The sequence below is a fragment of the Luteibacter sp. KNZ12-1A genome (assembly GCF_056755675.1).
This window is the reverse complement of the sequence record NZ_JBPGXU010000002.1, coordinates 57,672-113,523: the sequence shown is the minus strand read 5'-3', so window position 1 is coordinate 113,523 and position 55,852 is coordinate 57,672. Positions and strand designations below refer to the sequence as shown.

The window sequence follows — 55,852 nt, the reverse complement described above, 5'->3', positions numbered from 1 at the left end:
CGCGGCCCTCGGCATCGCCGAGGAAACGGTGAAGGCGCACATGAAGAGCATCCTGGCCAAATTGCAGGCGAACGATCGCACGCACGCCGTCGCCATCGCCCTGCGCAGGGGCATCATCGAGCTCTGAGCCAGGTGTCCGAGCGAGCGATCGACGAGAGGTCCTCGTCGGTTGGCTCCTGACATGAGTTTCGCCGGGAGGGGTCAAGCCCGTACGTGCGCGTGGCGCTTGCGGTATTCGGCCGGGGTGACCCCGACCCGGCGCATGAAGGCGCGGCGCAAGCCGTTGACGTCGGCATAGCCGCAGCGCGCAGCCACCCGCTTCGGGCTTTCATGGCCATGCTCCAGCAGGCGGCGTGCCGCCTCCACCCGCATCGCCTCGACGAAGGTGGCCGGCGTCATGCCCACTTCATGCTGGAAGATGCGCGCGAAATGCCGGGCGCTCATGCCGACGCGCGCCGCCATGGACGCCACCGAATGGTCTTCGGCGGGATGGGCCACCACGTAGCGTTGCAGTTCCTGCAAGGCGCCGCGTCCCGCAGGCGCCGCGTCGCCATGTCGGCTGAATTGCATCTGCCCGCCGGGCCGCCGGTAGAACACGACCAGTTCGGCCGCCACCGCCATGGCGATATCCCGCCCGAGATCTTCCTCGACCAGGGCCACCGCGAGATCCATGCCGGCCGTTACACCGGCCGCCGTGCATACCGGGCCGTCGCGAACGACGAAGGCATCCGCCGCGACCTCCAGCGATGGATGTCGCCCGGCGAGCATGGCCGCCACGCGCCAGTGCGTGGTCACGCGGCGCCCGTCGAGCAGGCCGGTACGGGCGAACAGCAGCGCACCGCTGCAGATCGAGCCATAGCGGCGGGCCCTTTCGCTGTGGCGCCGCATCCATGCCACCGCCGTCAGGTCGACGGCGGCGCGCGGCAGGTCGGGCGAGCCGGCGACGAGCAAGGTGTCGAGGTCGTCGATCTCGTCGAGCACGCTGCGGTCGGGCAGGAAGCGCAGTCCGGACGAGGCGGCAACGGCCAGCGGCGCCATGCCGACGGTGATCACCCGGTATACCTCGCGGCCCGTCTGGCGGTTGGCCTCCGCGAAGACGTCCGCCGGGCCCGCGACGTCCAGCATCTGCACGCCGGCGGGGGCAAGGATGACGATGGTCAGGGATGACGACCGCATGGCATGCAATATGTCCGTATTTGATACATCACGTCAAATCATGACGGGTCCGGCGCACGGTGCAATGGTCTCCCACCCCACGAGGCTTCCCGCCATGACCACCATCGCCGGCATCGCCGTTCCCGACAGCGCCCTGGCACGCGAGATCACCGAACGGGTCCGCGACACCGAGACCGACCTGCTCTATCACCACTCGCGCCGCGTGTTCCTGTTCGGCGCCTTGACCGGCAAGGCCAAGGGACTCGCCTACGACCCGGAACTGCTCTACGCCGCCGCGATGTTCCACGACATGGGCCTCATGCCCGCCCATGCGAGCAAGGCGGAACGCTTCGAGGTGGACGGTGCCAACGCCGCGCGGGCGTTCCTGGCCAGCAAGGGCATCGCGCAGGACGATATCGACGTGGTCTGGGCCTCGATCGCCCTGCACACCACCCCCGGTATCCCGCAGCACATGAGGCCCGAGATCGCCCTGCTGACGGCCGGCGTGGAAATGGACGTGCTCGGACTCGGCTTCGAAACCGTCCGGAGCGCCGATCGCGAGAAGGTCGCCGAAGTCCATCCTCGGGGGCCGTCCTTCAAGACGGGCATCGTCGACGCCTTCTACAACGGCGTCCGCGCCAAGCCGGAGACCACGTTTGGCAACGTCAAGGCCGACGTCATGGCGTACAAGGAGCCCGGGTTCCAGCGCACCGATTTCGTCCAGTGCATCCTGCACAACCGCTGGCCAAGCTGAGCGTTGATTGCTCTGATAATCATTCGCACTTACGATGGCGGCCTTTCGCTCTTAGCAAGGCCGCCTCATGCATTTCCGTCCCACCACCCTCGCCCTGGCGCTCGCGAGCGCCTTTGCCGCGCATGCCGCGGCAGGCCAGGAAGCCCCGCCACCCGCGCCGTCCACCGATCTGGAAGGCGTCAAGGTGGTCGGCAACTGGTTGGGAGAAGCGGCCAGCAACACGGTGGCGAACCACCCCGGCGCCCGCACGGTGGTGCGCCGCGAGGAATTGCGCGAAGCCGGCGCGGTGAACCTGCGTGACGCCCTGCGCCGTATTCCCGGCGTGCAGGTGCAGGAAAGCAACGGCACGGGCGGCAGCGACGTATCGCTCAACGTGGGCGTGCGGGGACTCACCTCGCGTCTTTCGCCACGCTCCACCATCCTGCTCGACGGCGTGCCCATCGCCGTGGCGCCGTACGGCCAGCCCCAGGTGTCCATGGCGCCGGTCGGCCTCGGCAACCTGCAGGCGGTCGATGTGGTCCGCGGTGGCGGGTCGGTGCGCTACGGGCCGCAGAACGTGGGCGGCATCATCAACTTCGTGACACGCGACATTCCGCAGGCCTTCGGCGGAAGCGCCGGCGTGCAGATGCAGGGCGGCGAGCACGGGGGCATTCGCACCAACACCAACGCCTTCGTGGGCGGCACGATGGACAACGGGCTCGGGCTCGCCCTGCTCTACAACGGCCTGCATGGCCCGGGGTTCCGCGAGCACGAGGACAACGAGAGCATCGACGACGTGATGCTCAAGGCGAAGTACGCCTTCTCTCCCGAGGACACACTCACCGGCAGCATCCATCACTACGACGGCCAGGCCGGCATGCCTGGTGGCCTGAACCAGGCCGACTACGACGCGGACCCGTTCCAGTCCCGCCGCCCGTTCGACGATTTCCACGGCCGCCGCACGGATTACGTGCTGAAGTACAGCCACGTCGACGACCGCCGTAGCTTCGAAGTGCAGACGTACTATTCGGACAGCTTCCGCGGCAGCCACATCGAGACGATCACGCGGAACGCGAACGGCAGCTATACGCACCAGCTCATCGCCTATCCGCGCAACTACCACGTGTTCTCCACCGAGCCGCGCTATTCGCAGCTGTTCGACTGGGGCCAGGTCACCCATGAGATCGGCGTCGGCTACCGCTACACCAGCGAGGCGATGCACGAGCGCACCCTGCGCAACAACCGCTACATCTCCAACCTCTCTTACACCCCGTACGACAGCTTCCCCTATGGCGGCCCTTATGTGCTGTCCGGCAACAACACCGGCAGCAACGAAGCGCATGCGCTGTACGTCGACGACACCATCAACGCGGGAAACTGGACGATCACGCCGGGTATCCGCTACGAACGCATCGACAGCGAATGGCAGGCACATCCGAGCGCGACGGTGATTGTCAGGGGGCCGACGGAGCGGACGAAAGACTATTCAAAGCCGTTGCCATCGCTCAACGTCATCTACCACCTGAGTGACGCGTTGAAGCTCTACGCGAACGCGGAAACCTCGTTCGGTTCGTTGCAGTACTTCCAGATCGGGCAGAAGGATTCGAACAACCAGTTCGCCGCCGGACTGAAACCCGAGACGGCGCGCACGTACGAGATCGGCACGCGCTACGACACGAAGGCGTGGGGCGGAGAGATCTCGCTGTTCCGGATCAACTTCGACCACGAGCTGCAACTGGTCGGCAAGCTGCCGAACGTGCCGGACTCGTACGAGGGCTGGACCAGCCTCGGCGCGACGACGCACAAGGGCGTCGAATCCGCGGCGCACGTCGACCTGGGCGCCTTCAGCGACGCGCTGGACGGCCTCACGTTATGGGGTACGGCCACGTACACCCATGCGTTCTACAAGCACGGCTCGTTCGAAGGCCGCGACTTGCCGTTCTACTCGCGGCGCACGGCCAATCTCGGCTTGCGCTACGGCATCGCGCAGTGGACGTTCAACCTCGACGCGTTCGCCCAGTCGAAACAGCATTCGCCGGGTTCGCCGAGCTTCGATCCCGCGAACCCCACGGAATACATCACCGAGCCCTCGCCCGAAGGCGACCTCGGCGACATCCCCGGCTGGACGACCTGGAACGCCCGCGCCGAGTACGCCTTCGGCCCGTCGGCATCGAACCTCCGCCTGGGCGTGGGTGTGAAGAACCTCACGGACAAGCGCTACTTCACGCGCTCGACCGATAACAACGACGGTATCTACGTCGGCCTGCCGCGCACGTACTTCGTGCAGGCATCGGTGGACTTCTGACATGACGCCCTCGCCGCGCCGCTTTCGCTCCACGTTGAAGACCCTGCACTTGTGGCTCGGGCTCAGCCTCGGGGTGCTGCTGGCGCTGGTGACGCTCTCGGGAAGCGTGCTGTTGTTCGAGCAGCCGCTGTTCGCCGCGGGACATCCCGAGCTGGCGTCGCGCCCCTTGCCGGATCTCGCGACACAAGGCAGGTCGTTGCAGGCGATCCTCTCGTCGCCCGAGGGGAAGGGGTTGCGCGGGCTATCGCTGCCCGATGCGGAACTGCCGGTGTGGGAAGCACAGGAACGCGGCGGCAACCGCAGCTATTTCGACGCGAGCACGGGCGAGCTGCTGTTGCGCCGGAGCAAGTCCGGAGACAGTCTGCTTCTCCTGCTCGACTGGCATACGCACCTGTTGACCGGCGAAGTGGGCGAGACCGTGCTCGGCCTCGTCGCCTGCACGGGATTGTTCATGCTGTTTTCCGGCGTGTGGCTTTACTGGCCCGGGCGCCGGCGTGCGCTGAAGCACCTGAAGCCCCATGCGAATCCGCCGGTCTTGCGCTGGGCGAGCTTCCACCGTTTGGTCGGCGTCGCCGCGTTGCCCTTGCTGATCGTGATGATCGGCACGGGGACGACCATGGCCTATCGGGGCGCCGTGCGTAGCGGACTCACCGCGGCATTCGGCGAGCCCGCACCGGCGAAGCCACCCAAACTGCTGCCCACGCGGACACCGATCGATTGGGTGGCCGTGCTCCAGGCCGCGCAGGCCGCGGCGCCGGAAGCGCAACTCACCCGCCTGACCCTGCCATCGAAAGACAACGGCAGCGTGGTGCTGCGCATCCGCCGTCCCGGTGAGTGGAACCTGGCCGGACGCAGTTCGTTATGGATGGACCCTGGCACGGCGGCCGTGATCGGGGGCGTGGACGCGACGAAGCTCGGCCCGGGCGGCCGTCTCGCCGACGCGTTGTTCCCGATTCACTCGGCGGCCGTGGGCGGCACGACCTGGCGCGTGGTCGCCTGCTTCACCGGCCTGCTTCCGATGTTCCTGCTGGTGACCGGATTCCTCTTCTGGCGCGCGCGCACGCGCCGGAGGCCCTCTTCCCCCTGAGGCCATCAATCCCCCGAGGCCATCAGTCCCTGAGGCCATCAGTCCCCCGAGGTCATCGGTCCCCCAAGGCCATCAGTCCCTTGTGGGAGCCGCTTCAGCGGTGAAAGCTCCGCCACACGCCCGCACTTCGCCCCGATATCGACTCGCTGTCGCCCCGTGCCCGCATTTATCCTGCCTCCCGTCTTTCAAGGGGAACTCCACATGCGTCGCACCCTGCTCGCCCTCACCACCCTCACCACCCTCGCCGCCTTGCCCGCCGTCGCGGCGGACAACGGGGACTGGACCACACCCGTGGCGCCGCACAAGATCTACGGCAACACCTATTACGTCGGCACCAAGGGCCTCTCGTCCATCCTCGTCACATCGCCCCAGGGTCACGTGCTGATTGACGTGCCGATGGCCGACAACGTGCCGCTCATCGAGGCGAACATCCGCAAGCTCGGTTTTCGCGTGGAGGACGTCAAGCTCGTCCTCAACTCGCATGCGCACTTCGACCACGCCGGCGGTATCGCGCAGTTCGCGAAGGACAGCGGGGCGACGGTACGCGCCACGGCCGCCGGCGCGAAAGAGATGGGGCTCGGCGGTGACGACGCGACCGATCCGCAGCACGGCGAAGCGCCGTTGTACGCGAAGGTGGATGCCATCGGTGATGTCGACGATGGCACGGTGGTACGCATGGGCAAGCTTGCGTTGACCGCACACATCACGCCCGGGCACACACCCGGCGGTACGGCGTGGACATGGACATCGTGCGAGGGCACGGCCTGCAAGACCATCGCCTATGTCGACAGCCTGTTCGCCTTCTCCGCCGATGGCTATCGCTACAGCGACCATCCTTCGTATGTGGCGGAGTATCGCAAGACCTTCGATCGCGTCGCTGCGTTGCCTTGCGACATGCTGATCACGCCGCATCCTTCGCAGGGCGAGGGGAAGACGTGCGCGGCGTACGCGGAAGCCGGTCGTCAACGGCTGGACGAGAAACTCGCCCAGGAAGCCAAGCGGTAAGCCTGTTTACAGGGGCTTTGCCAGCATGGCCGCGATGCGCGCGTCTTTCTCGGCCCATAGCTGGTTCACCCAGGCCTGGAAGCGTTCGCGGAACGCGTCGTCGTTTTCATAGTCGCCACGCAGCGACGGCAGGATCGGCAGGCGGCGAACATGGATGCGGATCTCGCGGATCCGGCCGGCGATCATGTCCATCATGGTGCTCGGGCCGCCGGGGTACACGATGGTGACATCGAGCACCTGGCGGATCGCGTCGCCCATGGCGTCGATCACGAAGGCCACGCCACCGGCCTTCGGACGAAGGAGGTGGGTGTACGGCGATTTCTGCGCGTCGTGCTTGGCCGGGGTGAACCGGGTGCCTTCAGTGAAGTTCATGATCGATACCGGCAGGTGCCGGAATTTCTCGCAGGCGCGGCGGGTGGCTTCGCGGTCCTTGCCGCGCAGTTCCGGCCGCGCTTCGAGTTGCTGCCGCGAATGGCGCTTCATGAACGGGAAATCGAGGGCCCACCATGCCGGCCCGAGCAAGGGCACCCAGATGAGTTCGCTCTTCAGGAAAAAGCGCATGAACGGAATCCGGCGGTTGAAGATCTTCTGCAACGCGGGGATGTCGACCCAGCTTTGGTGGTTGCACACCACCAGATAATTCTCACGCCGGCCGAGGTTCTCGATGCCTTCCACCTGCCAGCGCGTACGCGTGAACGCGCCGAACAGCCAGCCGTTGAATCCCAGCCAGCTTTCCGCGATCCACACCAGCACGGCACCGATGGAGCGGCGCAGCGAGGCCAGCGGGACGATCAGGCGCAACCCCGTCACGACGAACAGCGGCAGCACGTGGCATACCGTGCTGACGAACAGCAAGATGCAGGCAAGGGGGACGCGCAGGAAGACGGGGAGTTTTGCGAACATGGACGGGCAGGTGGGGGTGGGATGCCGAGTCTACAGCGCGCGGAGGGTCAGGCACCCAGCTTCTCGTTCACCGAGGCCAGGTCCTGGCGGACCTTGTCCATCCCGTCCCAGGGATCCTTCTTCAACCGCGCCAGGCGCTTCGGTACGTTGCGAAGGTCGAACGCGTTGCCGGATCTGACTCGGCCCAATTCCTCCCAGCGCAAGGGAACCGCCACCGGCGCCCCCGGGCGTGATCGCAGGGAATACGAGGCCACCGCCGTGGCGCCGCGCCCGTTGCGCAGGTAGTCCACGTAGATCTTCCCGCGCCGGAAGCGCTTGGTCGCGGTCGCCACGAATTCCAGCGGATGCAGCGCCGCCATCGCTTCCGCGAAGCCACGGGCGAACGTCTTCACGGTGTCCCAATCGGCGCCGGGATTGAGCGGAACGACCACATGGAGTCCCTTGCCGCCGGTGGTGCGCAAGAAGGAGACCAGTCCGAGTTCATCGAGGAATCCCCGCACCATGCGCGCCGCCGCGACCACTCGCCGCCAGTCCACGTCGTCGCCGGGATCGAGGTCGAACACCACGCGGTCGGCCAGGTCGGGCGAGTCCACGTGGGAGCCCCATGGGTGGAATTCCACCGCGCCGAACTGGACGAGTTCGATCATGCCCGCCTCGTCACGCGGATACAGGTACACCGCCTGCGCACCCGTTTCCTCTTTCAGTTTCGCCGTACCCACGTGCTCGAGGCCGGCCATCACGTGCTTCTGGAAGAAACAGGGCGAACCGATGCCGCCCGGGCAACGGATGGTCGAGGTGGGCCGGTCGGCGATCGCCGGAAGCATCCAGGGCATGACGGTCCGGTAGTAATCCACCACGTCCTGCTTGGTGATTCCATCGTCTGGGAAGACCACGCGATCGGGATGGGTGATGACGATCGCATCGGCGCTCGCCCTGGCCGGAGCTCCCCTGGCCTTCGCCTTCTTCTTCGCGGGCGCCGGCGCGGCGCGGTCGGAATCGCGCAGGTCCGCCGGCGACTTGTCGACGCGCAACGCCTTCAGGCTAGGCTGGCGCAGCAGGTTCTGGTTGCCGATGCCACGGTAATAGACCTCCGCGACCGCCGTCGGTGGCACCCAGAGCGCACCGCGCAGGGTAGGATCGACCTGCACGATCTTCACCATCGGCTCCTTCGTTCCACCCTTCGCCAGCGTTTCGCCGAGCGCGCGCAGCATTTCGTCCGTGAAGCCGGTGCCGACACGGCCGACATAGGTCCAGCCGCCTTCGGCATCCGGACGGGCCAGCAGCAGCGACCCGAAGACCAGGCGGGAACCTTTCGCCGGCGTGTAACCGACCACGGCGAATTCATCGCTTTCGAGCCGCTTGATCTTCTGCCAGTCGTCACCGCGCCCGGCGTGATAACCGCCATCCGCGCGCTTGGAGATGATGCCCTCCAGCTTCTGTTCCATCGCCATGGCGAACACGTCGTCGCCGTGGCCGACCTGGTGTCCGCTATAGGCGAGGTGCGCGGGTGCGTGCGCGAGCAGGCGTTCGAGCAGTGCCTTGCGTTGGGACAACGGCACGCGGGTGAGGTCGTAACCCTCCAGGTAGGGCAGGTCGAACAGCATGTACACCAGTGGTGCCTGCGCTTCGCCCGACAAGGTGCGTTGCAGGGCGTTGAAATCGCTGCGCCCCCGCGCATCGATCGCGATCAGTTCGCCGTCCAGCCGCAGGCTGTCCAGGCCGAGGCTTTCGATGGCCGCGACGATTTCCGGAAGGCGATCGTTCCAGGGCAGGGCGTTGCGCGACCAGAGCATCGCCTTGCCCTTGGCCACGCCCGTGAGGATGCGGTAACCATCCCACTTCACCTCGTGCAACCAGCCGTCGCCCTGTGGCGGTGACTCGCGAAGACGGGCGAGCTGCGGCGCGAAGAAGTCGGCGCTGGCTCGTGCCTTGCGGGCGCCATCCAGCGCGGCCACCGCCTTGGCAAGCGTGGCGGCCGACACCTTGCGTGCCTTCGGTGGCGCTTTCCTGCGCGACGTGGATTTCTTCGCCGCCGCGCGCAGGCCGAGTGTCGTCGCCGCGCGGCGTGTGCTTTCGCGCATCTTCGCGTCCAGCAGGTCGTCCGCTTCCACGTCGCCCGCGTAGGCATCGTCCGCCTTGATCAGGAACCACGCGGGCTGCCGCTCCTTCTTCGCGCCACGCACGAGGTGCCACTCGCCCTTGAGCCGCTTGCCGAACAGTTCGAAGGTGAGATGGCCCTTGCGGATCTGTGCCTCGGCGTCGCCTCGCGTAGCCCATACGCCACGATCGAACAGGTCGACGTGTCCCTTCCCGTATCCTTCCTCGATGTCGCCTTCGAAGCTGGCATAGGACACGGGATGGTCTTCCACTTCCACCGCCAGCCGTTTCACCCTGGGGTCGTAGCTTGGCCCCTTGGGCACCGCCCAGCTACGCAGCACGTCGCCCACCTGGAGGCGAAAATCGAAGTGCCGGCGTGAGGCGTGGTGCAGCTGCACCACGAAGATGGCGCGGCCGCCGCCGAGGGCGGAATCGTCCGGCGCGGGTTCGCGGGTCTTCGCGAAGTTTCGCTTGCGGCGGTAGTCCTGCAGGGTCATGCGCCGATGGTTGGCGAGGCCGGGTGAACGCACCGTGCAATGCGGCCGCGCGTTGTCATCGCATTTTCAGATTCGTCGTATGGGATGCGTGTTGGCCGGTGGGCAGACTTCCAGGACATCTGTCCCCCAGGGAACCCGCCCCATGCCCTCGCCGTCCACGTACCGGTTCTTCGTTGCCACCGCCCTCCTGCTCGCGGTGGGCCCATCGCAGGCGGGATGCCTGGGCCATCCGTCGCAGGGCACGCCGCAACCGCTTTCCTTCGGTACCGTCGAGGCGGCGGTGGATGCGGCACCGCGAACCGTGCTCGCGGAACGCGTCACCACCGGTTGGGATTCCCCCGGCTTCAAATGCGTCAAGCCGACACGTACCGCCAGCCTGGGTGTTTTCACGACTCCCAGCGCCCTGGGAGACGGAATCTACGACACCAACGTGCCCGGCGTCGGTATTCGTATCCAGTTCCACCATAGCGGCCAGGGTGACCTGGTCGTGCCGTATAGCTCGCACATTCCTTGGATTTTCGACGGCAAGCTGAGCAACGCTCGGTTCACCGTGCAACTCATCAAGACGGGGCCGATCCTCGAAGGAGGGTCCCTGACGCGGGGCACCCTGGCCCGGGCCGGTTACGACGGCCAAGCCCAGGTATGGACCGACTTGCTCGACGCGCGCGTAGAGCCGCAGCGGCCCACCTGTGCTTTCGCCTCGCGCCGACTGGTCTTCCCGATCGGCAACGTCGAAGGCGGCACCCTCGCCGTGGCCGGAAGCAGTCATTGGGCCACGCAGCAACTGGTCGCCACGGGATGCACGAACGCCACCCAGATACTCCTGACCTTCGCCGGCGCGGCGGACGAGGCCGATGCCACCCTGTTCAAGCTCACCGGCAACGGTGCCGCGACGGGTGTCGCCGTGGAACTTCGCAGCGACGATCCCGATGCCCAGGCCATTCCCAACAGCGCCGCTCCGCTCATCCTGGGCGCGGTGCAGGAAGGCCGGAATTATGGCTTCCGGGCCCGCTATCGCACGACCGGAAAGCCCATCGCCCCAGGCTCCGCGAATGCGAGTGTCACCGTGAACGTCGCCTATCGTTGAAGCTCGCCGTCGGCAGAGGCGCTGACCGGCTGCCTGCGGCTCAGGCCGAGCGCCGCCACCAGGGCCGAGAGTACCGACAGGCCCGCCGAAAAAAGCATGACCGCACGGAAACCCGCTACGAAGGATTCCCCGATCACACGGCGCGCGTCGGCGTTCGCGACTTGAATGCCGGCCAGCTTGGCGCGTTGCGTCACGATGCCGTGCACGGTGTCGCCATCCAGGTTCAACGTCGCCAACCGGGTATCCAGCGTGGCATTGAACACTTCGGTCAACACCACGCCGAACACCGCGATGGCGAGTAACCCCGCGGTGCGCGATATCGCGTTGTTGATGCCCGAAGCGGTGCCGGCCAACGAGGGATCGAGAGCATTCATCACCGTGGTGGTGAGAGGAGCGACGACGATGCTCATGCCCAAGCCGAGTACGCAGCTGGCCGGAAAGAATGTCGTCCAATAGCTTGCACCGACGCCGGGCAGCGCGTACAGGCCGAAGCCGGCGGCGGCCACGAGCGGCCCCACCATCAATGGCAGCCGCGCGCCGACGTGGTCGACCAGTTGGCCGGTCCAGCGCGACAGGGCGAACATGATCACGATCACGGGCAGCAAGGAGGCGCCCGCGCCGGTCGCGCCGTAGCCTTGCACCTGGATCAGGTTCAGTGGGATGAAGAACAGGCTTCCGCCGAGCGCCGCGTACAGCAACAGCGTGAGTGCGTTGGCCGCCGAGAAATCGCGGTTGCGGAACAGGCGCAGCGGCAACATCGGCGTGCTCGTGCGGCGTTCCACCAGGATGAAGGCGACAAGTGCCGCCACGCCCACGCAGGCGGCGCCGGCGACCGAAGGGGCGGACCATCCGCGCAGCGGTCCTTCGATCAGTGCGAAGACGACGCCTGCCAGCCCCGATGTCGCCAGGACGGCGCCGCCGACGTCGAGTTGGCCACTGGCGAGACCGCCACGGCTCTCGGGTACCCGCCACCAGCATATCGCCACGAGTGCCACGCCGAGCGGCAGGTTGATCAGGAAGGCCCAGTGCCAGGACACATGCTCGACCAGGTATCCGCCAAGCACCGGCCCGGCCGCCGCCGTGATACCGCTGAAGGCGGACCAGGTGCCGATGGCGGCGCCCCGCCGCTCCTTGGGGAACGCACTGCTGATGAGCGCGAGGCTGCCGGGTACGAGGAGGGCGGCACCGAACCCTTGTATGGCGCGCCCGCCGATAAGGGCGGCTATGCCCGGTGCTCCCGCGCAAACCAGCGAAGCCAGTGTGAATACCGCCGTGCCGATCATGAACACGCGACGGCGTCCGAAGCGGTCACCGAGCACGCCACCGACCAACAGCAAGGCGGATAGAAGCAGGGCATAGGCTTCCATCACCCATTGCGCGTCCGCCGTCGTGGCGTCCAGGGCTTTCTGGATGGCCGGCAAGGCGACATTGACGATCGTGCCGTCGACGAAGGCCATGCCCGAGCCGACGATGGCGGCGACGAGGGTCCAGCGGCGTGCGGCGTCGCCGCAATCGACGGCATCCTCGCCGGCCGCGCGCTCGTCGGGGTAGGGGTTCGGAAGGGTCATGGCGGGCAGCCTAGCGCGTCGACGGGGGTGACGCCTTGCATGGCCCCACCCGGGCATTGTCGATCTGGCGTGTCCCCGTTCGACGAATGGGTGAAAGGCCGCTCCCCGGCCCGCTCGAGCCCACCGGACTCAGGAGACTCCCATGTCCCATCGTTTCCAGCGCATCACGCCATTCCTCTGGTTCGACACCGAGGCCGAGGAAGCCGCCAATCACTATGTCTCGATCTTCCCCCATTCGCGGGTGGTCGGCACGACACGTTATTCCAAGGAAGTATCGGCGGTTTCGGGCCGGCCGGAGGGCTCGGTGATGACGGTCGCCTTCGAACTGGACGGCCACCCCATCACCGCGCTCAACGGCGGGCCGACGTTCAAGTTCACCGAGGCGGTTTCCCTCGTCGTCCACTGCCACGATCAGGCCGAGATCGACCATTACTGGGAGAAGCTATCGGCGGGGGGCGACCCGCGCGCCCAGGCCTGCGGTTGGCTGAAGGACAAGTACGGCCTGTCGTGGCAGGTGATCCCGGAGAATATCGAGGAGCTGGTGCAAAACCCCGGCTCCGTCGCCGCCCTGATGCACATGACCAAGCTCGACATCGCCGCGATGAAGGCGGCGGCGACCTGATCGTCGCGCATGCCCGGTGGTGTGACGCGGTCGCGTTGACATGAACTGCCCACGCGGCGAGAGTCGAACGTCACGCCAACCGGGGAGTGGGTCCATTGAATCGACGAGAGTTCGCGAAGGCGTTGGCCGCGGCGGGCGCCTTCAGCAGTGGCCTCTGGCCTGCGGTAAGGACGATGGCGGCGACGCCTTCACCCTCGGCGAGGGATCGCGTGGCAGTGGATCCGGATCGCCTCCTGGCCCTGCAGCAGGCCTTTCTCGATCTCCGCTTCGGCATGTTCATCCACTTGAACCTCGCCACTTTCGAGGAACGGGAGTGGGGCGATCCCGCGCTGTCACCGAAGCTGTTCGATCCGAAGCACCTCGACACCGACCAGTGGGCGCGTGCCGCGAAGTCCGCCCACATGGGCTACGCCTGCCTCACCACCAAGCATCATGACGGCTTCTGCCTGTGGCCGACCCGGACCGGCAGCGCCAACATCATGCAATCCTCGTACCCGCACGATGTCGTGCGCCGCTACGTCGATTCGTTCCGCAAGGCGGGACTCAAGGTCTGCTTGTACTTCTCCATCCTCGACCTGCGCCAGGACATCCGCGCGCGCACGGTCACGCCGGAGAAGATCGCGCTGATCAAGGCGCAGATCACCGAATTGCTGACGAACTACGGCCCGCTCACCGCGTTGATCCTCGATGGCTGGAACGCATCCTGGTCGCGCATCTCGTACGCCGAGTTGCCGTATCGCGAGATCTACGACCTGGTGAAGTCGCTGCAGCCGGATTGCCTGCTCACCGACCACAACGCGGGCAGCTATCCCGGCACGGCGCTCTACTACACCGACATCAAGCAGTACGAGCAACACGCAGGGCAGAAGATCCCGCCGGACAGTCCCGTGCCTTCGCAATCGGGCACGACCTTGCAGAGCGACTGGTTCTGGAAGAAGGCCTATCCCACCTCGGAACTCGCGTCGGCGAAGACCATCGTCGAGGAATGGCTGAAGCCGTTCAACGACAACCATTGCAACCTCATCCTCAACGTGGCGCCGAACCGTGACGGCCGTTTCGACGATAACGCCGTGGCGCGGCTGGCCGAGATCGGCACGCTATGGAAGAACGAGGGGCCCGCGGCGAAGATCGGCCGCTCGGTGACGATCACCACGCCCGACCTCGCCGCCGGCAAGCCGGCATGGGCCAGTGCGAGCGACGAGGCCGTGGGCCCGGACCAGGCGTTCGACGATAACTTCCGCACCTACTGGCTTGCCGATCGCGGCAAGAACGAGGGTTGGATCGAGGTGCGCTTCGATGCGCCGGTGTCGTTCAATACCTTGTCCATCGTGGAACCGCTGCACGACGAGGACTATGGCGATACGAGCCGCATCGCGTCGTACAAGGTGGAAGTCGAACGCGACGGTGCGTGGGTGGAGGTGGTGTCCGGCACGAAGCCCGCGCACTACCAGTTCCACGAGGTGGCGCGTACGACGGCGAAGCGCGTCAGGCTCAGCGTTGCCGGAAGGCAGCCGGGTATCACGGAGTTCGGTTTGTACGATGAACCGAGGGTGGCCGGCTGACGCCGAAGCGCCGTAGGAGCGGCGCTTCACGCCTTTAAAACCAAAGACTTGCCACCATGTTCTTGCGCCTGAGCCAACGCGCCGGGAGGTGACCCATGGCAACCGGATGGGCGGGCGATACCGCCGTGCAGGACCAGATCGATGCCACCGTGGACGACGCGGTGAAGCGCGCCCGTAGCCGCCTTGCGAAAGGGCCGAGCCTGGAGCGCTGCGAGGAGTGCGACAAGCCGATACCCGAGGCGCGCCGCAAGGCGGTACCCGGCGTGCGGTTGTGCGTGGTGTGCCAGGAAGCGGCCGATCGCGAGGAAGCGGCGTTCGCCGGCTACAACCGCCGCGGGAGCAAGGACAGCCAGCTGCGTTGAAGGCGCGGACTCACGAGGCCTCGCGCACCGCCTTGAGCGTCTTGTACAAGGTGGCGCGGGACAGGCCCAGGAGTTGGGTGATGTACGCCACGGCATTGCGCACGTCGAAAAGGCCGCGAGATTCCAGCGCCGCGACGACCGCTTCGCGATCGGCGAGGCTCATCGCCGCGAGCGTGGTGCCGCGGTCGACCAGGAACTGGCCGACGACATCGTTGATCTCTTCGCGCCAATCGCCGCGAAACAGTGCCGAAGGCCGTTCGCTGGTGTCGGCGAAGCGAAGGAAATCCCTCGAGACCGATTGCAGGGTTTCGAACATGCTCACGTCCAGGTTGATGCAGAGCAGCCCCACGGGCTTGCGCCGGCCATCGCGCACGACGGCCGTTACCGACTTGAGCGAGCGCCCGTCCCCGTTGGTCTTCGCATAGGGACCGATGACCGGCGTATCCAGCGACATGACGCCATCGGCATCGGTCAACGACGCGTCGCCCGGTTCGCGGCGGGACAGGCGATTGGCGATGTGACGGATGGTGCCGGTCGCCAGGTCGTGGATCACCACCTCCGCATGCGGACGGAGCAGGGCGGCGATCGCATCGGCGACCGGGACGAAGGTGGAAAGGTGATCGGCCATGCACGGCATGATCCCCGCGCCGATACACCAAGTCCAGCCTGGACGTTTTGTGTCGTCAGCCCGGATAGTCCAGGCTGGGGTACCAGGTGGGCTTGCGTCCTTCCGGCGTGCAGTCGATCACCGTCCATAAGGGCATGAGGTCGGGCGCGCCACGCGGGTCTTCGCCGGGGTCGGCTGTCTCGAAGCCCATCTCGCCAGCCCAGAAGTGGCGGATCACCCCGTCGCGCCGGGTATAGACGTTGAGGGCGGGCTCATCGCCGCCTTCCTTGCCGATCGCGTGGTAGTCGCGGCTGAACTCGCCGTTGGCGTCCGAATAGAGCTTCAGGTGCCGCCAGCCGCGCTCACGCGCGAAGGCCTGCATGCGTTCGTAGGGCGACCGCGCGATGACCGCCAGGGCGACGTTCTGCTCCATGTCGCGTGCTTCGCCGTCCCAGGCGCTGAGCAAGGAGGTGCACATCGGGCAGGGGCGCTCGCGTTGCGGCCCGAACATCCAGCTGTACGTCACCAGGGTCGACTTGTCGCCGAACAGCGCGGCGAAATCGACCGGGCCGTGTTGGCCGATGAAGCGGTAGTTGCCGCGCACCTCGCCGCCGGGCGGGAGGGCGCGGCGCTGCACGGCCACGCGTTCGATATGCCGGCGCAGTTCGATTTCCTCGGCGAGCAGGGCATTGCGCGCCGCGCGGTACTCGGCGCTTTCGTTCGGCATGCGGAACGTGTTGCGCGCGGCCAGTTCGGTGGCGGGCACGAGGGTTGGGGCGGTCATGTCGGTCTCCTTCGGTCAATCGCGGTCGGGTGCGCCCAGCGGAAAGAACGGACGATAGACGCGGGCCTCGTCGACGGCGCGGGCAAACGAGGGGCGGGCGAGCAGGCGCCGGCGGTACGCATGCACGTGGGCGAATCGCGCGTCGATCGCGTGGGTCCAGTCCGCATAGAAAAGGAACGGAGCGGCCCCGCAGTCGGCCAGGCTGAAGCGGTCCCCGGCGGCCCATTCGCGGCCGGCCATGTGATGGTCGAGCCAGGCGTAGGCGGTGTCGAGCATCGCGCGCGCCTCGGCCACGCCATGCGCGTCGTGCTTGCCCTCGGGGCGCAATGCGTCGAAGACGATCCGCTGCTGCGGCGTCGACACGTAGTTGTCGAAGAAGCGGTCCATGTTGCGAACCTCGAGCGCCGCCTTGCGATCCTCGGGGAGCATAGGCGCCGGGCCGGGGTGATGGAGGTCCAGGTATTCGATGATGGTGCTGGCCTCGGTGACGGTGCGTCGGCCATCGACCAGGACCGGGAACCGCTTCAGTGGCCAAAGATCGGCGAACTCCGCATAAACCTCGGGATTCTCCGGTGACAGGAGCTTCCATTCGAACGGCGTGCCGTTCTCGTAGAGGGCCACCAGGGCTTTCTGGCAGTAGGACGAGAACGGGTGGGCGTAGAGCTTCAGGGTCATCGGTGCACCTGGGGTCGAGGGAGGCTTTCCCTTTCGTCGAACGACGGGAGGCGGTTTCGACATGACTTGGTATCCTGTCGCAAAGCCGAGGGAGCAGGGATGAAGATCGCGATCGCGGGCTACGGAACGGCGGGGCAGGCCAGCGCCATCCTGCTGTCGGGGCAGGGCCACGACATCACCGTTTTCGAGCAAAGTCCGGAGCCCGGTCCGGTGGGCGCGGGGTTCCTGCTACAGCCGACCGGCCTGGCCGTCCTGGAGCGCATGGGCTTGGCGGGACGGGCGTTGGCCCTCGGCCAGCGAATAGAGGAACTGCACGGCACCACGCCGCGGGGTCGCGCCGTGATGGCCATGCGATATCGCGACCGACGCGAAGGTTGCTTTGGATTGGGCATGACGCGGGGTGCGCTCTTCGAACTGCTGCGCGATGCGCACGCTGGCGCCTCCCGGGTCCGTACCGGCACGCGCATCGTGGGATACGACGCCACGGCGCACACCCTTGCCGATGCGGACGGCGAGGTCCATGGCCCTTACGACCTCGTCATTGCCGCCGACGGCGCGCATTCCGTGCTGCGCGGGGGATGCGGGCGGCACGTGCGCCGCCAGGCGTTGTATCCCTGGGGAGCCCTCTGGAGCCTGCTTCGCATCGACGACTGGCCGGAGCCCGACCGGTTGCTCCAGCGTTACGCGGGCACGCGCTCCATGATCGGCATGTTGCCGGTGGGAACGCGCCCGGGGCACGCGGGTCGCTGGATCACGTTCTATTACAGCTTGCCCGGCGAAGCCGTCGAATGTTTCGACGACGCCGGCGTGGCGGCGATGAAGGCCAGGGTCGCCGAGATCTGGCCGGAGCTTTCTCCGCACGTGGCGCATTTCGGCCATGCCGGGCAATTACAGAGGGCACGTTATCGCGATGTCGTCCTGGCACGCTCGCACCATGGCCGGCTCGTGGTCATCGGCGATGCCGCCCACGCGATGAGCCCGCAGCTCGGCCAGGGTGTGAACATGGCGCTGCTCGACGCCGCCGCGCTTGCGGATGCACTGGCTTCGCACAGCGACCTGGCGGTGGCGCTGGATGCCTATCGCCGCGAGCGCCACGCTCATGTTCGCGCGTACCAGCGCATGAGTCGTTGGCTGACTCCATTGTTCCAGTCCGACCGCACCGCCCTGGGGTGGTGCCGCGACGCGCTGTTCGGACCCATCGGGCGTGCCCCGGGTGCGCGCGGGCCGATGCTTCGCATCCTCACGGGAGAACTGCGTCATCCGGCGCAGGATGGCGTCGGCCAAATCGCGAACGATCCATACTCGCCTGGGTACACCGGCTCCGATTAACCTCGTGCCATCCGGATCAGGAGCCGCCCATGAAACGCTTGCTCGTCGGCCTCGCGCTGTCCCTCTCGCTCGCATCGTCGGCCATCGCCAGCGTGCCCATCTGGGGCGCGAAGCAGTCGAGTCCGGCCGATACCCCTCCCTCGGCCTTGAAGCCCGGTGAGTGGATATGGGGTGGGCGCGGCGCCTCCCCCGGGCCCATGGCGGTGATCGTGAGCCTCACCGAGCAGAAGGCCTATGCGTACCGCAACGGTATCCTCATCGGCGTGACCACGGTCAGCACGGGCAAGAAGGGCTATGAAACGCCGACGGGGGTGTTCACGATCCTGCAGAAGGACAAGGACCACCACTCCAAGAAGTACGACAACGCGCCCATGCCGTACCAGCAGCGGCTGACCTGGGATGGCGTGGCCCTGCACGCGGGCGGCCTTCCCGGCTATCCGGAATCGCACGGTTGCGTGCACCTGCCGACCGAGTTCGCGAAGCTGCTGTTCGACGCGACGAACATGGGCATGACCGTGGTGGTGGCCGAGGAAGGCACAGCGCCGGTGACGGTGGTGCATCCCACCGCCGTGATACCCATCGACCCCCGCAATGGCGCCGACCTGAACCTCGAACCGCTGGCCGATGGGCAGCTCTACCGATGGACGCCGGAAGCCTCGCCGACCGGACCGATCTCCATGGTGCTGAGCGTGGCCGATGGCCGGGTCATCGTGTTCCGCAACGGCATCGAGATCGGCCGCAGCCAGGTGCAGGTGCGCGATCCCCTGGCCGGCACGCATGCCTTCATCGTCGCTTCCGGCTACATGCCCGACGCGCCGCAGCGATCGGGCCTGCGGATGCCGAACTGGATCACCATCGGCATCCCCGGGCATGGCGACGAAGCGGGCAAGGTGGTGGACGAGGCGCTCGTGGATCGCGTGGCCGTGCCACGTGAGTTCATGGAGAAAGTGCTGCCCTTGCTGTCGCCGGGTTCGGTGCTTCTCGCGACCGATGAAAGCATCCAGCCCGCGAGCACGGGGTCGAAGGTGCAGGTGATCGACTCCAACCCTCCCGGCGCCTGAGCGCGGCGTCCTCAGCGGTCGAAGCCATGCTCCCCGATCGCCTCGACAAGATAGGTGACGAACGAGGCGATGCGCGCGGAGATGGCGGTGTTGCGGTAGTACACCGCATTGATCGGCTGGCGGAGTTCGGCGATGTGCCTGGACAACACGGGCACCAGCGTGCCCGCTTCACGATCGCCGCGCGTCATGAAGTCGGAAAGGCAGACGATGCCGTTGCCTTCGAGCGCGAGCTGGCGCAGCGTTTCACCACTGGACGTGCCGATGGTGGGCTTGATGTGCACGCGCTGTCCGCTCTCGTCCAGCAGGGGCCACTCGTTGAGCGACTCGGGTTCCGTGAACCCGAGCAACGCATGCTTGCGCAAGTCCGATACCTTGCGCGGCCGGCCGTGCTTGGCGAGGTAAGCAGGACTGGCGAGACAACGCACCTGGCTCGTGCCGATCGGCCGGGCGTGTAGCGTGGAATCCTTCAGCCGTCCGATGCGCAAGGCCACGTCGGTACGGCGTTCCAGCAAGTCGATGTAGCCTTCGCTGCTGTGCAGTTCCAGCTCCACGTCGGGAAAACGTTCGCGATAACCCGCGACCAGCGGCACCACCACGTGCAACATGAAGGGCGATGCCGCATCGATGCGAAGACGCCCCGCCGGGCGGCCGCGCCGTGCCGCCATCTGTTCTTCCGCGTTCTCCACCGCCGCGACGATGTCACGCGCTCGTTCGAGGAAAACCTCGCCTTCGTCCGTAAGTTCGAGGCGCCGCGTGGTCCGGCGAAGCAACGTGGTCTTGAGCTTCTGCTCCAGTCTTCCCAGCGATCGGCTGGCGGCGGAGACGGTCTGCTCCAGCTGCTGCGCGGCGGCCGTTATGGAGCCGGTGTCGACCACCGCGATGAAGTTCTGGATCTCGTCGAGGGTGATGTTCATCGTTGCGTCTGTCGCAAATAGCTACGCTTATACATCGCTTTCGGAGAAAAAACCAAAGCGCGTCAATGGGACACCATGCGCAAGAAAATGCGAATGAACCACCTCGCTGCGAGACAGGAATTTTCCTGATGCCGGCCCGCCGATTCCCTGTGCTAGCGTCGTTGCGGGGAGCGGTGCTTTGTCATTTGAAACGGAGTTCGCCCGGGGGGAAGAAAACGGAATGACAAGGAGCCGGGCTGCCAGCGTCCGGTGACGACGACGTCACCGGGACCACATATCCCGAATCGGGATTCGGCTCAGCTTACGGGAGAGACGTTTCATGCAGATGAAGAAAACCTCGCTATGTGTGGCGATGGGTGCGGTGCTGGGTGCGTTCGTGTGTGCGCCCACCATGGCCGCGGGAGCGGCGACGACATGGGCGGCCACGGCCACGCGCGCGCACGAACTCGCGGCGACGGCGACAGCCGCCGACCTGGCGGACGCTGCTACGCCGGTCCATATCGAAGTGGTGTTGAAGGTGCAGAACCGCTCCACGCTCGACGACTTCATCGCATCGGCGCATAACCCGTCCAGCCCGATGTTCCACGCGACGCTGCAACCCGCGGATGCGGTCGCCATGTTCTCGCCGAGCGACGACCAGGTGCAGGCCGTGGTCGCCTACCTCGGCAAGGCCGGCTTCACCAACATCAGCGTTTCTTCGAACAAGCTGCTCGTCTCGGCGGATGGCAACGCGGGTGCCGCGCAGTCGGCCTTCGCGACGCGTCTGGTCAAGGCTCAGGACGCCGAAGGCCGTGCCGCCTACGCCAACATCGACGACGTCAAGGTGCCTGCCGCACTCGGCGACGCGGTACTCGCCGTGGTGGGTTTGCAGACGGTCAACCACGCGCACACCATGATCAAGCCCGCCGACCGTATCGGCACCAAGGCAACGACCGGCGTGACCGGCCACAATCCCACCACGTTCCCGACCATCTACAACGTGGGCGGCACGCCGACGGCGGCGACGGTCACGGTGGGTATCATCAGCGACGGTGACATGACCCAGCCGTTGAAGGACCTGGCCAGCTTCACCACCGCCAATGGCCTGCCCGCCGTGAATACGCAGGTGGTCGTGGTCGGGGCGGCGGGAACCGACACCAGCGGCACGCCCGAATGGGACCTGGACAGCCAGAATATCGTCGGCATGTCGGGCGGCGTGAGCAAGCTGATCTTCTATGCGGCGAATTCGCTCAGTAACAGCGCACTGACGGCCGCGTTCAACCGCGCGGTGAGCGACAACCAGGCCAAGGTCATCAACGTCTCCCTGGGCGAATGCGAAACCAGCGCCTACAACGATGGCTCGATGGCGGCGGACGACCAGATCTTCGCGCTGGGCGTATCGCAGGGGCAGACCTTCTCGATCTCCACGGGCGACTCCGGTTCCAACGAGTGCACCAAGGCTCCGCGTGGCACGACGCCCAGCTATCCGGCGAGTTCACCGTATGTGGTGGCCGTCAGCGGCACGACGTTGAGCACCGGCACCGGCAACAGCTGGGCTGGCGAGACCCTGTGGTCCAAGGCCGGCGGCAGCCCGAGCACGGTAGAGCCCAAGCCGAGCTGGCAGACGCAGGGAGGCGGGACGACGCGCGACGTCGCCGACGTGGCGTTCGATGCGGACCCGAATTCCGGTTCGATCATCATCGTCAACGGCAGCAACGCGCAGTACGGCGGCACGAGCCTTTCCGCACCGTTGTTCGCCGCCGTCTGGGCGCGCATGCTCGCCGGCCATTCCACGCTCGGTTTCGCCGGCCCGCACCTGTACCAGGTGCCTTCCAGTGTCTACCACGACGTCACCTCCGGCAGTAACGGTGGCGAGACGGCCACGGCCGGCTGGGATTACGCGAGCGGCTTCGGCAGCGCGATCGTGAGCAACCTCTACGGCAACCTCTGACCGCCAGCAGGAACCGGCGGTAACGACCTGGCGCACGCGCAAGCGGCGCCCCGTTTTTTTGTGGTGGGAGCCGACCCTGTCGGCGATGGGTGCTTGCGTCAACCTGGCCCGCTGCCGCGGGATCGCCGACAAGTCGGCTCCCTCCAGGGCTTCCCACACCGGGGCTCTCGCCAGGGTTTCCCTTCCCGCGCGATTTCGGTGCGCGGGAATTTACGCCGAATTTACGCGGGCCTCGTCGCGCCTTACACCGAAGATATCCGCACGTTTCGATAATTCCGCAGCTCTCCTCACTTGGGTGAACCTGTGGAAATCCTCTACGTCCTCCTGATCGTCGTGCTCACCGCGGCGACGATCGGCTTCCTCATGATCTGCGACCGGCTCGGTCGTCGGTGAGGGTGCCGACATGAACGCCTCCTACCTCATTGCCGGCGTGCTGGCCGTCGCCCTCGCGGGCTACCTGATCGTCGCGTTGCTCAAGCCGGAGTGGTTCGAATGAGCGCGAACGACTGGATCCAGATCGTCGTCTATCTCGCCGTGTTGCTGCTGCTGGTCAAGCCGGTCGGCTCGTACATGGCCCTTGTTTTCGCGGAAAGCCCCAACAAGGTGACGCGTTTCGGTGCACGCATCGAGCGGCTCGTCTATCGCGTGGCCGGCGTCGAGCCGGGCGAGGAGATGGGCTGGAAGAAGTACGCGCTGGCGATGTTGCTGTTCAACGTGCTGGGCATGATTGCCGTCTACGTGCTTCAGCGGGTGCAGCAATGGTTGCCGCTGAACCCGGAGCACTTCGCGGCGGTGACACCGGATTCCGCGATGAATACCGCCGTCAGTTTCGCCAGCAACACCAACTGGCAGGGATACGGCGGCGAGTCGACCATGAGTTACCTCACCCAGGCAGTGGGCCTGTCGGTGCAGAACTTCCTCTCGGCCGCCACCGGCATCGCCGTGCTCGTTGCCGTCATCCGGGGATTCTCGCGCCGGGGCGTGAAGGTGCTCGGCAACTTCTGGGTCGACCTGACGCGGACCACCCTGTATATCCTGCTTCCGCTGTCGCTGGTCATCAGCCTGCTGCTCGTCTCGCAGGGCGTCGTCCAGAACGTGCGTCCCTACGAGCATGCGACGACGGTGCAAGCCACTTCGTACGATGAGCCGGTGAAGGATGCCGACGGCAACCCGGTGGTCGATGCAGCCGGCAAGCCCGTGGTCAGGCACGTTTCCACGCAGGAGCAGGTGCTCCCGATGGGACCGGCCGCCTCGCAGGTCGCCATCAAGATGCTGGGCACCAACGGCGGTGGCTTCTTCAACGCCAACTCGGCGCACCCCTACGAGAACCCGACGCCCTTCTCCAACTTCATCGAGATGCTGGCGATCTTCCTGATCCCGGCCGGGCTCTGCTACACCTTCGGCGCGATGGTGGGCGACCGCCGCCAGGGCTGGGCCATCCTCGCGACGATGCTGGTGATCTTCGTGCCCTTGACCTTCGGCCTGGTGGCTGCCGAGCAGGCGGGCAATCCGGCGCTGCACGGGTTGGCCATCGATGCGCACGCCTCGGCGCTGCAGAGCGGCGGCAACATGGAAGGCAAGGAGACCCGCTTCGGCATCGCCTCGTCCGGGTTGTTCGCCGCGATCACCACGGCCGCATCGTGCGGCGCGGTCAATGCCATGCACGACTCGCTGACCCCGTTGGGCGGCCTCGTGCCGATGTGGCTGATGCAACTGGGCGAGGTCATCTTCGGCGGCGTGGGCTCCGGCTTGTACGGCATGCTCGCCTTCGCCGTCGTCGCGGTCTTCATCGCCGGCCTGATGGTCGGCCGGACACCGGAGTACCTGGGCAAGAAGATCGAGGCGCACGAGATGAAGATGGCCAGCCTGGCCGTCCTCCTGCCTTGCGCCCTGGTGGTGATCTGCACCGCCATCGCCGTGATGGCGCCCGCCGGTGTTGCTGGCATCGCCAACCCGGGCGCCCACGGATTCAGCGAGATCCTCTATGCGGTGAGTTCCGCGTCGAACAACAACGGCAGCGCCTTCGGTGGCCTTTCGGCGAACACGCCGTTCTGGAACGTACTGCTGGCCGTCTGCATGTACTTCGCACGCTACCCACTGGCGATCGCGATGCTGGCGATGGCCGGATCGCTGGCGGCGAAACGTCACGTGCCCGAGTCCGCAGGCACGCTGCCGACGCATACACCGCTGTTCGTGGTGCTGCTCGCAAGCGTCGTCATCGTCGTCGGTGCACTCACCTTCCTTCCGGCGCTCGCCCTCGGGCCGATCGCCGAGCAATTGATGTCCGCCACGGGGCACTGATCCATGAATCATCCAACCACGACCCGGCGCGGTCTCGATCGCGCCCTGGTGGCGCGCGCCCTGGGCGACGCCTTCATCAAGCTCTCGCCGCGCCTCCAGTTCCGCAACCCGGTGATGTTCGTCGTCTTCGTCTGCAGCGTCCTGACCACGCTTCTCTGGGTACAGGCGTTGGCGGGACACGGCGAGGCACCCACGGGGTTCATCTTCTGGGTGAGCCTGTGGCTCTGGTTCACGCTGCTCTTCGCGAATTTCGCCGAGGCCTTGGCCGAAGGGCGCGGTAAGGCGCAAGCCGACGCATTGCGTGGATCACGCCGCGACGTGGCCGCGAAGAAACTGGCCCGGGCCGAACGTGACGCGCCGATCGTCTTCACGCCATCGAGCGAACTCCGCGCGGGTCATTTCGTCCTCGTGGAAGCAGGCGACATCGTGCCCGGCGACGGCGAGATCGTCGTGGGCGCGGCAAGCGTCGACGAAAGCGCCATCACCGGTGAGTCCGCGCCGGTGATTCGCGAATCCGGCGGCGACCGCAGCGCCGTGACCGGGGGCACCCGGGTGCTGTCCGACTGGGTCGTCATGCGGATCACCAGCAACCCCGGCGAGAGCTTCCTCGATCGCATGATCTCGATGGTGGAAGGCGCATCGCGGCGCAAGACACCGAACGAGATCGCGCTGACGATCCTGCTGGCCAAGTTCACGCTGATCTTCCTGCTCGCCTGCGCCACCCTGTTGCCGTACTCCATCTACAGCGTGCAGGCGGCCGGCGTCGGCAATCCCATCACGCTGACCGTGCTGATCGCCCTGCTGGTATGCCTGATCCCGACCACCATCGGCGCGTTGCTCTCGGCGATCGGCATCGCCGGCATGGATCGGATGATCCGTGCCAACGTCATCGCGACCTCCGGCCGCGCGGTGGAAGCGGCAGGTGACGTGGACGTCCTCCTGCTCGACAAGACGGGCACGATCACGCTCGGCAACCGCCAGGCCGTCGCCTTCCACGCGGCCCCGGGAGTCGAGGAGCGTGAACTGGCCGAGGCCGCCGAACTCGCCTCGCGCGCCGACGAGACACCGGAAGGCCGCAGCATCGTCACGCTGGCCGCGAAGCGCTTCGGTGGGTCGGATCGTCGCGCGATCGATGCGCGCGCCGAGTTCGTGCCCTTCACGGCGCAAACCAGGATGAGCGGCGTCGACGTCGGCACCCGGCACATCCGCAAGGGCGCGATGGATGCGGTCGAGCGCTACCTGGAATCGCAGGACAGCCACTTGCCGCCACTGGTCAAGCGGATGGCCGAGGATGTCGCACGCCGCGGCGCGACCCCGCTCGTCGTCGTCGACGGATCGCTCACCCTCGGTGTCCTCGAACTGAAGGACATCGTCAAGGAAGGCATCAAGGAGCGTTTCGCCGAGATGCGCAAGATGGGCATCCGGACGGTGATGATCACCGGCGACAATCCGCTCACCGCCGCGGCGATCGCGGCGGAAGCGGGCGTCGACGACTTCCTGGCCGAAGCCACGCCCGAGGCGAAGCTCAAGTACATCCGCGACATGCAGGCGGAGAATCGTCTGGTGGCGATGTGCGGCGACGGCACCAACGATGCGCCGGCCTTGGCCCAGGCGGACGTCGCCGTGGCGATGAACAGCGGCACGCAGGCGGCCAAGGAGGCCGGCAACATGGTCGACCTGGATTCGAACCCGACCAAGCTGATCGAGATCGTGGGCATCGGCAAGCAGATGCTGATCACGCGCGGTTCGTTGACGACGTTCTCCATCGCGAACGATATCGCCAAGTACTTCGCGATCATCCCGGCCGCGTTCGCCACGACCTACCCGGCCTTGAATGCGCTCAACGTGATGCACCTGGCCACGCCGCAGAGCGCCATCCTGTCGGCCGTCATCTTCAACGCGCTGATCATCATCTTTCTCATTCCCCTTGCCCTGAAAGGTGTCGCCTATCGCGCGCTGGGTGCCGGTGCGCTGCTGCGCCGCAACCTCCTGGTCTATGGCCTGGGCGGCATCGTGGTTCCGTTCATCGGCATCAAGTTGATCGACATGCTGCTGGTCCTGTTCGGACTGGCCTGACCCGAGGTCACCCATGCATTCCGTAAAGCTCACCGTACTCATCGAAGACACCGACGACCTGGACATGGAAGTCCGGGTCGTGGTGCCCCACGCCGAGCACGTCGCAAGCAATGTCACGCCGCTACCGCCGCGCGCGGTAGCCGCCGCACACCCGCCCATCGAGGACGACTACGTCCTCGGCGGCTACGCCGGCATCTGATTCATCACTTTCGAGCTAGAGCATTCCCATGAAGATCGTCTCCTCGACCGCCTCGGCGGTTGTCTCCTTCCTCTGCCTGGGTTCGATCGCACAGGCCCAGGACGCTTCGCCGGTGACCGGCAACGTGGCGATGGTTTCGGATTACATGTTCCGCGGCTTGACCCAGACCTGGGGCCACCCCGCGATCCAGGGCGGCGCCGACTACACGAACCCGAACGGGTTCTCCGCGGGTACCTGGGCGTCGAGCATCAGTGACAAGAGCTATCCAGGCGGTTCGATGGAGCTGGATCTCTACGCCAGTTTCGGCCGCCCCATCGACGCCGACTGGTCCTGGCGAGTCGGCCTGTACGGCTACGTCTACCCCGGTGCGGATCTCGACGAAGCCGGCCTCCGCTCGCGTTCCTTCAACACGGTCGAAGCCAACGCCGCGCTGACGTGGCGCCAGTTCACCCTGAAGTACAACCGGTCGCTGACGGATTATTTCGCCGCCGACAAGGAGCAGGGCTACGACGGCGATACACGGGGGACGGGGTATCTCCAGCTGGACGGCACGTTTCCGCTGTCCGATACATGGTCGTTGGCGCTGCACGCGGGACATACCCACTACACCGCGAAGCTGGCCACGCCCCTCTCCAATGGAGCGCGTGACGCGAGCTATAGCGACTACTCGGCGACGATCAAGTACCAGTTCGCCGCGCATTGGTCGGTGAGTGGTGGCGTGACGCACGCCACGGACGATGCGTTCTATCACCGTGTGTCCGACTTCGCGGACGCCAGCGACACACGCAACGTCGGCGGGACACGTGGCTTCGTCATGTTCCAGGGCACGTTCTAAGAGGGCAGGGTCATGAAAAAACTCATCAGGCAGTGCGTCGTACTCTTCATCGCCATGACGGTGTTTACCGGCATCCTGTATCCGCTGGCGGCCACCGGCCTGGCCCAGGCGATGTTCCACGGCAAGGCCAACGGGAGCCTGGTCGAGAAAGACGGCAAGACGATCGGTTCGACACTGATCGGCCAGGCGTTCTCCGAGCCCAGGTACTTCTGGGGCCGTCCCTCGGCCACGGCCCCCAATCCGAACAACGGCGCCTCGTCGTCGGGCTCGAACCAGGGCCCGACCAACCCCGCACTCACCGATGCGGTGCAGCAGCGGATCGACGCGCTGAAGCAGGTCGATCCATCGAACGACGCCTCCGTTCCCGTCGATCTGGTCACCGCATCGGGCAGCGGCCTCGATCCCGAGATCAGCCCCGCCGCCGCCGAGTATCAAGTCGCCCGCGTAGCCCGCACGCGGAACGTGGACCCTGCGAAGGTTCGTGAACTGGTGGCCGCCAACACCCAGGGTCGCCAATTCGGCGTGCTCGGGGAACCGCGCGTCAACGTGCTGGCGTTGAACCTGGCCCTGGACCGCATGGCGCCCTGATGTCGGTCGGCTCCCACCAGTCACCAGCTGACGCGTGCGAACTCCGATTGTTGCCACCACGCCTGGAACCCGACCCCGCCGATATGCGCGTCGTCCCGTGGCACCAGGGTGAGCTCATCGAGGGTGGCGCCGAAGTAAGGCGCCTGCACGTTGGCGACCACATCGCATGGCGCCTCGATGTCGACGACGAAGCGTTGGATGAGTTGCGACATGCGTTCGCGTTCGGGCCCCGCGATCTCGATCGAACCATCGAGCGGCGTGCCGACCGCGAGGCCAGCCATCATCGCCGCGACCTCGTCGGATGCGACAGGCTGGATATAGGCGGGCGGCAGGTAGACCGTCTGGTCGCGTACGGCCGAGGTGACGATAGCGACCAGGAACTCATAGAACTGGGTCGCGTGCACGATCGTGAAGGGAATGCCGGATTCCCTGATAAGGCGATCCTGCAGCGCCTTCCCGCGCAGGTAATCGCTGCCGAGGGCAGCCAGCCGGTGCGTGCCGACGATCGATAGCGAAAGATGATGTTTTACCCCGGCCCGGGCTTCGGCTTCGAGCAAGTTGACGGCAGCAGCCTTGAAGAACTCGAACGCGGCGATGTCGTCGAAGGTGGGCGAGTTGCTGACGTCGATCACGACCTCGGCATCGGCGAGGCACCGATCGAGACCGGCACCGGTGGTCACGTCCACGCCCGTGGCACGCGAGGCGGCCGTCACGTCATGGCCCTGCGCGCGCAACCGGTCCACGATGTTCCGGCCGACGAGGCCTCGCCCACCGATGACGACGATGTTCATACAGGCCTCTCACCGGCACCGCCAAGCCAGAAGGCGACGTTCCTGACGTACTGGTGGGTGGAGCGCAACGCTTCCGGGAAACGGATCATTCCGTCACCGGGTGCTTCCGACACGAACGAAGGACAACCGGCGGAGGTGTCCCAGTTGTAGTCCGCGAAATGATGGAACGTCGACTGCGCGATGGCCCGGCCACCCTGGTCGGACCGTTCGAACGCGACCGCCAGATTGAATTCCCTTTCCGTCGCCTGGCTGCGTCCTCGCAGGATCACCCGGCTGGTCTTGTCCCCTGCTGGAGCCCCGACCGCGCCCTCGTGAGGATGGGAGGGCAGGTAACGGATGAAACCGTCCTCCGATTGCGGATCGCGCAGGACAGGATGCACATCGCCGACGGGTTGCACATGCTGGTAGTCGCCGTTCGCCCCGGAGTGATAGTTGGGCCACGAGATATACGTGGTGGCGCGGTCGTCGACGCAGCACCGGCTCGGGTCCGGATCGGGGTTGCGTGTGTGGAAGTGGTGCGCCGCACCTACCCCGGCGAGCGTGCATATCGAACTGCCGAGGTCCATGTGGTCCCGCGTCACCATCATGCCACCACCGCGCCGGCGGAACTGGCTTATCCCGTCGCAATCCTCGTCGGTAAGACCGCCGCCGGTATCGACGGCGAAGAGCCATAACTGATGGAAGTCCGACTCGTGGAGTCGCGAAAGGACCGCGTCGGCCTTTCCGAGTGGGTCACGGTTGCGGGCGGTGACGCGGAAGGCCGGTTGCCCATCGTCGTCACGAAGACCCTCCAGGTATGCCTTCAGGTGACTGAAACGCGAGATGTTCCAGTCGTCGGGATCCCCTTCGATGGTGGTCTGCAACAGTAGGTTCTGCATGGCGGTCTCTTCCTGTGAATCCGATCCTAGCGCTCTCGCCGGGATCGTATTGGTGTTTCGAGCGAAACATGGTGTGGCGTGGAACGAACAGCTTACCGGGGAAGTTTGTATCCGTTTGTATCCGTCAGCCTTGAGATACATGCCGTTTCAAATCGGCCCTTCCTAGACACCATCGAAGCGGAAACCGCTTCATAGACTGTGGACACGTCGAGGCAAGCAAGCCAGGCGCCACCATAAAAATCGTGAAGCCCACAGGAGAACGACGATGTCAGCCGCACACGCACACATGTTCCGGAAACCTTCATTCACCCAGCGCGCGCTCGCTGTCGCCCTCGGTTTCGCCATGCTCGCGCCGACACTCTACGCGCAGCCTGCCGTCGCTTTCGATCAAGCGGCGGATGCCACGTCCAAGACAACCAAGGTCGACGAGAGCATCCGCCCATTCCATGTCCATGTTCCACAGGAGCAACTCGACGATCTGCGCCGCCGCATCGCTGAAACGCGCTGGCCGGACAAGGAGCTCGTGAAGGACGATTCGCAGGGCATACAGCTGGCTCGCGTCCAGGAACTGGTCCGCTATTGGGGCACGGGTTACGACTGGCGCAAGGCCGAGGCCCAGCTCAACGCCCTGCCGCAGTTCGTCACCACGATCGACGGCGTCGACATCCAGTTCATCCACGTCCGTTCCCGCCATCCCCATGCGCTTCCCGTCATACTGACCCACGGCTGGCCGGGCTCGCCCTTTGAATTCATCAAGACCATCGGTCCGTTGACCGACCCCACTGCCTATGGCGGCCGTGCGGAAGATGCCTTCGACGTGGTCATCCCGGCCATCCCCGGCTACGGCTTCTCCGGCAAGCCGACGGCCCTGGGTTGGGGCCCCGATCGCACCGCCCGTGCCTGGGACGTGCTGATGAAGCGGCTGGGCTACACGCATTACGTGTCGCAGGGCGGTGACCATGGCTCGGTGATCTCCGACGCGCTGGCCCGGCAGGCGCCGAAGGGATTGCTCGCCATCCACCTGAACATGCCCGCGACCGTTCCGGGGGACCTTGCCAAGGCCATCAACAGCGGCGACCCGGCCCCGGCGGGCCTGGCCCCCGACGAGAAGGCGGCCTATCAGTCGCTGAGCACGTTCTTCGGCCGCAACGCCGCCTACGGCGCCATGATGGTCACGCGTCCACAGACCATCGGCTATTCGCTCTCCGATTCGCCGGCCGGGTTGGCCGCGTGGATGTACGAAAAGTTCGCGCAGTGGAGCGATAGCGACGGCGTGCCCGAGCGCGTGCTGAGCAGGGACGAGATGCTCAACGACATCACCTTGTACTGGCTCACGAACACGGGTGCGTCGTCCTCGCGCTTCTACTGGGAAAACAACAACAACAACTTCAGTTCCGTGACCCAGCGGACCACCGAGATCAAGGTTCCCGTCGCCATCACGGTCTTCCCGCACGAGATCTATCGAGCGCCGAAGAGCTGGAGCGAGAAGGCGTATCCGAGCCTGTATTACTACAACCAGGTAAGCAAGGGCGGGCACTTCGCGGCCTGGGAACAGCCGCAGATCTTCGCCGAAGAACTGCGCGCCGCGTTCAAGTCGGTTCGCTGAGGAACGGTCGATCGTGTGATCCGGGCGGGAGCGAGCGTGCTCCCGCCTTTCGCCGTGCCGCCTTTCATGACAGGGCGACATGAGCGGGAGTGCACAAAAATGTTTGTGAGCTATGCTCCCTCTCAGTGCCCTGGGAGGGCAAAGAGCCTGTAAAGCCATGAGCGCAACGATCGGTTCGAGGATGTCTGTCCAGCGTGCGGTGTTGTTGCTGAGTCTTCTAGCGGCGGCACCGGCCTTTGCCGAACCGCCGCCGTGGCTGTCACCCATGGATGCTCTTGCAGCCAGCTCCGCCGTGGCCCGTCAGGTGCCCGGCGTAAAAGACGTGATCATCAGTCCCCAAGGCTACGATACGGGCATCGGGCAATGGATCACCTTGGTCAGGCCCGGCGATGGTGAAGGTTTCATCGTGACCATCGATGAAAACACGGGTAAGGTATGCGCGCGTTACGAGCACCGCGAAGGATGTGCCGCGACCGGCAACGTGAGCGAGCAGGTACTCAAGGCCAAGGCAATCGCCAAAGCTCGCGAAGAGGCGAGGCGGCATCCACCGGCCGATTTGCAATCGTTATGGATTGTCGTGCTCGACGATCTGGTGTCGAAGGTTCCAGGCCCTTCCACTCCGAAAAGCCAATGGTATGTCACGGTCGATGCGGGGGATGGAAAGACCGTCGACCCGCCCGCGGCGGTCTTGTCGCGTTTCCACCCCGATGGCATTGACGTGCTTCCCGGAAGCAAGGCACCGAAACCCGCAGATGCGGCGGACACGCTCAACGGTCCCATGCATTATCACATCGATGTTCCACTGCGGCGGCCGGATGGAAATTACGATGTGACCTATGTGTATTACTGCGGAAGGCTTTGCGCCGGATCGACCACATTGGTGATGTCTCGCGACGCGGCTGGTTGGCATATCGTCTCGCGATCGACGAATTGGATATCCTGATAATCGATCGGGCGACGATAATGGAGCGAGGCGAAGTTAGCCTTCAGCCCGCGCGACGACGCAAGAGCTTCTTCAAGCCGCTGTCGACGATGTCCGCGAACACCTTCGGATCGCCATACGCGCGCGCGGTTAGCATCGCGCCGTACACCATCGACATGAACGATTCCGCTTCCAGGCGGGCCGAGCCGCGCAGTTCGAAAAGGCCCAGTTGCGCTCCTTTGGTCAATACGGTTTCCAGCCAGTTCGACAAGTCGCGGAAATGCGCGCGCACGTTATCGGCCAGGTCGGCGGGAAGGGTGGGCAGTTCGCTGGCGAGCATGCCCGCGACGCAGAACGGAGCGGACGCGTCGGCGATGCAGCGCTCCCAATAACCGGTGTAGAAGCGGAGTTGTTCCTCCGGATCGAAGGCGCCGCCATCGAGCGTCCGCGTCTGCGCGACGATCAACGCTCGGGATTCCTCCACCACCGCCCGGGCGAGATCGGCCTTGGTCGGGAAGTGGTGGTGGATGCTCGCCTTGCGTACCTGCACCTGCTCGGCGACATCGGCGTAACTGAAGCCGTTGTAGCCACGCGTCTGGATGAGGTAGCGAGCGGAATCGATGAGTTTCTGTTGGGTGCTCATGGCCGAATTCTACCATGTGGTAGGTAGCTATTAGAGTGTCATTGAGGAAAGGCCGAGGCTAAACAAAGATTAATCAGGACAAAGTTGACGCGTAGCCTACCTACTAGTAGGCTGTTTCGACCTCCAAGGACCTCCTCCCTATGAATTCCCTCCGATCCTTCTACTACCTGCGCGCGGGCGTCGCCTTTGCATGGGTGGCCGTGGTACTCCTGTCCGCACCCGCGTCGGTGCCTCTCGCGGCGGCGCTGCTCGTCGTCTATCCCGCCTGGGACGCACTCGCCAACGTCCTCGACGCCCGCCGAAGCGGTGGCTTGCAGGCCAACCCCGGCCAGAAATTCAATGCACTCGTCAGCGTGATCACGGCCGTCGCCATGGCTGTCGCGTTCGTCCTGCGAGGAAATGCAGGCGGCGTGCTGGTGTTCGGCGCATGGGCACTTCTGGCCGGGCTCTTCCAGTTGGCCGTCGGCATCCGTCGCCGCAAGCTCGGCGGCCAGGTGTTCATGATGATCAGCGGTGCCCAGTCGGCACTCGCGGGTGTGGTCTTCATCATCCAGTCGTTTGGCGTGGCGCCCGGCCTCGCACAACTCGCGCCCTATGCTGGATTCGGCGGTCTTTATTTCCTTCTGTCCGCCCTGTGGCTGACCTTCAGGAAACCGCGCCCGTCACCTTTGTCGCCCTGAGGGTCGACGGAAGGAACGGCGTTCGCCAGCCCAGCGTCAACCGGAAAGCAACGACGCCACCCAACCGACATCCGTACGATCGAGAAGTCGCTCGTGTGTCGCGAGGTAGATGGTGTTCGTGCAAGCGGATCGTCCGATCGGGTGCTCCACCAGCCGGCCAGTGAATGCCTGTGACCGTGCCACGTCGGCGGGAACCACGGACCATCCACGTCCGTTCGCCACTGCTTCCAGGGTTTCTTCCAGTTCTTCGAAATGATCGGATCGCCACCACGGTTGCGGCAGTGGGACGCCGTGATGATTGAACCAGTGAAGGAACACGTATTCGTATTCGTCGTACGTGACGAAGCGCAGAAGCGTCGGGTCATCGGGCGTGGCGGAGCCGGGTGGTCCGACCAGCACGATGTCTTCACTGGCCACGGCTTGCGATGCGATGCCAGGGCCCATGAGCGGCCGATAGGAAACACCCATGTCGACACGGCCTCGGGTGAGGAGGTCGCCTGTTTCGTCAGCGGTGCAAAAACGCACTTCCAGGCGCCGGCTTGCCGGCATGGCCGGGAGAAGCGCGGGCAACAGCCGGTAACGGCCAAAGCCGGTGACCGTGGCGATGCGCAGGGGTTCATTGGCATCGTCGGTCGCGGCGGCTTCCCATGCTTCCCGAATATCCAGGTAAGCACGCTCGATCGAACGGGCCAGCGCCTTACCCTTCGTCGTGGGTTGCAGGTGGCGCCCCACTTTCTCGAACAGCGGCGCGCCGAGATGCCGTTGAAGGACGGCCAGGTCGTCACTGATCGCCGAGGGCGAACGATGCAGGAGCGCCGCGGCCGCGGTAACTCCGCCAGCTTCCACCACGGCGCGAAACACCGCCAGGCGGCGCAGGTCGATCTGGTCGATCGTTCGTCTTTTCGACATGGGGGGCGAGAAAAAGCGAATGGTGGCGGGCACGGTTACCCGGTTAGGCTGCGAACCATGACCGGAGGCCGATCATGACGTACCGCCACATCTTCCTTGCCCTGTTGCTCGCCTGTCCACCGGCGGCCATCGCCTCGGACGGGCCGATGGCCCATCTGTTCGGATACCGGCCGGCGCCGGGCCAGGCGCAGCGCTTCGAGGACGGCTACCTCGAACACCTCCGCTGGCATCGCGCCCACCGCGATCCATTGCCCTGGTATGCATGGACCGTTGCGGACGGGCCGCGTGCCGGACTGTTCATCGATGGCACGTTCGACATTCCTCTGGATGGCCTGGACAAACGGCCCGATCCGGTGGGCGATGCGGCGGATGCGCAGCGCACGTTTCTTCCCTACGGCACGCCGTCGCTGCGCGAGACCTGGCGACGTGTCAGCCCGGCAAGCGCCTCGCCGCTCACCCACCCCGAACGTCCACTGCGCATCGTCATCTATACGTTGAAGCCTGGAATGGCGGCGCGGTTCGATGCTCTGGTGGCCGACGTGGCACGCGTGGCACCGCCGCCGCAGCCCATGGCGTGGTTCGCGCCGGTCAGCGGCACGGCGCTCAACAGGCGGGTGTTGATGGTATCGATGAAGGATGGCACGGATGAACTGCCTTCCATCGATCTCGAATCACGTATCGATGCGTTGGGGAATGCGCGCGATGCGTGGCGCACGACATTGGCGGAGACAGTTATCGGAACGGAAGCCGAAACGTGGCAACCGAAGATCCGGTTGATGCTCGTCAGCGACGCGAAGCACCAGGGCCGCGAGTGATCCCGGGTGTCGCATCGACCGCGGAAAACCGTGCCGGCAAGTCCTGTTCGCGAAAGCATTCCACGATGTGATCGATGAACAGCCTGGTCTTCTGCGGCAGCAGGCGTTGCGCCGGATAGTAAAGCGACAGGTGGCCACCTTCGACCCACCAGTCCGGCAAGACGCGCACGATCCGCTCGCGCTCCATCCAGGGCAGGGCGGATTGCACCGCAAGCAGCGCGATGCCCATGCCGAGTGCGGCGGCGTGACCGGCCGCGTCGGGATCGTCGAACAGGATGCGGCGATCCAACTCCACGGCCGCTTCCGCACCGTGTCGGTCGGATAGCACCCAATCCCTCACGCGGCCGGTTTGCGGTGAACGAATGAGGATGCCTTCGCGGCCCGCGAGATCCGCAGGCGTGGCGATCGCGGGTCCGTTCGCGAGGAATTCCGGTGATGCCACCAGGATGCGGTGAGCCGGTGCGAGCGCACGCGCGACGACGCCCGGCCGCATGTCGAAGCCTCCACCGATGGCGACGTCGAAGCCTTCGGCGATGAGATCGACTGGGCGGTTGTCGAAACGCCAGTCAGGCCTCACGGCGGGAAACGCTTCCAGGAACGAGGCAAGCATCGGCACGATGTATTCCCTGCCGAACGCATACGGAAGCGCGACCCTCAGCGATCCGGCAGGACCGGTGGTGCGCGCCCGCGCATTGGCCATGGCGCCGTGGAGCTGGTCCAGGCTGCCCTGGACTTCCAGCCGGAATGCCTCGCCCGCTTCGGTGAGTGAGAGCCGCCGTGTGGTTCGCTGGAAAAGGCGAACCCCCAATTCGGCTTCCAGGCGTGCCACATTCTTGCCCACGGCGGCGGGCGTGAGCCCGAGTATCCGTGCGGCGGCGGCAAAATTGCCCAGTTCCGCGCTGCGTACGAAGCAAGCAATGCCGTTGAGGGTGTCCATGGCGCGACTCTAAACCAGATGGATCGAATGAAACTACCACCAGGTCGCTAGTGGTTGAGGCCCCAGGGGCCTAGATTTGCTCGGGAATCGAACACCACCTAACCGGAGCCTCACCATGAACGACCTCAATTCCATCCAAGGCAAGAGCGCCCTCGTGCTCGGCGGTTCACGTGGCATCGGTGCTGCGATAGCGCGTCGGCTGGCCGCCGGCGGTGCCTCCGTCGCGATCACTTATGTGCAAGGCGCTTCCGCCGCCCATGCCGTCGTCGACGACATCACCAAGGCCGGCGGACGCGCCATCGCCATCCAGGCGGATAGCGCGAACGATGCGGCGATCGAGGATGCGGTGAACAAGACGAAGGAGTCCTTCGGTGGCTTCGACATCCTGGTGAACAACGCGGGTGTCCTCGCCATCGCCCCGATCGAGGAGTTCACGACGGAAGACATCGACCGCACGATCGCGGTGAATATTCGCGCGGCCGTCATCGCCAGTCGTGCCGCCGCCCGCGTCATGGGCAAGGGCGGCCGCATCATCCACATCGGCAGCACCAATGCGGAGCGCATGCCGTTCGCCGGCGGGGCCGTTTACGCGATGAGCAAGTCGGCGCTGCAAGGCCTGACACAGGGCCTTGCGCGCGATCTCGGACCGAAGGGGATCACCGTGAACGTGGTGCAGCCGGGACCCATCGATACCGACATGAATCCGGCGGATGGTCCGATGGCCGCAGGCCTTATCCCCATGCTTGCGGTTGGCCGCTATGGTCGTGCTGACGAGGTCGCCAGTCTTGTCGCCTACCTGGTGGGGCCCGAGGCAGCCAACATCACGGGCGCGGGCCTCTTGATCGATGGTGGATTTGCCGCGTAAGCATCGTCCACAGCGTACTTTCAGGCCGTGAGGAAATGGGATGGGCCGTGCCCTGCGCGCGGCCCATCCTTTTGTTTACTTGCCCTCGGGAACGAGGTTGGCCAGCTTGCCCTTCTTGTCGAACTGGCAGGTGAAGTTCTTCTTGCCATCCATGCCGGCGTCGGCGGTACCGGCGATGGTGTAACCGGCGTCTGCGGCCTGGATCGGCTGCAACTGGATGTAATCGTTCTTCACGTCGAATTTGTCCGCGGCGGCATCGAGGCAGCGGGTGGTCAGCTTGCCCGGATCGGGACGGTCGGAAGCGACGGCGTGCGAGGCAAGGACGAGGCCGAGCGAAGCGGCCAGCAGCAGGGTGGAGTTGCGCATGGGTCTATCTCCGTACGAGGCACGAGGCCGGGATACTGCCAGCGCGAGTCTGCCTTGGATTTCCTTGCGGCAGGATGAACTGGGGTAGGCGGCCGTAGCTGCCAACGTTCAGCTTTGCGAATTACCAGGAGTCATCGTCGGAAGACCCGCTATCACCCGACGAACTGTCGTCCCACGAACTATCGTCGTTGCCCATGTCGATCGGATCGCTACGAAGATCGTCATAGGCCTGTGCCGAAGGATCGCGATCGTCGCGAACGGCGGAGCCTGTGTCCGGCAACACCTGGCCACCGCCGTGGGAGCGAAGCGCTTCGTCGAGCAACATGCCAGCGGCCACGCCGCCGAGTCCTGCCGCTACCGCCGTGCCCACGCCCGAATGTCCTTGCGGAGGCGGCGGCGGGGCATAGGGGCCGTTACCCGGATAGCCGCCATAAGGAGCCGTTCCGCCGGGGGGCGGCGCGGCGGGGTAGCCGATGGACGGGCCATCCGCTGCGCGCTTCCGACGCATCCAGAGGAACGCGATCAGCGCGATACCGGCTCCGATCGCCAGGATCCGGAGGAGGTTCGACGATCCGCCGTCTTCACGGCCGGACGACTGTCCGGCCTCGCCGTAGCGCGCAGGAGCCGCCGTGGTCCGAACGTTGGCCGCAGGAGCCAGCGCCTCGTTCAGCTTCCGCTGGAAAGCCTGGAATTTCGCGGGATCGGTGAAGTGTGTACCCGGATCGAGCGTCGCGGCCTTGGACGCCTCGGCCTTCGCCTCGCCGATGTTGCCTTCGTGAGCCAGCACCTCGGCCAGCACGTAATGGGCCTTCGCGCTTTGCGGATGTTCCGCGATGGCGTCGCGAAGCATCGTTTCGGCCCCCGCGTAATCACCGCGAGAGATAAGAGCCTGCACGTCCTTGGGCGAGTCGGCGGCGCCCGCCAGCGGCGCGAGGAGCAACAACGCAAGAAAGAGAATCAGCTTTTGCATGAGGTTCTTCAGTGCCCGGGATGGTGGCTTTCGGCAGCCTACTCTCCCTCGATTTTCATCAAGCTTTCTTTGATGAAACAGCCGGATCTCCAACGGATGGTCGTTAAAGTTAGCCTGAACGCCGCCGATACCGATGCTGGAGCCATGTCTGGGCCGTTTCAGGTGCAGACCAGCGACTCTCATCGATAACTATTGGAAGGACCCATGTTCAGAACCATCGCCTTAGCCGTCTCCGTTGCATTGCTTGGTGGTTGCACCACCGTGATGAGCACCGCGCAGCAACCCAAGGACGGCCCTCGCGCCCGGCTTCGCCTCGCTGGCTGGTCCGATCAGATGCAGGTCGACGTCAGGCAGCCCGACGGCCGGAAGGGAACCTTGTATACGCGTAGTGGATTCTATCCGGGAGACATCGGCAATCTGGGCATGCCGGCGGGCCCGTCTGGCAAGAAGGGCCGTAACGAGTACTACGTCGTGGGAGACCAGGACGTTACGGTGCGCGTCGGTGTGGATCTGGTCGTGCAGAAAACACCGAGCTATGACATGCAGTCCATTTGCAGCGTCAGTGGCACGTTCCATGTCGAGGCCGGCAAGGACTACGAAACCATACCTGTCGTGATCACCAAACCCGGCAACAACAAGATCCTGTTCTGCGCGATTCGGGCCACCGAATTAGTGCCGCAGCCGGACGGTAGCGTCACGTTCAAGGACTTGCGCGTTACCCCGCTGCTCAAGCACTAGGCCACGCAGGCTGAGCCGCATTCCACGACGCCGCCCCGCGCTTAAGAATTGCTGCCGGTATCGGGCCATTCGCGAAAGTTCACGCACACGGTCGTCTTGTCCAGCATCGCGAACTCGCGGGAACCCCATGGCTTCGACGCGACACGGTTCGAATTCGGATGCAGGAGATGGGGTGCCCTTGTGGACATCTCACGGAACAAGGCATCGACGTCATCCGTATCGACGCCCAACTCGGGCCGATCCTTCGCTGCGTACTCGGGACTCTCGACGAGATAGGCCTTCGCGCCGTCACGGGCGACGACGGCCATGGACGCATCCTGATAAAGCACTTCAAAACCGAGACCGTCCACGAAGAATTCGAGGCCATCGCGCAGGCGGTCGTAGAAGATCTTCGGAATGAGGTTCTTGAGCATGACGCTCTCCCTGGAAACCGCTCGATCGTATGCCCGCATCGATGGTTCGACAAGCCGTGCAAGCAATAGGGGCCCGGTGGGCCGGATGTCAAAGCACCGGACGCAGACCCCGCACGGGGCTGACGGCTTCGAGCAACGAAGCGACATGCAGGATGGTCGATTCGGCTTGCCATTTGCCGACGATCTGCACGCTGATCGGAAGGCCCTCCTTGCTCGTGCCGAACCGCATCGCCAGACCCGGCAAACCCGTGAGGTTCAGTGGCACGGTCGCGCCCTGGAGGTAGGTGGCATCGACGGTCTGCCCATCGATGGTGAACTCCTCGACGCCATGCTTGTGGGCGGGGATCGGCAACACGTGGGTGATCAGGGCGTCGTAGCGCGAGAAGTAATCGGCGTAACCATCGCGCAACCGTTCCACGGCCTGTTCGGCGTCGATGAAGTCGTCCATCGACGTGTCGGACAGCGAGAGCATGGTTTTCGCCATCTTGTAGAGTTCGTCGGGACGGCGCCCCGTCGTGGCTTGCCGGAAGGCGGGTTTCATCTCCATGACATGCAGCCGATTGAATACGTCGAGCGCGAAATCGCGTTCGAGCGCGGGAATGCCTACCTGCTCGACGAACACCCCCCATTGCTTCAAGGCATCGGCCGCCGCCTTCACGGTGGCCACCACCTCGGGATCGACCGGTCCGAATCCCGGTCCGACCATCCAGCCCACGCGCAGCTGTCGATAGGGCTGGCGGCCGATGCCTGCATCGAAGGGAGTGGTGCCGGTCGCGAAAGCATCCTGGCCATCGGGTCCAGCGAGCAGGGAGAAGGCGAGGGCGATGTCGCGCACTGAACGTGCCATCGGTCCCACATGCCAGAAGCGACGTGGTGCACGTGGCCAGATGCCGGTCATCGGTACGCGACCGTGGGTGGCCTTCATCGACGTGATGCCGGTTTGCGCCGCGGGGCCACGCACGGAGATCGCGAGGTCGGTGCCGAGTCCGATCGGCGACATGCCCGCGGCGATCGCCGCCGATTCACCGCCACTCGATCCACCCGGTGTACGTGTCAGGTCCCAGGGGTTGTTCGAACGGCCGGAGAGCAGGTTGTCGCTCTCGATCCAATATGAAAATTCGGGGAGGTTGGTCTTCGCCAGCAGGATGCCACCGGCCGCTTTCATGCGCGCGACGCTCGTGGCATCGGTGTCGGGCACGCGGCCTTGGAAGATCGGGGAGCCACGCTGGGTGAGGACGCCCGCCGTGTCGATCGAGTCCTTCACCGTGAAGGGGACACCGTGCAACGGGCCTAGCGCGTCGCCCGACATGACGGCTTGCTCGGCGGCCTTGGCGGCATCGAGGGCGCCATCCGCCACCGTGACGATCGCATTGATCCTGGGGTCGACGGTGGCGATCCGGCCGAGGTGCGCCTGCATGATTTCGACCGGGGAGATTTCCTTGGTGCGGACCAGTTCCGCCAGCTTCGTCGCGTCGGAAAAGACGATATCGTTGTTCATATCGAGACTACCTAACATTTGGTAGGTAAATCATGAGCGCCATCTACGGCGCCCGTCAAGGCCTAACTAACACATGGTAGGATATTTGCCGCGGTACCCACCGGAGCCGGGCATGAGTACGAACGAAGCCATTCTTTCCGCCGCGCGGCGCAGCGCCCAGGCGCACGGGTACGGCGGCTTGAACATTCGCGATCTGGCCGGGGAGGTCGGGATCAAGGCGGCCAGCATCTATCACCACTTCCCGAGCAAGGCCGAACTCGGCGCGGCGGTGGCGAAGCGCTATTGGGAAGACACGGCGGCCGACCTGGAGGCGATGTCCCAAGAAACGCCAGAACCCCGGGACGCCCTGCGCAAGTATCCGCAGATTTTCCGGCGGTCTCTCGAAAACGAGAACCGGCTCTGCCTGGGGAGTTTCATGTCCGCCGAATACGACGATCTTCCGGCGCCGGTGAAGAAGGAAGTCCAGACCTTCGCCGATGTGAATGTGGCCTGGATCGGCAAGATGTTGAAAGCGGCCGGCGTGGTCACGGCAGAAGAAAGCGAAGCGCGCGCGCGCGCCATCTTCGCCGCGGTTGCCGGTGCGCAACTGATGGCGAGAAGCCGTTCGGACATCTCGTTGTTCGACACGTTGATCGAGAGTTATCGTCAGGCCGGCCTGTTGCCTGCTTAAGCAGGCCAGGCGTTATTCGGGGAGAGGCTGTCGAATTTCGTACCCTTCGTTCGACGTATCAGTAAGGCGGGCATTGGCCCGACTGAAAGCCACTCAAGGAGAAGACGATGCCGCAGTATCTGGTTGCTGGTTACCTCCCCGACGATTTCGATCCGTCCCAGATGGATGAATCCGTCGGCCGTGACATCCACGCGCTGAACAAGGAAATGATCGACGCTGGCGTCAGGAAATTCGCCTGTGGGCTCGGCGCCGCCAAGTCGCTGCGCACGCAAGCCAGCGGCGACGTCTTCGTCACCGATGGCCCGTATCTTGAAACCAAGGAGCATATCGGCGGTTTCTGGATACTGGAATGCGCCGATATGGATGAGGCGTTGGCATGGGCGCGCAAGGGCGCCGCCGCCACTCGGGGGCAGGTCGAGGTGCGGGAGATTTTCTTCAGTCCGGCTCCGGAATAGTGGGTGAGCGGCGATACGTCCGGACTTGCGAGGGGCAATGGGCCGTCATTCCAAATGCCACGCGTGTTATCCCGAACCTGCGGATGCATCCTTCGTAGATGACGAGGCACAGTCCTAGACTGCTGAACAGGATGACGAAGTACTTCATCCAAGGCGTCCATGGACACCGGACTACGTAGTAGCCGACGGCGACGATCACCGTCTGATGCATTATGTAAATGGGATAACTTGCTTCCCTGGCCCATATAAGCAGGGGATTTGCAAATGACAAGTATCGATAGCCGTATCCAAGGAACACCATTACCCACAACCAGGTAAATATATTTGCTCCCATGCTATCGACGATGGAGTCATGGCGGGCGACGCCCGTGCCGAGCAGGGTAATCAACAGGACGAACACGCCGATTCCCATGATCAGGGACCACCTGCGAAAGTCAGACAGCCATCCCCACACTCCCGGCGTGGAAGCGAGGAAGTATCCATAAGTCGTCAGAAGTAAGTAATGATTGAAAGTGTACCAATCGCTGACAAGGTTATGCGTTTCCGGGTATAGGGGCTTGAGAAACATTTCATTGATGCCGAGGGGGATCCCCAGCAAGAAAATCCATGCGCCCGGCGCCATGCGTGCAGAAGAACGCTTCCACCAGAACACGATGGGAAGTAGCAATAGAATGTACGCGTAAAGATATAGAACAAACCACAGGTGATGCCAGCTGAAGTCGCCGGAAGGATATGGGCGGAACTCCAGCACGCGATCCATATAGAAACTTGCATACCCGCCACTCCACTGGCCACGGAGAAGGCGTTCAAAATATATTTGTGGCGGCACGACCAAGAACATGCCTACGATCAGGGGCAGCAGGAGCTTCTTCGTTCGTTCACGTAGAAATTGACCCTTGCTGCGTCGCCTCAGTGCGAACCACATACCGGCACCAGCGATAACGAACAGCAATGGCATCCGAAGGCGATGCGCGATATCCATGGGCCACTGGAGTATAGGCAGGGTCTGGTTGTTGACGATATGCCATCCCCATCCAACGAAAATCATTCCAGTATGAAAAAAGAACAGCACGAAGATGGCAATGACACGTAGCCAATCCAGGAAGTCGTAGCGCTCCTGTATCTCATCTGCAAGCATTATCAAACCCGCTCTCGGCTCTATGCTGGGAGTGAGTCTCCTGCATCGTCACCCGAAGCGCGGCGACTATGTGGCGAGTGGAGGCGTGTGCGGGGTGGGTCGGATGCTAGCGGTCGAGACGTGCGAACAGTGCGTCGCGATATCTCCGGCTGAGGCGAAGAATCCGCCCGTTGCGAAGATGGAGTTCGTGATCGCCCTTGAAGAGTGGCGTGAGTGAACCGATCGATTCGATATTCACAGCCGTCGACCTGTGGATGCGGATGAAATGATCTTCGCCCAGCTGGTTCAAAAGATCCTGAAGCGTCCTGCGCAGCATGTAGCGGTGTGTTGTCGTATGTACGTGCACATAATTATCGTCGGCTTCCAGCCATTCGACAGATGCGATATCGATCAATCGCAATTGTTCTCCATCCGGCACGATCAGGCGTCTACGATGCGCTGTCCTTGCGCGTCCGATCGCGACCGCGGTCGCACCGGGCTCGTGCGAACTCAATCGCTCACGGACGCGTCCCAAGGTGCGTGCGAGGCGATCCCGGTCGTATGGTTTTAGCAGGTAGTCGATTGCATTGAACTCGAAAGCTTTCACTGCGTGCTCATCGAACGCTGTCACGAATACAATCAGCGGCGCGCAGGATGGCTCGAGCTGCGCTGCGACTTCGAGGCCGGACAAGGTCGGCATATGTACATCGAGAAAGACAACGTCCGGACGGTTTTTCTCGATGTGGTGCGCGGCAGATAACCCGTCGGCGGCCGATCCCACAACGATGAAATCGGGCTGTTCCGTTAGCCAGTGATCTAGCTTCTCCAGGGCCGGTGCTTCGTCATCGGCTATCACGGCACGGATCATGGAGTGGTCCCTGTCAGGGGTATCGAGATGTTCGCGACGACGCCATCGGTTTCATTCCGCACCTCCAGGGATGCCGTGCCACCGTAGATGATGCCGAGCCGTTCGCGGCAGCTGCGTAGGCCGACACCATCGCGGATGCCGTGCGCCATGGAGAGGCCGGAGTTGCTCACAGCGATCTCCAGTGACTCAAGCACGCGTCGGACACGGATGACGATGCATACGGGCGTTACCGTGCGCTCGACACCGTGTTTGAAAACGTTCTCGATGAGTGGTTGCAGCAACAGCGCGGGAACGGGGGCCTGAAGCAGATTCCTATCGACCTCCCAGCTAAGCGCCACACGATCCCGAAATCGCTCCCGCATGACGGTCGTATACAGCTCCAGCGTGCGAAGTTCTTCGGCGAGTGGCGTCATCTCGTGCTCGCTTGTCCGGAGACTGATGCGAAGCAAGTCGCCGAGCGCGGCGACCAGACGGTCTGCGCGCGGCACGTCGGTATGCATCAGGGCTGAAACGGTATTAAGCGCGTTGAACAGGAAATGTGGCCGCAACTGCCCCTGAAGTTGTGCCAGCCGTGCTTCGGCCAGTGCCGCCTGAGTTTTCAGCAAACGGTGACGTTGAACCTGCCATTGACCATAGGAATCCATTCCGAACAGGATGCCGAGCCACAGCCCGGCAAACAGCGTGAGCTTGACGGTCTCGTAGGCAAAGATGAAAGGCCAGCCAGGATGTTCGTAGTGGTGGCCCAGGATGGCGTATATCCCGTGGCGTAGCGCGTATACGGCTGCAATGAACGTGATAACCACCACGGGCAACCATCGCAGGTAGCGGCCAAACCAGGCCATGGGCCTGTCCAGGTACAGCGCATGGGCCCCCCGAAAGCGGACCGCGACCAACATCCACCCCGTCGCAATCAGTCCGGAACTTCCTTCCCAGAGCACTGGCTCCCACCAGCGGATCAGCGGGTTGCGGAGTGCGTCCTGGAGGGATGCGCAAATCATCAATAACCAGAACCCCGTCCACAACGCCGCCAGTATCTTGGCAGGAGCAATCGTTCCGGTGCGGACACTCGTCGTAGCCGCGCTAGGTCCCTGGTTCATAGGCCGAGTTTATCCGCGCCCTTCGGGAAGCGCATTGCCTATGTGGCGAGCGGTGACTTTCGGGGGGTGAAGCGGGCGTGAGGCTCCCTGGCGAAACAGAGGGCTGAGGGTTTGGCGATGTCCATGCCAATCTCACTGCACGGTCGCCAACGCCCGAACCCGCATTCCAGCGGGGGTGCGGGTTTTCCAAGCGTACGAAGCCGGACAGTAGTTGTCCGGCTTCGTACTTGCCACACTCAGTAGTCGTAACTCACCCCAAGCCGCACGTAACGCGGCACCTGGCGAACCACCGCCTGCCCGTACTGCGGATCGGGCACACCGGGATCCGTTTGCGAATAGGGGTACCGGTTCAACGGACGCTGTTCGTTGAACACGTTGAAGACGCTGGCGGTGAAGGACAGCTTGCCGGCGGCGAAGGCCGGGCGATATGTCGTGCCCAGGTCGAGCTGGCGGATCCAGGGCAGCCGGCCCTGCTTGCCCGGCGGCGACGCGACGCCGTCGCAGTAGTGGTACGAGCCACCGTACTTGCCAGGGTCCGAGAAATCGGGGCCGTAGTAGCCCAGGCAGATCTTCGGCGAACCGGAGGTCAGGCTGAGGTTGGCCGAGACCAGCCATTCCGGCGTCAGCTGGTAGTAACCGAACAGTTTCAGCTGATGGGTGTGGTCGTTGTTGGTCGGGCCATTGGTGTTCTCCATGATGTAGCTGTTGTCCCAATCCTCGCTGGTCGAGGCCGCGGTCTGCTGGAGGTCCGAACGGAGCTGGCCTTCGGTGTTGCCGTAGCTGCGCGAGAACACATAGTCGACCTTGCCGTACCAGCGGCCGTCGAACGGGTGTTCCAGGAATCCTTCCAGCGAGTAGTAGCGGCGCTTCAGGCTTTGAAAGCCCAGCTCGCTGTTGCTCAGCGGCACGGCGACCAGGTTGCCGGAGGTATCGATCACGTTGAACGTGTTCGCCCGGCCCGGGTTGAACAGATAGCAGCTGTTGGTCGTGGTCACGTCGTAACCGAGCGCCGCCGCCTTGGCGATGATCCGGTCGGTGTCGCAGTAGTCGTCGATCGCGCTGCGCAGGATGCGCTGGGTAGCCTTCGCCCCGTAGACCCAATCCTGGCCCAACGTCTTGGTGAAGCCGAGGATGAACTCATCCTGGTATTCCGACTTGAGGTTGCTTGCCGTGACCGTGCGCGGATCGGGCAGTACGCCGTAATAGTTGTTCGACGAGACCGGCTGCGAAAAAGCCGTGAGGCCCGTCGGCAAGCCTTGCGCGTCGATGCCGCCATAGGTGAAGTACTGCGACGTGCTGAGCGACGCGCCGGCGGCGTTGAGGCCGGGATTGAGCGGCAGGCCGAGATAGTAGCGTCCGGCGTTGCCATAGACCTTGAAGCTGGCGTCACCGTTCACGTCCCAGCTGAAACCGAGGCGAGGCGCCCACTGTGGCCGATGCTGCGTGACATAGGCATCGCCGTCACGGTTGTAGTTCTCGAACTGGTCGTTGCGCAGGCCCAGCGAGAGCAGCCAGCGATCGCCAACCTGCCATTTATCCTCGATGTACTGGGCCTTCTGGCTCGCGCGCACGCTGGCCAGCGAACTGACCACATGCCGGACCACGTAGTAGCCCTGCTCGCCGTTGACGATGCCGCCGGTGGCGGGGACACCCAGCCCCGTGGAGATCGGCGTATTCGGGTCGGCCTTGCCGTAGGTCCAGTAATAGCCATCGCCCGAGGCCTGTGAGCCCTGGTCGAGCGCGCGCGTGACCTGGTTGTCGATGCCGGCGCTGATCGTGTGGTCGCCTAGCACGTAGGTCACGTCGAAACGCGTGTTGGTGCTGCGCGTGCTGCGGCCCGGATTGGTCAACGTCTGCACCGTCTGGTTGTTGCCGAGTGGCGAACCACCGTTGAGTGCGGGATTCTGGTTGGTGAGTCCGTTGACGTAGGTCAGGTCACCGTTGTACGAGCCCGGCTGGTCGTATTGGTCCAGCTTCATCTTGCCGTACAGCGCCGACACGGTCAGGTTGTCCGTGATGTAGCCGGTGTACTTGGCCGACCACACGTCGCCGCCGGTCTTGGTGTCGTCATCCGAACCGATCCGCTCACCGCGACGCAGGGCGTTGTAGTCGTAATCGTAGATCGTGCCCTGTGTCTCGCGTTTACTGGAGGCGCTGGTGACTTCGAGGATATGGTTGTCCGCGATGTTCCAGTCCAGCTTGCCGTACCAGCGCGGCGAGCCATACCGGTACTGCACGTCCGGACTCGTGTCGTCCACGTTGTTGTGTGTCGAACCTTCCTGCCGCTCGAACTCGCCAGCCAGGAAGAAGAACAGCTTGTCCTCGATCAGTGGACCGCCGACGTAACTGCTCACCGTGGTCACCCAGCTGCGATCCTCGCGATTGGGCTGGTAGAGGTCGCCCGCGACGGGCGAGGCGGGCAGGCCGTTGGTGTAATACGTATTGGCCGACCCGGCGCGCGCGAAGGCGGGCTCCCAGAGCACCTGCCCACCGAAGTGCCACTCGTTGCTGCCGCGTTTGCCGACCTGGTTGATGACGCCGCCATCGGAGCGCCCGTACTGCGCGCTGTAACCGCCCGTATAGACTTCCTGCTGGTCGACGGCACCGTAGGGCAGGGAGATACCACCCATGCCGCGCTGTGGGTCGGTCACGTTGTAGCCGTTGATGTAGTAAGCGTTCTCGCTGGCCGCCGAGCCGCCGAAACTGTTCAGCGACGACCCGGTCGGGCCCTTGAATCCACCACTGTTCGACACGACGCCCGGGGCGAGCCGGGCGATTTCATCCGCGTTGCGTGTGAGTGGCAACTTGGCCAGCTGGTCGGCGGTGATCACCGAGCGGGAGTCCACCGATGTCACGTCGATATCGGGCAGGCGCGAGGCGCTGACACTGACACCTTCGAGATTGGCCGCGCTGGCGACGAAGGAGACGTCGGTCGACGCGCCCACCCTGAGCCCCACGTCCTTGCGGCTATCAACGTCGACGCCGTTGCGCCGGAGGGTGACGGTATAGGTGCCGAGCGGAAGCTGGCTTGCGCTGTAGCGCCCCTTGGCATCGACCGTGACTTCGCGGGTCAGGCCGTTGCCGCCTTGTACGACGACGGTGGCGCCCTGCGCATCGCCGATCTGGCCCGAGATGGCGCCGGTGGTCGACTGGGCGAAGGTGGCTTGTGTGCCGAACGCGGAAAGAAGTGTCGCGGCCAGCAGACGGCGGCGAATCGGTAGCGTGGAAGGCACGTTGTAGCCCCTGGATGGTCGTGGGAAAAGCGCGTTCACCAGCGGTAGGCGACGCGCGTGTAGAGATACCGTCCGCTGTAGCCGAACGGCGAGTAATCGGGATAAGGCCAGGTGCCGCCGACGGCCCCGTCGCTTCCGGTCTTGTACTTCTGCGGGTAGACATTGGTGAGGTTGTCGACGCCTGCCGTGAAGGTCCAGCCGTGGACCGCATAGCTGGTGGACAGGTCGAGCAACCACCGTGCGGGAAAGACCTGGTCGAAACCGGGGTTGCCGACCGGGTCCTGGTTGACCGTGAACTGGCCGTAGCGTGTCAGCGCCGCATGCACGCTCCAGTCGCGAATGCCGTAGTCGGCACCGAAGGCGATCTTGTCGCGCGGCGCACCGTTGGTGATGTAGCCCTGCGCGATGTGCCCCACACGCACCAGTTCCAGCCCGCTCTCGGCAAGCGTCGCGGGGTTGGGTGCCACCGAGAGGATCGACGTGTGGTTGCGGTTGTAGGCGGCCGTGAGCTGGAGTTTGCCAGCGTCTCCGAAATCGAGGCGGTAGCCGCCGCTGAGATCGACGCCGCGCGTGCGCGTCTTCAGGGCATTGGTGAAGTAACTGCCGCCCTGGATGTTGGCGAAACCCTGGCTTTGCAGGTACGCCTGCACGTCCTCGCCGACCAGGTTCTCCGAGGGAACGATGCGATTGCCGATCGTGATCTGGTACAGGTCGAGCGACAGCGTCCAGGCGCCGGGCGCGTATACGGCGCCGAGGGTGTAGTTATGTGATTTCTCGGGCTTGAGCGGTTCCGCGCCAAGCGCGCGGGCGACCGGATCGCTCACCGCGAAATTGCGGATCTGCGTCGGCACGCCGCCGATGACATTGGTCGACGTGGTCGTGTAGTACTGCTGCGGCAGCGACGGTGCGCGGAAGCCCGTCGCCGCCGTGCCACGCAGCGCGAAGCTGTCGGTGAAGTCGTAACGCGCAGACAACGTGCCCGATGTGGTATTGCCGAAATCGCTGTAATCCTCGTGACGGATCGCCAGCGAACCGCTCAATTTGTCGGTGATCTGGTTTTCCAGGCTGATGTACTCGGCGACGTCGTGACGGCTGTGGCGCCCCGCGTCCCCTGGCGTGAACCCGGGAAAGCCCTGCGACCCCGTGCCGAAATACGACGACGGATCGCCGGCTTCGATCTCGTACTGCTGGTGCAGGTACTCGATGCCGAAAGCGAGGGTCAACGGGTTGGTCAGCCAACCCACGTCGAGATCGCGGGCCACGTCGACATCGAACGCCTTCTGCGTGGCGATCAGGCGCCCGGCGTTGAAACGGGTAGGGCTCGCCGCGCCGAGGTCGACGTTGAGCGTATGCGTGGGATCGATGCTGACCCGATCGCGTCCGTAGTTGCCGCTGATGTCCCAGCGCCAACCGCTCGCGGTGGTGCCGCGCACGCCGGCGACCACGGCGCTGTCGATCGAGCGCACGTCGTTGAGGGGAAGGTAGCCGTCCGGGTAGATCGATGGCACGTTACGCGCGCTGTCGTACGTGCGGAACAGGGCGGGCGACGTGCCCTCGCGGCTGCTGGTGCTGGCGAAGGCGTAGAAGTCCACGTTCGAGGCCAGCGCGTACTGGACGTTGAGCAGGGCCTGGTGGTTGCTGATGTCCGGCTCGCCGATGCGCTGCGTCCGCTGGCCGTAAACGGGCGACGACGGATCGCGGTAGTCGCGTCCGCCGCGGTTGGTCGCGTCCGCATGGCCCTGGACGAGGCTCAGGCGTGCCCAGCCCTTGTCCCCGCCGAGCGGAACGCCGAGGCTGGCTTCGCCCTGCCATTGCTTGCCGTCACCCGCGCTGTAGCGTCCCGCCGTGATGCTCGCTTCATTGGTCCCGGCACCGGCGGCTCCCTTGAGTACGATGTTGATCACGCCCGCGATCGCGTCCGAGCCGTACTGGGCCGAGGCACCGTCGCGCAGCACCTCGATGTGGTCGATGGCCGAGATCGGGATCGAGTTGAGGTCGGCGGGCGCGGAGCCGCGGCCGAGCGCCCCCTGCAAGTTGAGCAGCGCGCTGGTGTGCCAGCGCTTGCCGTTGACCAGGACGAGTGTCTCGTCGGGCGACAGGCCGCGCAGCGCGGCCGGGCGCACGATACCCGAGCCGTCGTTGCCCGGGGCACGCGGGAAGTTGAGCGAAGGGGTGAGCCGCGATAGCACGGCGCCTAGCTGGGTGTCGCCGAATGATTGCAAGTCCTGCGACGTGACCACGTCGATCGGTGACAACGAACTGCTTTGGCTGCGATTGACGGAGCGGGTGCCGGTGACGACCACTGTCTGCAATTTGGTGGCGTCCTCGGCCTTATCGGTGTCCTCGGCGCGGGTGACGGGGCCATACAGGCTGGCGGCGAAAAGGACGGACAGCGACAAGCGCGCGGGTAGGGCATGCCTCATGAACGGATTCCTGGATGGTGCGGGCAGCGGTACGACACGCGGCAGGGAGCCGCGCGTGGCGCAGGGGGATGGGGGGAGGTGTTTCTATCCGCCCGTCAGGCGGAGGGGCGCAGGTGCGCCGGAGGGATCAGGCAGGACAACAGCAACACGCACCGATCGTGGAGACGATCGGATGGCGCGTGTTGGTCGTGGGCTGCATGATCATGGCGGTTCTACTCCGGAGTACGACCAGATGTCTGGGCGTTTAGAAGTCCGAATGGGAAATCCATGCTGGTGCAGGAACGTGCGGTTGTCAACTACCCGCGAGGAGGTGGGTAGGACGTTCTGGGTGGATTCCGCTCGCGGGACGCTCACGCGAGCGGGTGTCCTTTGCCTGGATCAGTGGGAAATTCTCTTCCATCCGGTCAGTGGAATATCGCCGTTGGGCCGCGGCGGAACCTTGTAGCTCAGCATGTCGCCGCTCAGTTCATAGCTGCGCACCTGGGTCGTCCCCTCCCAGTTCGGATACGTCGCCCCCTCGATGTGGAACGTGAGCGTTCGCTTCACGGGATCGGCGTCGACCGTTCCAAAGTGAGAACTCGTTCCCAGTGTGGCCGATCGGAATTCATCCGGTGTCCCCGCGTTCTTGTCGTTGGCGGCAAACCTGGGCCGGGAGCTGTTGAAGATAAACAGCGAATAGTGACCGGCGCGATCGATCTGCAGCATGCCCTTCGGGGCATCGCCGTAGTCATGTGTACGGGTTCCATCCGGATGTTGAACGTCGGCGAAGGCGAGTGTCCAGGTGCCTTCGATGGGGCCGACCGCGTTCGTCTTGCCGGGCTCCGAGGCCGTGACTGTACGGATCGGGAGCAGGGCCAGAAGGGCGAATAGAAGCGTCTTCGAGGTGTTCATGACGGGATTTCCTGCCGATGTGCGGCGCAGTTTAGTGCGCTACCATTCATTTAGAACATATATGAATTCGCGTTCCAGTCATTTAGAAATGAAATGGATAAGCCATGAAAGCCCTCGACCTCGATGCCGTCAAAGCCTTCGTCCTGACCGCTGAGTTGCAGAGCTTCACCCGCGCCGCCGATGCACTGAACAGCACGCAGTCGGCGATCAGCCTGAAGTTGCGCCGGCTGGAAGACCAGCTGGGTCGACGACTGCTGGAGCGAACGCCGCGCCAGGTGAGGTTGTCCGCCGAGGGAGCCGCGTTCATGGAGGCCGCTCGTGAGTTGGTCGGTGCGCACGAACGCGCCATCGCGTCGTTTGACGTGAAGCAGCGGCGACTTGTCATCGGCGTCAGCCATCAGTTGGTGGGCAGCGAATTGCCTGGCTTGTTGCTCTGGATGAACGAGCACGATCCCCATCTGGTGATCGAGTTGCGCGTAGCCGGCTCGAACGAAGTACTCAAGGCCTACGACGATGGCGTGCTGGATGCCGCGCTGGTGTTGCAGCCGGGAGATCGCCGTCGCCATGGTGAAGTGCTGTTTGCGGAATCATTCGCGTGGATAGCCGCTCTGCACTGGCAACCGCGCCCAGGTCAACCGCTCCCGTTGTCGACCCAGGGCGAAACATGCAGCATCCGCGCGGCAGCGGTCCGTGCGCTGGATAGTGCCGGCATCGCCTGGACGGAAGTGTTCATCGGCAAGGGTGCTGCCGTGGTGGGGGCCGCGGCCACGATCGGCTTGGCGGTCGCCGTATTGCCGAGGCGTGCCGCACCGTCCGGCACCATCGATATCGGCCAAGCGCTTTCATTGCCGCCGCTACCCACGCATGAGGTGGTGCTGTATTCGGCGTTGCATGACAGTCGGTCGCGCAGTGCGCTGCATACGCTGGGGATGGCGTTCAAGAATCTGTCCAAGGCGGGTTAGTCACTTGGATGTAACTTGACGCGATTTTTACGGTTCGTCGCTCCGCTCGACCGGGAGAATTTACGGCGGGCAGGCAGATACTAGTCCCGTTTCCACTGCCGAGTTCTCCGATGTCGATTCTGTTGCTTGTCGCTCCGGTTCATCCCCAAGAAGCGGAGGCGGTCGCCGATGACGCGTTGATGGGTTTATGGGACCGCGCGCAAGCGCAAGGGGAAGACCTGGTTTGGCGGGCATGCGCCGACATCGAGCAGGTGACCGATTGCCTGGCCGGCCAGGAGGCTGCTTCGGTGGACCTGGTCCTTCTGGACGTCGACGCGGACGCGATACCCGAGGGACAGGTGGCTCCGCTACGCCGTGCGCTCGACGCGTTGAGCGTGCCGTTGATCGAGATCCACGCCGATAGTCGCGCCGGCGACCTGGCGACGATCTCCCCGGCTCATCCGTCCCTGGTGAGTGTCACCACGCCGGGCAATCCCGCCGCCGGGTACGAGATGGCGCTTTCGATCGGGCTTCGCTACCTGGCGCGGAACCGGCAGATGGCGGCGTAGCCAGTGCCGCGGTGACCGGTTACACGCTTGATGGCTCATTGCCGAAACTGCATATAACTAGCAGCGTCGTGTAGGACCTCTCCTATATCTCGCTACTTCCTGAATACGTAGTCTTGCGTGCAGCGCGCATCGAGCTTTCCACGCGCTTAGACAAACACGGCAGGGAAACGCGATGGACGTTCGGGACACTCAGGGACGGAGGGCGAATTGGCCCGCCGCAGGGATGGGTTTGGTCGGTATCGCATGGCGGTATGCTGTTCTGGTGCTTTTCGTCGCTGGCGCGACGATTTCCCCGGAGATACGTGGCCAGGATGCCTCGCCGTCGTCAGGGCGACAGCTCCCGGCGCGGGCAATGACTGTCCCGGCAGCCGCACCAAGCGGCATTGCCGCCACCGTTGACGTAACCGGCACTTGGCACGGCAACCTGCATGCCGTAAATGATTCCACCGCCGCAGATTGGGCTCAGGAATTCGAACTCACACAGGACGCGACCGGAAATGTAACTGGCACGCGCCGTACGACGCCGCTGTCGAATGCCAATGGCTGGTACCTGTGGTCGGTGGCCGGCAGTGTTTCGGGAAACACGCTAACCACCGCCGACGGCACCATCCTTGCGCAAGGTGGAAGTGCGAATACAGGATGTGAGACGTCGATGTCTCTCGCCCTGTCCGAGACAGCGGAAGGCACCCGGCTGCAAGGTACGTGGACTTCGCCCCATGCTGGCTGTTCCAGCGGCACGGTGGACATCACACGTTATGGTGGGCAGGCAACCAAGAACCTAGGCAGCGGAGCGAGGTGCGATGGCGGCCTCGGCTCGACCAAGTCCGGTAGCGGGAGCGGCGGCACCGCCAGTGGCAATGCCAACGGCTCGTCCTGCGCCGAGGTCATGGGTGCAAACGTGGTGGGCGACCCGATCGATGCCTCCACGGGTAATTTCCATCTTCAGGAAGACGACTTCGACGGCGGCCCTTGGCTCACCTTTCGGCGCTTCTATAACAGCAACGGCGCGACGGCACCGGCAGCCATGGGCTTCCGGTGGCGGCACGTCTTCGATCGCTCGCTGAACATTTCGGTGGCTCCCGCTAACACCGTCATTTCATTGCGCCCCGACGGTAAGCAGGCAACCTATACGCGCGACAGCGGCACCGGTTCATGGGTTACCGACACGCCGACGGACGTCCTCACGGACCTCCGTAATGCGCAAGGCGCGCTCGTGGGGTACGCCCTGTTTGTCGGCGGTACACGACAGACGGAAAACTACGATCTGGCTGGCCACCTGATGTCGGTGGTTGGCCAGGATGGTCAGGGAATCACGCTGAGTTACACGACCACGCCCTCGCCGGCGATCGGTCTGCTGTCGACGGTAACCGACTCAAAGGGCCGTCAACTCGTCTTCACCTATGACAGCTCCGCCCGGCTAAGCGTGGTGAAGCTGCCCGACGGTAAGCGGCTGTCCTACAGCTATGGCTATGCATCGTCGAATCTTAGCCAGGTCGTCTACGCCAACGACGAAACGCGAAAGTACACTTACAACGAGAGCGGCTTTGTTGGTGCAAGACCGCTGCCGAATGCCCTGACCGGCATCACCGACGAGCGCGGCGTGCGCTACGAGAGCATCACCTACGACGACCTCGGACGGGCGACCTCATCGGCGTTCATCGGCAATGTCGGGACCACGCGAATTACCTACCAAGCCGATGGCACCTCGGCGATCACCTACCCGCTAGGCAATACCGTTCGCATCGCGCCCGTCTCTATCGACGGCCTGATGAGGGTGGGTTCGCTCGACGGTCCTTGCACCCCCGACTGCGGTCAGCCCTGGCAGTCTCGCACGTATGATGCGCGCGGCTTCCCGGCGAGCATGGTGGACTTCAACGGCGTTTCAACGCAGACCACATACGACGCCTTTGGATTACTGGAGTCGACCAGGGAAGCAGTGGGCCTGCCCGAGGAGCGGCGCACGCAGACCTCATGGGACACGAGTCTTCGCTTGCCATTGGTGACGCGTGTGCTCGACGGTGCAGGAACGGCGCTCATGGCCACGAGCCAGGTCTACGATGCGAAAGGGTTATTGCTTGCACGTTGCCAAGCGGATCTCGCAGAACCTGGCGCTTCGACCTATGTCTGCTCGCCGACCGGAGATGTCCCTGCTGGCGTACGTCGCTGGAGCTACACCTATTGCGCTGTGGTCGACACAACACAGTGTCCACTAGCCGGTCTTCTGCTGAGTATCACCGGACCGCGCAAGGACGTGGTGCAGACCACGACGTACCAG

Annotated in this window: 52 protein-coding genes (2 of these 52 only partly in view); 29 read left to right on the top strand and 23 right to left on the bottom strand. The window is 64.6% G+C overall.

From position 1 onward, the window contains the following. Positions 1-127 carry the 3' end of a response regulator gene (locus tag ACR9ZJ_RS01000; protein WP_481286558.1) on the top strand. The gene continues 494 nt to the left of window position 1, outside the view, so only the last 127 of its 621 coding nucleotides appear in the window; its start codon lies off the left edge, out of view; the stop codon is at positions 125-127. A gap of 74 nt (positions 128-201) precedes the next feature. On the opposite strand, the gene ACR9ZJ_RS00995 is transcribed toward ACR9ZJ_RS01000, so the two are convergent. Beyond that, positions 202-1,176: a GlxA family transcriptional regulator gene (locus ACR9ZJ_RS00995; protein ID WP_481286557.1), complete on the bottom strand. Its 975-nt coding sequence runs from the start codon at positions 1,174-1,176 to the stop codon at positions 202-204. 94 nt (positions 1,177-1,270) lie between these two features. On the opposite strand from ACR9ZJ_RS00995, the gene ACR9ZJ_RS00990 reads away from it, so the two are divergent. The 4 genes from ACR9ZJ_RS00990 to bla all read left to right on the top strand — a co-directional run bounded on the left by ACR9ZJ_RS00990 (position 1,271) and on the right by bla (position 6,285). Continuing rightward, positions 1,271-1,909, top strand: coding sequence for an HD domain-containing protein (locus ACR9ZJ_RS00990; protein WP_481286556.1), 639 nt, complete (start codon positions 1,271-1,273; stop codon positions 1,907-1,909). 67 nt (positions 1,910-1,976) lie between these two features. Continuing rightward, positions 1,977-4,193 (top strand): TonB-dependent receptor family protein, encoded by a 2,217-nt coding sequence (locus ACR9ZJ_RS00985; RefSeq protein WP_481286555.1) that lies wholly within the window; start codon positions 1,977-1,979, stop codon positions 4,191-4,193. A gap of 1 nt (position 4,194) precedes the next feature. Next, entirely contained in the window at positions 4,195-5,280 is a 1,086-nt protein-coding gene (locus tag ACR9ZJ_RS00980) for a PepSY-associated TM helix domain-containing protein (protein WP_481286554.1), read from the top strand. Positions 5,281-5,481: 201 nt separating this feature from the next. Then, positions 5,482-6,285 carry a subclass B3 metallo-beta-lactamase gene (gene bla / locus ACR9ZJ_RS00975; protein WP_481286553.1) on the top strand — a complete coding sequence of 268 codons (804 nt, stop codon included), beginning with the start codon at positions 5,482-5,484 and terminating at the stop codon, positions 6,283-6,285. A 6-nt stretch (positions 6,286-6,291) separates the two neighbouring features. Here bla and ACR9ZJ_RS00970 read toward each other — a convergent pair whose 3' ends face one another. After that, positions 6,292-7,188, bottom strand: coding sequence for an acyltransferase (locus ACR9ZJ_RS00970; protein WP_481282142.1), 897 nt, complete (start codon positions 7,186-7,188; stop codon positions 6,292-6,294). A 47-nt stretch (positions 7,189-7,235) separates the two neighbouring features. Continuing rightward, entirely contained in the window at positions 7,236-9,782 is a 2,547-nt protein-coding gene (ligD, locus tag ACR9ZJ_RS00965; protein ID WP_481286567.1) for a DNA ligase D, read from the bottom strand. Positions 9,783-9,924: 142 nt separating this feature from the next. Here ligD and ACR9ZJ_RS00960 point away from each other — a divergent pair, with 142 nt between their 5' ends. Then, positions 9,925-10,869: a fimbrial protein gene (locus ACR9ZJ_RS00960; protein ID WP_481286552.1), complete on the top strand. Its 945-nt coding sequence runs from the start codon at positions 9,925-9,927 to the stop codon at positions 10,867-10,869. On the opposite strand, the gene ACR9ZJ_RS00955 is transcribed toward ACR9ZJ_RS00960, so the two are convergent. Continuing rightward, positions 10,860-12,437, bottom strand: coding sequence for a DHA2 family efflux MFS transporter permease subunit (locus ACR9ZJ_RS00955; RefSeq protein ID WP_481286551.1), 1,578 nt, complete (start codon positions 12,435-12,437; stop codon positions 10,860-10,862). The genes ACR9ZJ_RS00960 and ACR9ZJ_RS00955 overlap by 10 nt on opposite strands. Before the next feature lie 142 nt (positions 12,438-12,579). Between ACR9ZJ_RS00955 and ACR9ZJ_RS00950 the strand changes: the two genes are divergently transcribed. The 3 genes from ACR9ZJ_RS00950 to ACR9ZJ_RS00940 all read left to right on the top strand — a co-directional run bounded on the left by ACR9ZJ_RS00950 (position 12,580) and on the right by ACR9ZJ_RS00940 (position 14,983). Then, positions 12,580-13,059: a VOC family protein gene (locus ACR9ZJ_RS00950; RefSeq protein ID WP_481286550.1), complete on the top strand. Its 480-nt coding sequence runs from the start codon at positions 12,580-12,582 to the stop codon at positions 13,057-13,059. A 95-nt stretch (positions 13,060-13,154) separates the two neighbouring features. After that, positions 13,155-14,621, top strand: a complete 1,467-nt coding sequence (locus tag ACR9ZJ_RS00945; protein ID WP_481286549.1) for an alpha-L-fucosidase — start codon at positions 13,155-13,157, stop codon at positions 14,619-14,621. Positions 14,622-14,716: 95 nt separating this feature from the next. Further along, positions 14,717-14,983, top strand: coding sequence for a DksA/TraR family C4-type zinc finger protein (locus ACR9ZJ_RS00940; RefSeq protein WP_306848771.1), 267 nt, complete (start codon positions 14,717-14,719; stop codon positions 14,981-14,983). A gap of 10 nt (positions 14,984-14,993) precedes the next feature. Here ACR9ZJ_RS00940 and ACR9ZJ_RS00935 read toward each other — a convergent pair whose 3' ends face one another. From ACR9ZJ_RS00935 to ACR9ZJ_RS00925, 3 genes are read right to left on the bottom strand one after another with little or no spacing between them, the layout of a single operon-like run. Continuing rightward, positions 14,994-15,611 (bottom strand): helix-turn-helix transcriptional regulator, encoded by a 618-nt coding sequence (locus ACR9ZJ_RS00935; RefSeq protein WP_481286548.1) that lies wholly within the window; start codon positions 15,609-15,611, stop codon positions 14,994-14,996. A 55-nt stretch (positions 15,612-15,666) separates the two neighbouring features. Then, positions 15,667-16,374: a DUF899 family protein gene (locus tag ACR9ZJ_RS00930; RefSeq protein ID WP_481282148.1), complete on the bottom strand. Its 708-nt coding sequence runs from the start codon at positions 16,372-16,374 to the stop codon at positions 15,667-15,669. A 15-nt stretch (positions 16,375-16,389) separates the two neighbouring features. Further along, a complete protein-coding gene (locus ACR9ZJ_RS00925; protein WP_481286547.1) occupies positions 16,390-17,049 on the bottom strand; it encodes a glutathione S-transferase family protein in 660 nt (219 codons plus the stop codon). A gap of 99 nt (positions 17,050-17,148) precedes the next feature. Here ACR9ZJ_RS00925 and ACR9ZJ_RS00920 point away from each other — a divergent pair, with 99 nt between their 5' ends. Together ACR9ZJ_RS00920 and ACR9ZJ_RS00915 are read left to right on the top strand one after the other, a co-directional pair. Continuing rightward, positions 17,149-18,378: an FAD-dependent oxidoreductase gene (locus ACR9ZJ_RS00920; protein ID WP_481286546.1), complete on the top strand. Its 1,230-nt coding sequence runs from the start codon at positions 17,149-17,151 to the stop codon at positions 18,376-18,378. Between the two features lie 29 nt (positions 18,379-18,407). Further along, entirely contained in the window at positions 18,408-19,439 is a 1,032-nt protein-coding gene (locus ACR9ZJ_RS00915) for a L,D-transpeptidase (protein WP_481282151.1), read from the top strand. A gap of 11 nt (positions 19,440-19,450) precedes the next feature. Here ACR9ZJ_RS00915 and ACR9ZJ_RS00910 read toward each other — a convergent pair whose 3' ends face one another. Beyond that, positions 19,451-20,353, bottom strand: a complete 903-nt coding sequence (locus ACR9ZJ_RS00910) for a LysR substrate-binding domain-containing protein (protein WP_481282152.1) — start codon at positions 20,351-20,353, stop codon at positions 19,451-19,453. 319 nt (positions 20,354-20,672) lie between these two features. Between ACR9ZJ_RS00910 and ACR9ZJ_RS00905 the strand changes: the two genes are divergently transcribed. The 7 genes from ACR9ZJ_RS00905 to kdpC all read left to right on the top strand — a co-directional run bounded on the left by ACR9ZJ_RS00905 (position 20,673) and on the right by kdpC (position 28,282). Next, complete coding sequence (locus ACR9ZJ_RS00905; protein WP_481282153.1) at positions 20,673-22,283, top strand: S53 family peptidase; 1,611 nt, start codon at positions 20,673-20,675, stop codon at positions 22,281-22,283. Positions 22,284-22,686: 403 nt separating this feature from the next. Next, positions 22,687-22,779 carry a K(+)-transporting ATPase subunit F gene (kdpF, locus tag ACR9ZJ_RS00900; RefSeq protein ID WP_481282154.1) on the top strand — a complete coding sequence of 31 codons (93 nt, stop codon included), beginning with the start codon at positions 22,687-22,689 and terminating at the stop codon, positions 22,777-22,779. Then, positions 22,776-24,584, top strand: coding sequence for a potassium-transporting ATPase subunit KdpA (gene kdpA, locus ACR9ZJ_RS00895; protein WP_481286545.1), 1,809 nt, complete (start codon positions 22,776-22,778; stop codon positions 24,582-24,584). The genes kdpF and kdpA overlap by 4 nt, the downstream gene beginning before the upstream one ends. Before the next feature lie 3 nt (positions 24,585-24,587). Beyond that, a complete protein-coding gene (kdpB, locus tag ACR9ZJ_RS00890; RefSeq protein ID WP_481282156.1) occupies positions 24,588-26,660 on the top strand; it encodes a potassium-transporting ATPase subunit KdpB in 2,073 nt (690 codons plus the stop codon). A gap of 13 nt (positions 26,661-26,673) precedes the next feature. Further along, positions 26,674-26,859: a hypothetical protein gene (locus ACR9ZJ_RS00885; RefSeq protein ID WP_481286544.1), complete on the top strand. Its 186-nt coding sequence runs from the start codon at positions 26,674-26,676 to the stop codon at positions 26,857-26,859. A gap of 28 nt (positions 26,860-26,887) precedes the next feature. Beyond that, positions 26,888-27,694: a TorF family putative porin gene (locus ACR9ZJ_RS00880; RefSeq protein WP_481286543.1), complete on the top strand. Its 807-nt coding sequence runs from the start codon at positions 26,888-26,890 to the stop codon at positions 27,692-27,694. 12 nt (positions 27,695-27,706) lie between these two features. Continuing rightward, on the top strand, positions 27,707-28,282 hold the full coding sequence (gene kdpC / locus ACR9ZJ_RS00875; protein WP_481282159.1) for a potassium-transporting ATPase subunit KdpC: 576 nt from the start codon (positions 27,707-27,709) through the stop codon (positions 28,280-28,282). Positions 28,283-28,302: 20 nt separating this feature from the next. Here the strand turns inward: kdpC and ACR9ZJ_RS00870 are convergent, their stop codons facing one another. Both ACR9ZJ_RS00870 and ACR9ZJ_RS00865 read right to left on the bottom strand, forming a co-directional pair. Further along, positions 28,303-29,073, bottom strand: a complete 771-nt coding sequence (locus ACR9ZJ_RS00870; RefSeq protein ID WP_481286542.1) for an SDR family oxidoreductase — start codon at positions 29,071-29,073, stop codon at positions 28,303-28,305. After that, positions 29,070-29,951, bottom strand: a complete 882-nt coding sequence (locus ACR9ZJ_RS00865) for a hypothetical protein (RefSeq protein WP_481286541.1) — start codon at positions 29,949-29,951, stop codon at positions 29,070-29,072. Before ACR9ZJ_RS00865 ends, ACR9ZJ_RS00870 begins: the two co-directional genes overlap by 4 nt. Before the next feature lie 265 nt (positions 29,952-30,216). Between ACR9ZJ_RS00865 and ACR9ZJ_RS00860 the strand changes: the two genes are divergently transcribed. Then, complete coding sequence (locus ACR9ZJ_RS00860; RefSeq protein ID WP_481286540.1) at positions 30,217-31,557, top strand: epoxide hydrolase family protein; 1,341 nt, start codon at positions 30,217-30,219, stop codon at positions 31,555-31,557. A 157-nt stretch (positions 31,558-31,714) separates the two neighbouring features. Next, positions 31,715-32,500, top strand: a complete 786-nt coding sequence (locus tag ACR9ZJ_RS00855) for a hypothetical protein (RefSeq protein ID WP_481286539.1) — start codon at positions 31,715-31,717, stop codon at positions 32,498-32,500. 43 nt (positions 32,501-32,543) lie between these two features. Here ACR9ZJ_RS00855 and ACR9ZJ_RS00850 read toward each other — a convergent pair whose 3' ends face one another. Next, entirely contained in the window at positions 32,544-33,122 is a 579-nt protein-coding gene (locus ACR9ZJ_RS00850; protein ID WP_481282166.1) for a TetR/AcrR family transcriptional regulator, read from the bottom strand. A gap of 140 nt (positions 33,123-33,262) precedes the next feature. Between ACR9ZJ_RS00850 and ACR9ZJ_RS00845 the strand changes: the two genes are divergently transcribed. Beyond that, entirely contained in the window at positions 33,263-33,802 is a 540-nt protein-coding gene (locus ACR9ZJ_RS00845; protein WP_481282167.1) for a hypothetical protein, read from the top strand. A gap of 36 nt (positions 33,803-33,838) precedes the next feature. Here the strand turns inward: ACR9ZJ_RS00845 and ACR9ZJ_RS00840 are convergent, their stop codons facing one another. After that, positions 33,839-34,711, bottom strand: coding sequence for a LysR family transcriptional regulator (locus ACR9ZJ_RS00840; protein ID WP_481286538.1), 873 nt, complete (start codon positions 34,709-34,711; stop codon positions 33,839-33,841). Between the two features lie 74 nt (positions 34,712-34,785). Here ACR9ZJ_RS00840 and ACR9ZJ_RS00835 point away from each other — a divergent pair, with 74 nt between their 5' ends. Next, on the top strand, positions 34,786-35,526 hold the full coding sequence (locus tag ACR9ZJ_RS00835) for a hypothetical protein (protein WP_481286537.1): 741 nt from the start codon (positions 34,786-34,788) through the stop codon (positions 35,524-35,526). Here ACR9ZJ_RS00835 and ACR9ZJ_RS00830 read toward each other — a convergent pair. Beyond that, positions 35,495-36,463: a LysR family transcriptional regulator gene (locus tag ACR9ZJ_RS00830; RefSeq protein ID WP_481286536.1), complete on the bottom strand. Its 969-nt coding sequence runs from the start codon at positions 36,461-36,463 to the stop codon at positions 35,495-35,497. The genes ACR9ZJ_RS00835 and ACR9ZJ_RS00830 overlap by 32 nt on opposite strands. Before the next feature lie 115 nt (positions 36,464-36,578). Here ACR9ZJ_RS00830 and ACR9ZJ_RS00825 point away from each other — a divergent pair, with 115 nt between their 5' ends. Further along, positions 36,579-37,328, top strand: a complete 750-nt coding sequence (locus ACR9ZJ_RS00825; protein WP_481286535.1) for an SDR family oxidoreductase — start codon at positions 36,579-36,581, stop codon at positions 37,326-37,328. Positions 37,329-37,403: 75 nt separating this feature from the next. Here the strand turns inward: ACR9ZJ_RS00825 and ACR9ZJ_RS00820 are convergent, their stop codons facing one another. Next, positions 37,404-37,694 (bottom strand): hypothetical protein, encoded by a 291-nt coding sequence (locus ACR9ZJ_RS00820; RefSeq protein ID WP_481282172.1) that lies wholly within the window; start codon positions 37,692-37,694, stop codon positions 37,404-37,406. A gap of 121 nt (positions 37,695-37,815) precedes the next feature. Beyond that, positions 37,816-38,664: a tetratricopeptide repeat protein gene (locus ACR9ZJ_RS00815; protein ID WP_481286534.1), complete on the bottom strand. Its 849-nt coding sequence runs from the start codon at positions 38,662-38,664 to the stop codon at positions 37,816-37,818. 204 nt (positions 38,665-38,868) lie between these two features. On the opposite strand from ACR9ZJ_RS00815, the gene ACR9ZJ_RS00810 reads away from it, so the two are divergent. Beyond that, positions 38,869-39,402, top strand: a complete 534-nt coding sequence (locus ACR9ZJ_RS00810) for a hypothetical protein (RefSeq protein WP_481286533.1) — start codon at positions 38,869-38,871, stop codon at positions 39,400-39,402. Positions 39,403-39,443: 41 nt separating this feature from the next. Here ACR9ZJ_RS00810 and ACR9ZJ_RS00805 read toward each other — a convergent pair whose 3' ends face one another. Beyond that, positions 39,444-39,815, bottom strand: coding sequence for a VOC family protein (locus tag ACR9ZJ_RS00805; RefSeq protein ID WP_481286532.1), 372 nt, complete (start codon positions 39,813-39,815; stop codon positions 39,444-39,446). A gap of 88 nt (positions 39,816-39,903) precedes the next feature. Then, positions 39,904-41,313, bottom strand: coding sequence for an amidase (locus tag ACR9ZJ_RS00800; protein WP_481286531.1), 1,410 nt, complete (start codon positions 41,311-41,313; stop codon positions 39,904-39,906). A gap of 112 nt (positions 41,314-41,425) precedes the next feature. Here ACR9ZJ_RS00800 and ACR9ZJ_RS00795 point away from each other — a divergent pair, with 112 nt between their 5' ends. Together ACR9ZJ_RS00795 and ACR9ZJ_RS00790 are read left to right on the top strand one after the other, a co-directional pair. Then, positions 41,426-41,983: a TetR/AcrR family transcriptional regulator gene (locus tag ACR9ZJ_RS00795; protein WP_481286530.1), complete on the top strand. Its 558-nt coding sequence runs from the start codon at positions 41,426-41,428 to the stop codon at positions 41,981-41,983. 107 nt (positions 41,984-42,090) lie between these two features. Further along, positions 42,091-42,438 carry a YciI family protein gene (locus tag ACR9ZJ_RS00790; protein WP_481282176.1) on the top strand — a complete coding sequence of 116 codons (348 nt, stop codon included), beginning with the start codon at positions 42,091-42,093 and terminating at the stop codon, positions 42,436-42,438. Here the strand turns inward: ACR9ZJ_RS00790 and ACR9ZJ_RS00785 are convergent. The 6 genes from ACR9ZJ_RS00785 to ACR9ZJ_RS00760 all read right to left on the bottom strand — a co-directional run bounded on the left by ACR9ZJ_RS00785 (position 42,419) and on the right by ACR9ZJ_RS00760 (position 52,067). Continuing rightward, entirely contained in the window at positions 42,419-43,576 is a 1,158-nt protein-coding gene (locus ACR9ZJ_RS00785) for an acyltransferase family protein (protein WP_481286529.1), read from the bottom strand. The genes ACR9ZJ_RS00790 and ACR9ZJ_RS00785 overlap by 20 nt on opposite strands. Positions 43,577-43,682: 106 nt before the next feature. Next, entirely contained in the window at positions 43,683-44,423 is a 741-nt protein-coding gene (locus ACR9ZJ_RS00780; protein WP_481286528.1) for a LytR/AlgR family response regulator transcription factor, read from the bottom strand. Continuing rightward, positions 44,420-45,265 (bottom strand): sensor histidine kinase, encoded by an 846-nt coding sequence (locus ACR9ZJ_RS00775; protein ID WP_481286527.1) that lies wholly within the window; start codon positions 45,263-45,265, stop codon positions 44,420-44,422. The genes ACR9ZJ_RS00780 and ACR9ZJ_RS00775 overlap by 4 nt, the downstream gene beginning before the upstream one ends. 491 nt (positions 45,266-45,756) lie before the next feature. Beyond that, the gene (locus ACR9ZJ_RS00770; protein WP_481286526.1) at positions 45,757-48,753 is read right to left on the bottom strand and encodes a TonB-dependent receptor; all 2,997 of its coding nucleotides are present in this window, start codon (positions 48,751-48,753) and stop codon (positions 45,757-45,759) included. 35 nt (positions 48,754-48,788) lie between these two features. Then, complete coding sequence (locus tag ACR9ZJ_RS00765; RefSeq protein WP_481286525.1) at positions 48,789-51,176, bottom strand: TonB-dependent receptor; 2,388 nt, start codon at positions 51,174-51,176, stop codon at positions 48,789-48,791. Between the two features lie 378 nt (positions 51,177-51,554). Further along, on the bottom strand, positions 51,555-52,067 hold the full coding sequence (locus ACR9ZJ_RS00760; RefSeq protein WP_481286524.1) for a lipocalin-like domain-containing protein: 513 nt from the start codon (positions 52,065-52,067) through the stop codon (positions 51,555-51,557). Positions 52,068-52,171: 104 nt separating this feature from the next. Here ACR9ZJ_RS00760 and ACR9ZJ_RS00755 point away from each other — a divergent pair, with 104 nt between their 5' ends. From ACR9ZJ_RS00755 to ACR9ZJ_RS00745, 3 genes are all read left to right on the top strand, one after another. After that, the gene (locus ACR9ZJ_RS00755) at positions 52,172-53,029 is read left to right on the top strand and encodes a LysR family transcriptional regulator (protein ID WP_481286523.1); all 858 of its coding nucleotides are present in this window, start codon (positions 52,172-52,174) and stop codon (positions 53,027-53,029) included. 110 nt (positions 53,030-53,139) lie between these two features. Continuing rightward, the gene (locus tag ACR9ZJ_RS00750) at positions 53,140-53,577 is read left to right on the top strand and encodes a hypothetical protein (protein WP_481286522.1); all 438 of its coding nucleotides are present in this window, start codon (positions 53,140-53,142) and stop codon (positions 53,575-53,577) included. 229 nt (positions 53,578-53,806) lie between these two features. Further along, on the top strand, positions 53,807-55,852 hold the 5' portion of the coding sequence (locus ACR9ZJ_RS00745; protein WP_481286521.1) for an RHS repeat-associated core domain-containing protein. It continues 2,700 nt past the right edge of the window; only the first 2,046 of its 4,746 coding nucleotides appear in the window; the start codon lies at positions 53,807-53,809; the stop codon falls past the right edge of the window.

Coding starts and splice junctions, on each gene's coding strand:
- ACR9ZJ_RS00835 (WP_481286537.1), top strand. CDS start 34,786: ATGACGTACCGCCACATCTTCCTTGCCCTGTTGCTCGCCTGTCCACCG.
- ACR9ZJ_RS00935 (WP_481286548.1), bottom strand. CDS start 15,611: ATGGCCGATCACCTTTCCACCTTCGTCCCGGTCGCCGATGCGATCGCC.
- kdpC (WP_481282159.1), top strand. CDS start 27,707: ATGAAAAAACTCATCAGGCAGTGCGTCGTACTCTTCATCGCCATGACG.
- ACR9ZJ_RS00750 (WP_481286522.1), top strand. CDS start 53,140: ATGTCGATTCTGTTGCTTGTCGCTCCGGTTCATCCCCAAGAAGCGGAG.
- ACR9ZJ_RS00910 (WP_481282152.1), bottom strand. CDS start 20,353: ATGAACATCACCCTCGACGAGATCCAGAACTTCATCGCGGTGGTCGAC.
- ACR9ZJ_RS00880 (WP_481286543.1), top strand. CDS start 26,888: ATGAAGATCGTCTCCTCGACCGCCTCGGCGGTTGTCTCCTTCCTCTGC.
- ACR9ZJ_RS00960 (WP_481286552.1), top strand. CDS start 9,925: ATGCCCTCGCCGTCCACGTACCGGTTCTTCGTTGCCACCGCCCTCCTG.
- kdpF (WP_481282154.1), top strand. CDS start 22,687: ATGAACGCCTCCTACCTCATTGCCGGCGTGCTGGCCGTCGCCCTCGCG.
- ACR9ZJ_RS00885 (WP_481286544.1), top strand. CDS start 26,674: ATGCATTCCGTAAAGCTCACCGTACTCATCGAAGACACCGACGACCTG.
- ACR9ZJ_RS00760 (WP_481286524.1), bottom strand. CDS start 52,067: ATGAACACCTCGAAGACGCTTCTATTCGCCCTTCTGGCCCTGCTCCCG.
- ACR9ZJ_RS00865 (WP_481286541.1), bottom strand. CDS start 29,951: ATGCAGAACCTACTGTTGCAGACCACCATCGAAGGGGATCCCGACGAC.
- ACR9ZJ_RS00805 (WP_481286532.1), bottom strand. CDS start 39,815: ATGCTCAAGAACCTCATTCCGAAGATCTTCTACGACCGCCTGCGCGAT.
- bla (WP_481286553.1), top strand. CDS start 5,482: ATGCGTCGCACCCTGCTCGCCCTCACCACCCTCACCACCCTCGCCGCC.
- ACR9ZJ_RS00815 (WP_481286534.1), bottom strand. CDS start 38,664: ATGCAAAAGCTGATTCTCTTTCTTGCGTTGTTGCTCCTCGCGCCGCTG.
- ACR9ZJ_RS00970 (WP_481282142.1), bottom strand. CDS start 7,188: ATGTTCGCAAAACTCCCCGTCTTCCTGCGCGTCCCCCTTGCCTGCATC.
- ACR9ZJ_RS00775 (WP_481286527.1), bottom strand. CDS start 45,265: ATGGCCTGGTTTGGCCGCTACCTGCGATGGTTGCCCGTGGTGGTTATC.
- kdpA (WP_481286545.1), top strand. CDS start 22,776: ATGAGCGCGAACGACTGGATCCAGATCGTCGTCTATCTCGCCGTGTTG.
- ACR9ZJ_RS00845 (WP_481282167.1), top strand. CDS start 33,263: ATGAATTCCCTCCGATCCTTCTACTACCTGCGCGCGGGCGTCGCCTTT.
- ACR9ZJ_RS00940 (WP_306848771.1), top strand. CDS start 14,717: ATGGCAACCGGATGGGCGGGCGATACCGCCGTGCAGGACCAGATCGAT.
- ACR9ZJ_RS00830 (WP_481286536.1), bottom strand. CDS start 36,463: ATGGACACCCTCAACGGCATTGCTTGCTTCGTACGCAGCGCGGAACTG.
- ligD (WP_481286567.1), bottom strand. CDS start 9,782: ATGACCCTGCAGGACTACCGCCGCAAGCGAAACTTCGCGAAGACCCGC.
- ACR9ZJ_RS00950 (WP_481286550.1), top strand. CDS start 12,580: ATGTCCCATCGTTTCCAGCGCATCACGCCATTCCTCTGGTTCGACACC.
- ACR9ZJ_RS00825 (WP_481286535.1), top strand. CDS start 36,579: ATGAACGACCTCAATTCCATCCAAGGCAAGAGCGCCCTCGTGCTCGGC.
- ACR9ZJ_RS00810 (WP_481286533.1), top strand. CDS start 38,869: ATGTTCAGAACCATCGCCTTAGCCGTCTCCGTTGCATTGCTTGGTGGT.
- ACR9ZJ_RS00800 (WP_481286531.1), bottom strand. CDS start 41,313: ATGAACAACGATATCGTCTTTTCCGACGCGACGAAGCTGGCGGAACTG.
- ACR9ZJ_RS00850 (WP_481282166.1), bottom strand. CDS start 33,122: ATGAGCACCCAACAGAAACTCATCGATTCCGCTCGCTACCTCATCCAG.
- ACR9ZJ_RS00980 (WP_481286554.1), top strand. CDS start 4,195: ATGACGCCCTCGCCGCGCCGCTTTCGCTCCACGTTGAAGACCCTGCAC.
- ACR9ZJ_RS00905 (WP_481282153.1), top strand. CDS start 20,673: ATGCAGATGAAGAAAACCTCGCTATGTGTGGCGATGGGTGCGGTGCTG.
- kdpB (WP_481282156.1), top strand. CDS start 24,588: ATGAATCATCCAACCACGACCCGGCGCGGTCTCGATCGCGCCCTGGTG.
- ACR9ZJ_RS00915 (WP_481282151.1), top strand. CDS start 18,408: ATGAAACGCTTGCTCGTCGGCCTCGCGCTGTCCCTCTCGCTCGCATCG.
- ACR9ZJ_RS00840 (WP_481286538.1), bottom strand. CDS start 34,711: ATGTCGAAAAGACGAACGATCGACCAGATCGACCTGCGCCGCCTGGCG.
- ACR9ZJ_RS00795 (WP_481286530.1), top strand. CDS start 41,426: ATGAGTACGAACGAAGCCATTCTTTCCGCCGCGCGGCGCAGCGCCCAG.
- ACR9ZJ_RS00855 (WP_481286539.1), top strand. CDS start 31,715: ATGAGCGCAACGATCGGTTCGAGGATGTCTGTCCAGCGTGCGGTGTTG.
- ACR9ZJ_RS00925 (WP_481286547.1), bottom strand. CDS start 17,049: ATGACCCTGAAGCTCTACGCCCACCCGTTCTCGTCCTACTGCCAGAAA.
- ACR9ZJ_RS00990 (WP_481286556.1), top strand. CDS start 1,271: ATGACCACCATCGCCGGCATCGCCGTTCCCGACAGCGCCCTGGCACGC.
- ACR9ZJ_RS00920 (WP_481286546.1), top strand. CDS start 17,149: ATGAAGATCGCGATCGCGGGCTACGGAACGGCGGGGCAGGCCAGCGCC.
- ACR9ZJ_RS00790 (WP_481282176.1), top strand. CDS start 42,091: ATGCCGCAGTATCTGGTTGCTGGTTACCTCCCCGACGATTTCGATCCG.
- ACR9ZJ_RS00985 (WP_481286555.1), top strand. CDS start 1,977: ATGCATTTCCGTCCCACCACCCTCGCCCTGGCGCTCGCGAGCGCCTTT.
- ACR9ZJ_RS00820 (WP_481282172.1), bottom strand. CDS start 37,694: ATGCGCAACTCCACCCTGCTGCTGGCCGCTTCGCTCGGCCTCGTCCTT.
- ACR9ZJ_RS00995 (WP_481286557.1), bottom strand. CDS start 1,176: ATGCGGTCGTCATCCCTGACCATCGTCATCCTTGCCCCCGCCGGCGTG.
- ACR9ZJ_RS00755 (WP_481286523.1), top strand. CDS start 52,172: ATGAAAGCCCTCGACCTCGATGCCGTCAAAGCCTTCGTCCTGACCGCT.
- ACR9ZJ_RS00780 (WP_481286528.1), bottom strand. CDS start 44,423: ATGATCCGTGCCGTGATAGCCGATGACGAAGCACCGGCCCTGGAGAAG.
- ACR9ZJ_RS00930 (WP_481282148.1), bottom strand. CDS start 16,374: ATGACCGCCCCAACCCTCGTGCCCGCCACCGAACTGGCCGCGCGCAAC.
- ACR9ZJ_RS00870 (WP_481286542.1), bottom strand. CDS start 29,073: ATGAACATCGTCGTCATCGGTGGGCGAGGCCTCGTCGGCCGGAACATC.
- ACR9ZJ_RS00955 (WP_481286551.1), bottom strand. CDS start 12,437: ATGACCCTTCCGAACCCCTACCCCGACGAGCGCGCGGCCGGCGAGGAT.
- ACR9ZJ_RS00765 (WP_481286525.1), bottom strand. CDS start 51,176: ATGAGGCATGCCCTACCCGCGCGCTTGTCGCTGTCCGTCCTTTTCGCC.
- ACR9ZJ_RS00785 (WP_481286529.1), bottom strand. CDS start 43,576: ATGCTTGCAGATGAGATACAGGAGCGCTACGACTTCCTGGATTGGCTA.
- ACR9ZJ_RS00860 (WP_481286540.1), top strand. CDS start 30,217: ATGTCAGCCGCACACGCACACATGTTCCGGAAACCTTCATTCACCCAG.